The following is a 57,077-nucleotide window of genomic DNA, read 5'->3' as shown; positions in this document are numbered from 1 at the left end:
CTGCTGTACGGCGCGCCCCTGGCGGGCGACCGTGCCACTTTACGGTGTCCGATCACCGCCCATGAGGGCGCTCCCGCTTGCGCACCGGTGGCCGTTCCAGCCCTCGAAGACGCCGAGATCGCCCGCCGGGTTGCGCCGGAGCGCGGTGCGCGATGATGGAGGGACCGCATGCACACGTTTTTTCCGTGGCGTCCGTGTCGGCGCCACCGTCCCGGAAGGTCTCCCATGGCACCGCGCATCCTGCTGGCCCGGCACGGACAGACGGCCTGGTCGCTGTCCGGCAAGCACACCGGCAGGACCGACGTGCCGTTGCTGGAGGAGGGCCGGCGCGGGGCCAAGCTGCTCGGCGAGCGGCTGCACCGCGCTCCGCTGGACGGACTGGCGGACGCGGAGGTGCGCACCAGCCCGCTGTCCCGCGCGCGCGAGACGTGCGAACTGGCCGGTTTCGGTGACCGTGCCACGGTGTGGGACCCGCTCATGGAGTGGGACTACGGCGCGTACGAGGGCATGACCCCCGCCGAGATCCAGGCCGTCCGGCCCGGGTGGCTGATCTGGCGGGACGGCGTCCCGGAGGGCGAAACCCCGGCCGAGGTGTCCGCGCGCGCGGACGAGGTGGTGTCCTGGGCGCGCTCGGCCGACCGGGACGTGCTGGTCTTCGCCCACGGGCACATCCTGCGCTCGATCGGAGCGCGGTGGCTGGGCCTGCCCCTGGACTTCGCCGCCCGGATACGACTGAACCCGACGTCACTGTCCGTACTGAGCTGGGCCTACGGCGAACCGGCGATCGAGACCTGGAACGACGTGGGCCATATGGCGGTCTGACGCCCGCCACCGGACCGGCCGGGTGACGTAGCTCTCAGCACCGGGTGCCCCCGCCGGAGCCGGCGGCCGGGGCGGCGCGCGGTGACGTACGCCTCGGGGCACGCCCGCCCGGATGTGCTCCCCGGTCCGGCGGCCGGGTCCTACGCCCGGCCGGTTCGCGGCAGCGACGCGTGACGGTTCAGGAAGTCCGGGACGCCCGGCGCGCGGCGGTGCGGGAGCAGGGCCCGGGCCGTGGCCGCCAGCATCGTCTGGATGCGGGAGGACTGGACCTGGTCCAGCAGGCCCAGTACCCGCAGCCCCGCCTCGGCGGCCTCGTCGGGACGGCCCTCGTGGGCCAGGTCGTCGGCCAGTTCCGCCGTGTAGAGCGCGATGTTGCGGGTGAAGTGCGGATCCTGGAGCCGCGCCGCGCGCCGCGCGTGCCGCGACGCCCGCCGCCAGTCGCCCAGGGTGGACCAGCACTGCGCTTCCAGCCCCTCCAGTTCGGCCTCGCCGTAGAAGCTCATCCACTCGGGGTCGGCGTCCGAGCGGCCCCGCGCGAAGAGGGTCTGTGCGCGGGCCAGCGCCTGCTCGCAGCCGGTGCGGTCGGCGAGCCCCGCCCAGCCGCCCGCCTCGCGCAGCGCGAGCAGGGACATCAGCCGGTCGGAGCCCAGGGCACGGCCGGCGCGCTGCGCGGCCTGCGCGGCCCGGACCGCCTCCCGGGGGCGGCCGGCGTCCCGGGCCAGGAACGCGGTGTTGCAGAAGGCGTGCGCCTCCAGCCCCGGGTCGCCGGTCATGCGTGCCGTCGCCAGCGCCTCGGCATAGTGCGAGCGGGCGTCGTCGAAGCGGCCGGAGTCGTGGGCCAGCCAGCCCACGGAGATGGCGAGTTCCCCGGCTCCCGCGTGCAACCGGTCGGTGGTCGTCTGCCGGGTCGCGCCGGCGTCCAGCAGCGCGTACGCCGCGCGCAGCGGAGCCGCCGCGCGCCGGTAGAGGCCGTCCGCGCCGTGCCGGTCGTCGAGCAGCCGGATGCGGCGGACGGCCTCCTCCAGGGCGGCCGCCTCGGGGATGCCGACGCGGCGGGACGGCCGCCCGGTTGCCGCGGCACCGGTGGTGAGCCCCAGCGGGGCCAGTGTGGCAGCGGCCACCGAGGCGCCGGTGCCGGTCATGAACGCGCGACGCAGCACGTCGCTCTCCTCGTGGTTCCAGGGGTCGTTCTCGTACGGTTCGTGCGGGTCGTCCGGGGGGTCCGGGCGGGCCTGTTCGTGCGGGTTCTGTGTGTCATACGGACCGCAGGCCCCGCGCGTCTCATCCGGCACCGCGCGCGCCTCCACGGCCGTACGCGCCGCGCGTCCGCGGACGGCCGAACGGGGCGCGAAACCGAGGTCGGTCAGCGTGCGGCCGGGGAACATGTGCAGGAACACCCGTTCGTACGCGTAGTTGGGGCAGCGGATCTCGCCCGCCTCGACCCGGCCGACGTAGCGCGCGTCACAGCTCACCCGCTCACCGATCTCGCGCGCCGCCCGCCGGACCAGCGCCGCGAACTCGGCGGGTGAGCGCCGGCCGCGCAGCCGCCGGAAGGCGAGGTTCGGCCGGGGTGGCCGTTCGGGCTGTGACGAGGTCACCGTGGACGACGTCATGACCGGGTCCTCTCGTGCGAACCGTGGAAGCGTCGAACCGTGCCGGCCCCGGGGGCGGTCCGCGGGACGGGATGTCCGTGTGACGTCCTGAGTCCGGCGGGCCTGAACGTACCCGCTGTGCGGGACCGCCTGTACGGCGTTTAGCTATAAAACGGGCATCTCGCACGCGATCTGCCATGAAGTGCCATCCTTTGCGGCGCACTTGTGCCGTAGCCGTTGACGCGCTCACGCGTTGGACTCCATGGACCGCGAGTGGGCTGTGTGGTGGAGGCCGGCATGGAGAGCAGCCAGAGCAAGGACCCCCGGATGTCGGCGCCGCCGTCCGAGGAGGGGTGCGACCTCGTGACGGTACCGGCCCGGCAGGGCTTGGAGGCGGTCGACATCCTGCGCCGCGGCGCCTGCGACGCGGTGGGGCCCGTCCTGCACGACGACGGCTGCGGCACCCTCGGTTTCGTGGTGCCGGCCGGTACGGCGGCCGGCTGGGACGTGCCGGGCAGCACCTGCACCGAGACGGACGGGCGCGGACTGCGCCTGGCCCCCGAGCCGCCCGTCGCGGGCGCGGACTGGCTGCTGCCCCCCGGCGAGGCCGACCTGGCCACCGACCCGGCTCAGTTGCGCCGGGCTCTCGGGGAGGCGGCCCGGCTGATCGAGGCGGCCGACAGCCGCCGGTGACACGGCGGCCCGCGGCAGCTGCGAAAATGGACGGATGGGCAGGTCGAGAATCACACGCCGCGGGTCGGCCCCCGCCGGGGCCGTCGAGGAACCGGTCGACGGCGGGCTCGCGCGGCTCGTACCCGACCCGGACCGCGCCCGCGCGTGGACGCTGCTGATCGACGGGGCACCCCAGTCGCACGTCGACCTGGACGATCCCGCCCACCTGTCCTTCGAGTACCAGCGCCGCATCGGCCACGTCATCGACCTCGCCGCCCCGCCCGGCAGACCCGTGCACGCCGTGCACCTCGGCGGCGGCGCCTTCACCCTCGCCCGGTACGTCGCCGCGACCCGGCCCCGCTCCACCCAGCAGGTCGTCGAACGGGACGCTAGCCTGGTCCAGCTGGTCCGGCGCGAACTGCCCCTCGACCCCCAGGCCCGCATCCGGGTGCGGGCGACGGACGCCCGCGCGGGACTCGCCAAGGTGCCGGACGGCTGGGCCGACCTGGTCGTCGCCGACGTCTTCAGCGGCGCCCGCACCCCCGCCCACCTCACCTCCACCGAGTTCCTGGACGAGGTCCGCCGCGCGCTGAAGCCCTCCGGCGTCTACGCCGCCAACCTCGCCGACGGCCCGCCGCTCGCGCACCTGCGCGGCCAGATCGCCACCGCGGCCGCCCGGTTCGGCGAACTCGCGCTCATCGCCGACCCGGCCGTCCTGCGCGGCAAACGCTTCGGCAACGCCGTCCTGGTCGCCTCCGACCTGCCGCTGCCGCTCGCGGAACTCACCCGGCGCGCCGCCTCCGACCCGCACTCCGCCCGGGTCGAACACGGGCCCCGGCTCACCGACTTCACCGGTGGCGCGGTACCCGTGACGGACGAGGCCGCGGTGGCCTCCCCGGCCCCGCCGCCCTCGGTGTTCCGGTAGAACTCCGCGCCCAGGGCCGGCCGGGAGCCCGGCCGGCCGGTCAGTAGGTTCCGATCTCGACCCGTGGCGGGCCGTCGTGCCAGGTGCAGAACACCGACACCCGGTCCGCGCCCCGGGCGAACTCCACCCGGATCCACGCCGTCGTCTTCCACACCTGCATCGACCAGCCGGTCCCCGGGGTCGCCGACACGAGGGTCGCGCTCGAGGTGCCCAGGTCGAAGACCGCCCGGCCGCCGTCGGTGTCGTAGGCCCTGACCCGGCCGGTGGCGGATGCCGCGACGGTGGGGGAGGCGGAGCCGGTCGCGGGGGCCGGCGTCCGCGAGGGCGTGGCCGCCGGCGGCCCGGACGACGGACTCCCGGACGGCGACGGCGGGGCGGTCGGTGAGGCCGGCGGCTCCGGGGCCGGTGACTCCGGGCGCCGGGTGGCCGCGCCGGCCGCCGCGACCGGCAGGGCCCGCGGCGGCTCGTACGCCGTCCCCGCCATCACCGTGTGCACGCCCCACCACGACAGCGTGACCGCCGCTCCCGTCGCGAGCAGCCACGCCAGTACGTGTACGAGTCCTCTGCGCATCGCGGGCCATACTGCCCCAGGGGGACGGCCGTACGCACCTGTCGCGGGTTGTCCACAGGCACCCGCCGGGCGCGGTCCGCATGGCGTACGGTGCGGCGCATGGCAAGTGTTCTCGTGGTCGAGGACGACCAGTTCGTACGCTCGGCGCTCATCCGGCACCTGACCGACGCCGCACACACCGTGCGCAGTGTCGGCACGGCGCTGGAGGCGCTGCGCGAGGTCGCCCAGCTCCGCTTCGACCTGGTCGTCCTGGACCTAGGACTGCCCGACCTGGACGGCTCCGAGGCCCTGAAGATGCTGCGCGGCATCACCGACGTGCCCGTCATCATCGCCACCGCGCGGGACGACGAGACGGAGATCGTCCGGCTGCTCAACGCCGGGGCGGACGACTACCTCGTCAAGCCGTTCTCCGTCGAGCACCTCTCCGCCCGCATGGCCGCCGTGCTGCGCCGGGCCCGCTCCGCCGGCGCGGAACCCCCGCCCTCCGATGTGCTCCGCGTGGGCGGACTCACCGTCGACCCGCTGCGCCGCCAGGCCGAACTGGACGGCGTCCGGCTCGACCTGACCCGCCGCGAGTTCGACCTGCTCGCCTTCCTGGCCGGCCGGCCCGGTGTCGTCGTCGCCCGCCGGGAACTCCTCGCCGAGGTCTGGCAGCAGTCCTACGGCGACGACCAGACCATCGACGTCCATCTGTCCTGGCTGCGCCGGAAACTGGGGGAGACGGCGGCCCGGCCGCGTTATCTGCACACCCTGCGCGGGGTCGGCGTGAAGCTCGAACCCCCGGTGGCCGGGGAGGCGCCGCGATGAGATGGGCCCTGGTCAAGGTCTGCCTGGCGGTCACCACGATGGTCGTGGTCGCGTTCGCCGTGCCGCTCGGCCTGGTCGTCAAGGAGATGGCCCGCGACCGCGCCTTCGCGGGCGCCGAGCGGGAGGCCGCCGCGGTCGCGCCCGCCCTGTCCATCACCACCGACCGGGACGAGCTGGAGCGGGTGGTGGCCTCGGCCGGCGCCGGCTCCGGGATGGCCGTGCACCTGCCCGCCGACGGCGGCCGGGCCGCGCTCGACGTCGGCCCGCAGCGCGCCCCCGGCCGCGACATCCAGGCCGTGCGCGGACTCGGCCGCGCCTCCATCGGCTCCGTGCCGGGCGGCTCCGTCCTGCTCCAGCCGGTCGCGCTCGGTTCCGGCGCGATCGCCGTGGTCGAGGTGTACGTCCCCGAGGCCGAGGTGACCAACGGCGTCGGCACGGCCTGGGCGGTGCTCGCGGCCGTCGGCCTCGCGCTGATCGTCGGCTCGGTCGCGGTCGCCGACCGGCTCGGGGTGCGCATGGTGCGGCCCGCGCGGCGCCTGGTCGAGGGCGCGCACGAGCTGGGCGAGGGCAAGCTGGGCGCCCGGGTGCCGGAGGACGGCCCGACCGAACTGCGGCTCGCCGCCGTCGCGTTCAACGCCATGGCCGACCAGGTGGTCCAGCTCCTCGCCAACGAGCGCGAGCTGGCGGCCGACCTCTCGCACCGGCTGCGCACCCCGCTCACCGTCCTCCGGCTCAACGCCGCCTCCCTGGGCGCCGGTCCGGCCGCCGAGCAGACCCGGGCGGCCGTCGCCCAGCTGGAGCACGAGGTCGACACCATCATCCGCACGGCCCGCCAGGCCAAGCCCCAGACGGCCGCCGCCGGGCCCGGCGGCGGGTGCGACGTGGCCGCGGTGGTGCGGGAGCGCATGGAGTTCTGGTCCGCGCTGGCCGAGGACGAGGGCCGGAAGTGGCGGGTGGCCGGCGCCGACCGGCCGGTCCGGGTGCCCGTGGCCCGCGCCGACCTGGCCGCCGCCCTCGACGCCCTGCTCGGCAACGTCTTCCGGCACACCCCCGAGGGCGCCGCCTTCGCCGTCGACGTGCACAACGGTGACGACGCGGTGATCGTGCTGGTCTCGGACGCGGGCGGGGGCATACCCGACCCGGAGGCGGCGATGGCCCGCGGCCGGGGCTCCGGGAACGCCGGCTCCACCGGCCTCGGCCTGGACATCGTGCGCCGGCTGGCCGAGTCCACCGGCGGCGACGTCCGCATCGGCGGCTCGGTCCTGGGCGGCACCGAGGTGCGGATCCGGCTCCAGCTGGACGGGCGGGCACCGGCGGGCCGGGGTCACCGGGGAGCGGTGCGCCGGCGCCGGCCGCGTCGGCTGGTCCCGACCATTAATCGTTCCCGATCGCTTCCTTAAGCGCGCCATAAACCCGGCAACCACCGCCCCGAACAAGCCAATTGTCCGAATCGGGCCCGCTAGCGTGCTGCCGCATCACCACAGGTCGGGAAAGCCCTGTGACCCCCCCGTGAGCAGTAGAGGCAGGCACGCGCATGAGCACGCACCGGCGCAGGATCAGCGGCAGGAACAAGGCGATAGGCGGACTGGTGGCCGCCGCGGTGATCGGCGGCGGCGCGGTCCTGCTCACCGGCACCGCCAACGCGGCCGCGGTCAACGCCGCCTACACCCGGACCAGTGACTGGTCCACCGGGTACTCCGCCCAGTACGTCGTCACCAACACCACCGGCCGGACCGAGAAGACCTGGACACTGGAGTTCGACCTCCCGGCGGGCGCCAAGCTCGGCTCCCTGTGGAACGCCCGGTCCAGCGTGACCGGTCAGCACGTCACCGTGAAGCCGGCCGCGTGGGACACCGACGGCCTGGCCCCCGGCAAGTCGGTGACCGTCGGCTTCGTGGTCGACGGCAGCGGTGACCCGACGGGCTGCCGGATCGACGACGCCCAGTGTTCCGCGGACGGCGGCCCCACCCCCGAGCCGAGCGGCCGGCCCACGCAGACCACCCCGGCCCCCACCCCGACCCCGACCGCGTCGACCCCCGCGTCCACGCCCACCCCCACCGGCGGCACCGGAACCGGCACCACTTCCGACGCCGGCTTCGCCCCCTACGTCGACACCTCCCTCTACCCGGCCTTCGACCTCCTCGGCGCCGTCGACGCGACCGGCGTGAAGAACTACAACCTCGCCTTCGTCAACGACGGCGGCGGCTGCACCCCCAAGTGGGGCGGTGTGACCGACGTCAACAGCGACGCCGTGGCCGCGCAGATCGGCTCGCTGCGCGCCAAGGGCGGTGACGTCCGCGTCTCCTTCGGCGGCGCCTCCGGCTCCGAGCTGGCCACCACCTGCTCCTCTGCGGACGCGCTGGCGACGGCGTACGGCAAGGTGGTCGACGCGTTCAAACTGACCAAGGTCGACTTCGACGTCGAGGGCGGCGCGCTGCCCAACACCGCGGCCAACACCCGCCGCGCCCAGGCCATCGCCAAGCTCCAGGCCCAGCACCCCGGCCTGGACGTCTCCTTCACCCTCCCGGTGATGCCCGAGGGCCTCACCCAGGACGGCGTGAACCTGCTGTCCGACGCCAAGGCCAACGGCGTCAGGATCAACACCGTCAACATCATGGCGATGGACTACGGCCCCTCGTACAGCGGCGACATGGGCACCTATGCCGAGCAGGCCGCCACCGCCACGCAGGCGCAGATCAAGAGCGTGCTGGGGCTGTCCGACTCCGCCGCCTGGAAGGCCGTCGCGGTCACCCCGATGATCGGCGTCAACGACGTCTCCTCCGAGGTCTTCAAGGTCGAGGACGCCACCCAACTGGTGGACTTCGCCAGGTCCAAGGGGATCGGCTGGCTCTCCATGTGGTCCGCGACCCGCGACCAGCAGTGCGCCGGCGGTCCCAAGTCCACCGCCGACGCCACGTGCAGCTCCATCAGCCAGGACACGAACGCGTTCGCCAAGGCGTTCGGCGCGTACAAGTAGCACCCGGCCGGCACCCTGCCACCCCCGGCCGGCATCCCCGGGCGCGGCCCGCCCCCACGACGGGCCGCGCCCGGGACGGTCAGGCCAGGGACTCCACCGACGGCAGCGTCCCGGTCCGCGCCGCCTCCCCGTACCACCGCGCGCTGGACTTCGGGGTGCGCTCCAGCGTCGCGTAGTCCACGTACACCGCGCCGAACCGCTTGCCGTAGCCGTAGGACCACTCGAAGTTGTCCATCAGTGACCACAGGAAGTAGCCGCGCACATCGGCGCCGTCGGTGATGGCGTGCCGTACCTCCGCGAGGTGGCCGCGGAGGTAGGCGATGCGCTCGGGGTCGTGGACGCGGCCCTCGGGGTCGGGCTTGTCGTCGTAGGCCGCGCCGTTCTCGGTGATGTAGAGCGGGAGCCCGGGGGCCTCGCGCGAGTAGCGCATCAACAGGTCGTACAGGCCCGTCGGGTCGATCGTCCAGCCCATCTCCGTGCGCTCGCCGGGGGTCTGGTGGAAGAGGATGTCGTCGGCGGCGGGCCAGGGGGAGTGGTCGCTCGTGCCGTGGCCGTCCGCCCGGGGACCCTTGACGTCCCCGGAGACGGCCGAGACCAGCGCCGGCGTGTAGTAGTTGAGGCCGAGGGCGTCCAGCGGCGCGTTGATCGTACGGACGTCGCCGTCGAGGACGTACGACCAGTCGGTGACCGAGGCGGTCGCGGCGAGCAGCGTCTCCGGGTACGCGCCGTGCAGCATCGGGCCGTGGAAGACGCCGTTGGCGAGGTCGTCGATGCGGCGGGCCGCCGTCAGGTCGGCCGGGTCCTGCGTGAGGGGCCGTACGACCGAGGAGTTGAGGCTGATCGCGATCTGGTTGCGGGCCGGCATGGCCGACCGCAGGGCCGAGGCCGCCAGGCCGTGCCCCAGGTTGAGGTGGTGGGCCGCGCGCAGGGAGGCCGCCGGGTCGGTGCGGCCGGGGGCGTGCACCCCGGAGGCGTAGCCCAGGAAGGCGCTGCACCAGGGCTCGTTGAGGGTGATCCACTGTTCCACCCGGTCGCCGAGCGCCTCGCCGACGAGCTGCGCGTACTCGGCGAACCGGAACGCGGTGTCCCGCTCCGGCCAGCCGCCCGCGTCCTCCAGCTCCTGCGGCAGGTCCCAGTGGTAGAGGGTGACCGCCGGCTTGATGCCGGCCGCCAGCAGCTCGTCGACCAGCCGGCGGTAGAAGTCCAGGCCCCGCTGGACCGCCGGCCCGCGGCCCGTGGGCTGCACCCGGGACCACGAGACGGAGAAGCGGTAGGCGTTCAGGCCCAGCTCCGCCATCAGCGCCACGTCGTCGCGGTAGCGGTGGTAGTGGTCGACCGCGACGTCCCCCGTCTCGCCGCCGGCCGTCTTGCCCGGCGTATGGCTGAACGTGTCCCAGATCGAGGGGGTGCGGCCGTCCTCCCGCACCGCCCCCTCGATCTGGTACGCCGAGGTCGCTGCGCCCCAGAGGAAGGCGGGCGGGAAGGTCACGGACGACGGAACGGAGTCAGGCATGGAAGCGCTCCCATTGACGGTCGGAAAGGGCCGACGGATGAGGGGGAAGAAGGGGCCGGGACGGCGGTGACCCGGCCCCCGGGAGGTCGTGCGGGCACAGTCGTGCGGGCGGATCAGCCCTTGATCGCGCCCTGCATGATCCCGCCCACGATCTGCTTGCCGAACAGCAGGAAGGCGATCAGCAGCGGCAGCGTGCCCAGCAGCGCGCCCGCCATGATCACCGCCTGGTCGGGGACGTAACCGGTGCCGAGCGAGTTCAGGGCGACCTGCACGGTCGGGTTCTGCTGGGTCAGGGCGATGATCGGCCACAGGAAGTCGTTCCAGGCGAACACGAACGTCAGCAGACCGAGCACCGCCATCGCCGGCCGCGCGGCCGGGAAGACGACGTGCCAGACGATCCGCAGGCTGCTCGCCCCGTCCACCCGGGCCGCCTCGATCAGCTCGGTGGGCAGCGCCTGCACCAGGTACTGCCGCATGAAGAACGTGCCGAACGCGGTCACCAGGCTCGGCAGGATCACCGTCTGGAGCTGGTTGGACCAGCCCAGATTCGACATCCACAGATACAGCGGTACGACGGCCAGCTGCGGCGGGATCATCATGGTGCCGATGGTCAGCAGCAGCAGCACGCCGGAGAACCGGAACCGCAGTTTGGCGAAGGCGAACCCGGCCAGTGTGGAGAACAGCACCGTGCTCACGGTGATCGTGCCCGCCACGATCACCGAGTTGAGCATCGCGGTGCCGAGCCCGGCCTGGTCCCAGGCCGCCTCCAGATTGCGGAACAGGTTGCCGCCGAACCACAGCGGTGGCGGGGTCTGGGCCAGCCGCCGGTCGGTGCGGGAGGCCGCGATCGCCGTCCACACCAGCGGGGCCAGCGAGACCAGCGCGAACACGGCCAGCACGAGGTACGTCACCGGGCCCGCGTGCAGCTGCTTGCCGGCGCCCATGCGACCGCGCTGCCGCGGCGCCTTTCCTTCCCGGCGCCCGGCCCGGGGGATGGTCAGTTGGCTCATTGGGACTTCCTCAGCCGTCGGGTGAGCAGCAGGTTGACCGCGGCGATGATCAGCAGGAGCAGGAACATCGACCAGGCGATCGCGGACGCCTTCCCGAGGTTGCCGATGATCCAGCCCTGGTCGTACATGTACAGACCGAGCGTCTGGTACTGGTGCTCGGAGCCGCCCTTGGAGCCGCTGACCCCGCCGAACAGCAGCGGCTCGCCGAAGAGCTGGGTCGCGCCGATGGTGGAGACGACGACCGTGAACAGGATCGTCGGCCGCAGCTGCGGGACCGTCACGTGCCGGAACTGCTGCCAGCGGTTCGCGCCGTCGATCGCCGCCGACTCGTACAGGTCGGCCGGGATGGCCTGCATCGCCGCCAGATAGATCAGCGCGTTGTAGCCGGTCCACCGCCAGATCACGATCGAGGACACCGCGAACTGCGAACCCCAGTCCGACTCACGCCAGTTGACCGGGTCCACCCCGAAGAAGTGCAGGACCCAGTTGACCATGCCGCCGTCCCACGAGTACAGCAGCGTGAACACCAGGGTCGCCGCGGCCACCGAGGTGGCGTACGGGGTCAGCATCACCACGCGCCACATGGTGGAACCGCGCAGCTTGTAGTTCAGCAGGTGCGCGAGCCCGAGCGCGGCAAGGAGCTGCGGCACGGTCGAGATCAAGCCGATGCTGAACGTGTTCTTCAGGGCGTTCCAGAAGAAGTCCGAGGACAACAGGTTCCGGTAGTTGTCCAGGCCCGCCCAGGTCTGGTGGTCCAGCGAGGACAGCTGCACGTCGTGCAGCGAGTACCAGGCCGTGTAGAGCAGCGGTATCAGGGAGAAGGCCCCGAAGAGCACGAAGAAGGGGGCGACGAAGGCGTACGGCGCCGCCTTCGTGTCCCAGCGGTAGAACCGGCTGCGCCAGGAGTCGGCGCCCGCCGGCGCGCCGCGACCGCGAGCGCCCCGGGCCGCGCCCGGCGGGGTGCCGGGCGCGGCCTCGGCGCTCGACGCGGGATGCGCGAGTGCCTGCTTGGAGCTGCTCACTGGCCGAGCACGTCCTTGATCTCGTTCCTCGCGGCGTCCCAGCCCTGCTCGGGCGACTTGCCCTTCTGCTCGACCTGGAGGATGCCCACGTCGGTCAGCGCGGTGTTGATGGGCTGGTCCTTGATGCCGAAGTACTGCGTCGGGATCGTCTTCGCCGAGTCGGAGAAGATCTGCGTGATCGGCGCGTTCGAGAAGTACGCCGTCGTGTCCGCGGCCGGCTTCAGGCTCGCGTAGGCCGACGGGGTGGACGGGAAGCTGGCCTGCTTGGCGAAGACCTTCGCCTGCTGCTCCGGCGCGGTCAGCCACTTCGCCAGGGCGATGGCCTCCTTCTGGTGCTTGCCCGCCGTCGGCACGCCGAGGAAGGAGCCGCCCCAGTTGGCCGCGGTGGGCGCCGCCGCCACGTCCCAGTTGCCCTTGCCCGCGTCACCGGACTTCTGCTCGATGTAGCCCATCATCCAGGCCGGGCAGGCCACGCTCGCGAAGGAGCCGTTCGCGAAGCCCTGGTCCCACGGCTTGTCGAACTGCTTCAGCTTCGCCGACATGTCGCTGGTGGCGACCGTCATCGCGGCGTCCCAGGCCTTCTTCACACCCTGGGACCTGTCCCAGACGACGTTGCCGTCCTTGTCGTAGTACCGGGTGGCACCGCCGCCGAGGGCGGCGTTGTAGACGGAGGACGCGGAGTCCACGAACTTCGCGCCATTGGGCGCCTTCTTCATGAACTTCTTGCCCAGGTCGACGTACTTGGCCCAGTCGCCCTTCCACTGGGCGGCCAGCTTGGTGCGGTCCGTCTCCAGCCCGGCCTTCTGGAACAGGTCCTTGCGGTAGCAGATGGCCATCGGCCCGATGTCGGTGCCGAGCCCGATGGTCCTGCCGTCCTTCGTGGTGGCCTGCGCGACCTTCCAGTCCAGCCACTGCGACTTGTCGACCTCCTTGCCGAGGTCGACGAACTTGTTCGCCTGGGTCTGCACGGCCTCGGTGATGTTGCCGACCTCGATGGCCTGGACGTCGTCCGTGCCGGAGCCCGCCTGGAGACGGGTGAGCACCTTCGGCCAGTACACGTCGGTACGGGTGGTGACGTTCTCCTTGATGCTGATGTCCGGATGCAGCTTCGTGTACTCGTCGTAGAGGCCGGCCTGCTTGTAGCCGAAGACGCCGAAGGTCCCGATGGTCAGCGTGATCTTGCCCTTGCCACTGCCGTCGCCACCCGAGTTGTCCGACGAGCCGTCGTTCGAGTCGTTGGCGCAGCCGGCCAGCAGCCCCGTGGTCAGTGCGGCCACGGCCGCGAAGGCCATGAACCGATGTGACCGGCGGATGCTCGTGCGCATGTCGTCCTCCTGTTGCCTGACGTGCCGACCCCCCGGCCAACTGCATGGAATCGGGCCCGTTCGTACTCGCTGCGGCTCGGGCGGGGAACGTGCGGGATATGTAGGTGTCAGGTACTGTGGGAGCGCTCCCACGAGTGATGAGTTGAAGAGTCGTCGCTTCCGAGCGGGGTGTCAAGGGACCGGACGCGGAGGAATGCGTTCAGTTATCGGAGTGTTAACTGGGCCGCGCCGGGCGCCCGCTGCCGCTCGTCGCTCTGGCCAGGACTGTTAGATTCCAGCCAGCCGGAATTGCTGTCGAGAGAGGCGGAGCCATGGCAAGCCACGGAGGGCGGGGCCGGGGCGGGGGACGGCCCACGCTCGAAGAGGTCGCCGCCCGGGCCGGGGTCGGACGCGGCACGGCCTCCCGGGTGATCAACGGCTCGCCCCGGGTCAGCGACGCCACCCGCGCCGCGGTCGAGGCGGCCGTCGCCGAACTCGGCTACGTCCCCAACACCGCCGCCCGCGCCCTCGCGGCCAACCGCACCGACGCCATCGCGCTCGTCGTCCCCGAGCCGGAGACCCGGTTCTTCGCCGAACCCTACTTCTCGGACATGCTGCGCGGGGTCGGCTCCGAACTCTCCGACACCGAGATGCAGCTGGTGCTGATATTCGCCGGCAGCGACCGGGAGCGCCGGCGCCTCGCCCAGTACCTCGCGGCCCACCGCGTCGACGGTGTGCTGCTGGTCTCGGTCCACGCCGACGACCCGCTCCCCGACCTGCTGGCCCAGCTGGAGATCCCGGCCGTGATCAGCGGCCCGCGCTCGGCTGCCGAGACGCTCACCTCGGTGGACTCCGACAACTACGGCGGGGCCCGCTCGGCCGTGGAGCACCTGGTGAGCCGGGGCCGCCGCCGGATCGCGCACATCACCGGACGGCTGGACGTCTACGGCGCCCAGCGGCGCGTCGACGGCTATCGCGCGGCCCTGCGCGACGCGGGCCACGCGGCGGACGAACGGCTCATCGAGACGGGCGACTTCACGGAGGAGGGCGGCCGGCGCGCGATGACGGTCCTGCTCGACCGGCACCCCGACCTCGACGCGGTCTTCGCCGGCTCGGACGTGATGGCCGCGGGCGCCCGGCAGGTGCTGCGGGAGGCGGGCCGCCGCATCCCCGACGACATCGCCCTGGTCGGGTACGACGACTCGGCCATCGCCCGGCACATGGACCCGCCCATGACGAGCGTCCGCCAGCCCATCGAGGAGATGGGCCGCGCCATGATCGACCTGCTCCTCACGGACATCGCCGACCGCCGCCCGGCCGCGTCCCGTGGCCTGGACCGCCGCCAGGCGGTCCTGCCGACGGAACTGGTGACACGGGCCTCGTCGTGACGCGCGTCAGCGGTGCCGGGCGGTCGTGCCGAGGGCAGTGATGCGGCGGGCGTTCTCGTGACGCACGTCAGGGGTGCTGGGGCGGTCGTGCCGACGGCTGGTGACACGGGCACGCCGTGACGCGTCCCGACCGGGACGTCCGCCGTCCGTCGCGGGCCCGGAGCGCCGGGACGTACCGCCTTCGGCACGGGTTCACAGCGCCGGGGACGCAGGGCCTTGCGGCGCGGGGCCCCAGCGGCGGGGCGGGTGCGTCCGCAACGGGCGACGAGCGCCGGTGTCGCTGACCGGCCGCATGAACGACGCGATGTACGCCGCGGCGGCGGACGCGGGGGGCCTGCGCTCTGGCGTACGGCACGCAGCGCCGCGGCGACCGGGGCGCCCGGCGACGTGCGTGACCGGCGACGGGCGTGCCGGGCGACCGGTGAGGGGCCACCGTCAGCGACGCGGCCTCCAGTCGCCTACCCGGCGTGCGGGCCGTGGCGCCGCGACGACATGCGTGCCCGGAAACCACTGCGGGGCCGCCGTCATCGACGGGGCCCCACTTGTGCCGCGTACCGGCTGTACGAACCGCGCCACTGCGGCGACCGGCGCGGCCGGAGCCGTACCGCTGTCAGCGACGCGGTCCCGGTCCGCGCCCGCGTACCCGGCGTCCGGGCCGTCGCCGACGCGGCCTCTGCTACGCCGCGTACCTGGCTTCGGCCGGTACGGCCGGAGCCGAGAGGCAGTGGCCGGTGTCGCTGGGGATGTCACGCAGACGGAGCCGGTCCGTGTACGTGGCGCTGTCACGGACGACGGTGAGCTGGGCCTGGGTGACCAGGCCGGTGCACAGGTCGTCCTCGTCGCAGACGGGCAGGTACCCGATACGGGCGCCGGCCATGACGGACAGGGCCACCTCGACGGTCATGTCACCCCACGCCTTCGGGCCGGACGGGCCCGTGGCGTCGGCCACCGCCGCATCGAGGGGTGTCGCGCTCGCCGGGTGGAGCTGCGTCATGACGGATGCCAAGGGGTGCCTCCTCGATGGGGTGGTGGTGTCCTGCCGGTGAGGCTGTCTAGGCAGCCGTCTCCGAGGTGGAACGCCGCCGCGCGGGCCGGCGGGCCGACTGCGAGGGACGCCCACGCCGGGAGCGGGAGTTGGTGCCGCGCTGCGGGCGTTCGGACACCGGCGCCGTGATGACGACCGGCACGCCGGAGGGGGCCTGCGCGCCGGTGATGCGGTTCAGCTCCGCCTCTCCGGGCCGGACCTGGGTGATCTTCGGGAGGATCCCGGCGCTCGACATCAGGTGCGTCATGCCGCGGCGCTGGTTGGGCGTGACCAGGGTGACGACGCTGCCGGACTCGCCCGCCCGGGCCGTACGGCCGCCGCGGTGGAGGTAGTCCTTGTGGTCCGTCGGCGGGTCGACGTTGACGACGAGGTCGAGGTTGTCGACGTGGATGCCGCGGGCGGCGACGTTCGTGGCGACGAGGACGGTGACGTGCCCGGTCTTGAACTGGGTCAGCGTCCGGGTGCGCTGCGGCTGCGACTTGCCGCCGTGCAGCGCGGCGGCCCGCACTCCGCTGTTGAGCAGGTCCTGGGTCAGCCGGTCGACCGCGTGCTTGGTGTCCAGGAACATGATCACGCGGCCGTCGCGGGCGGCGATCTCTGTCGTGGTGGCGTGCTTGTCGGCGCTGTGGACGTGCAGCACGTGGTGCTCCATCGTCGTCACCGCGCCGGCCGACGGGTCGACCGAGTGCACGACCGGGTCGGTCAGGTAGCGGCGGACCAGCAGGTCGACGTTGCGGTCCAGGGTGGCGGAAAAGAGCATCCGCTGCCCTTCGGGGCGTACCTGGTCGAGCAGGGCGGTGACCTGGGGCATGAAGCCCATGTCGGTCATCTGGTCGGCCTCGTCCAGGACGGTGATGGCGACCTGGTTCAGCCGGCAGTCGCCGCGCTCGATGAGGTCCTTCAGCCGCCCGGGGGTGGCGACGACGACCTCGGCTCCGCCGCGCAGCGCGGCGGCCTGGCGGCCGATCGACATACCGCCGACGACCGTGGCCAGTCGCAGCCGGACCGAGCGGGCGTACGGGGTGAGCGCGTCGGTGACCTGCTGGGCCAGCTCGCGGGTGGGGACGAGGACCAGGGCCAGCGGCTGCCGGGGTTCGGCGCGCTGTCCGGCGGTCCGGGCCAGCAGGGCGAGACCGAACGCCAGGGTCTTGCCGGACCCGGTGCGCCCGCGGCCCAGCACGTCACGGCCGGCGAGGGTGTTCGGGAGGGTGGCGGCCTGGATCGGGAACGGCACGCTCATCCCCTCGGCGCGGAGGGAGGCCAGCAGCTGCTCGGGCATGTCGAGATCGGCGAACGCCTCGACGGCGGGCAGCGCCGGGGTCTGGGTGACGGGCAGGGCGAACTCCCCCTGCACGGAGGTCCGGCGGGCCGGGCCACCCGAGCGGCTCGGCTTGCCGGAGCGGCCGGAACCACCCCAGCGGCCGGCGCGGTCGGAGCCGCCGGTCGAACGGGTGCGGGAACGCTCGGACGTACGTGTGCGGTTCATGCGGAACCTTCCTCGATGTGGCTCGTGTCAAGGAATTACCGCGGAAGAGAGCCGCACGGAGAATCGCGAGAACGGGCCAGAATGAAAACAGCAGCGAAAGGGAATACGGCCGGGAGAAAAAGCCGCGATCGCTGGAGAAAAAAAGTGACGGCAGGGGTCGTCGGCCGGGATCGAAGCTCATACGGAACATGTGTCCGGAGCAGGATCGGCACACCCACTGCGCGTGAGCCCGCGGGTTCGGGGCCTGTCACATCGGGCAGGCGCCGGGAGCGGGGGAGGGCTGTGCCCGGATACTCCATGAGCTGGGGCCCGCACCCCTAGGTGCGGGCCCCAGCTCACGAATGCGCGTGTCAGGCGGGAACGATGTTCTCGGCCGTCGGGCCCTTCTGGCCCTGCGCGATGTCGAAGTTCACCTTCTGGCCTTCGAGCAGCTCACGGAAGCCCTGGGCGGCGATGTTCGAGTAGTGGGCGAAGACGTCGGGGCCGCCGCCGTCCTGCTCGATGAAGCCGAAGCCCTTTTCCGCGTTGAACCACTTCACGGTGCCAGATGCCATGTCAAATCTCCTTCGGGGCAGTGCCCGGAGCCCACACTGTGCGGACTCCGCGTCGCCGATGATCGCCCCTCCGGAAAGCTTGGAGTTTTTGGGAACCACAACTGCAACTGGAAACGACAGTAGCACGGCGCGAGTGGCCCTGCCGGGTGACTAATCCCTCCCGGCCCGCCTGTTTGAGAAATCCTGACCTCGAATCACTCCGAATTCTCGCTTCCCGGCTACAGATATTCGCTCGCCCCGGGGGCATGTCCCGCGAGGGGGAGGAGGGGCGGGAGGGAGGGGCGCGAGGGGTGGGCCGGCCGGGCGTTCCGTCATCCCGGACACGCGAGAACGACCAAGGGCTGACCCGGTTCTCCGGATCAGCCCTTGGTCTTCGAGGGTGAGTGACGGGACTTGAACCCGCGACATCCTGGACCACAACCAGGTGCTCTGCCAGCTGAGCTACACCCACCATGACCGGCGGTGGAACTGTCGTTTCCCCGACCGGCCGAGAAGAAGTCTACAGGGTCCGAAGGGATGCTCGCGCACAGGTTTTCGCGCGGGCGCCCACGCGGACCCGGGGCGGTTACTGCGCGGGCAGGACGTGCCGGGCGGCGATCGTCCTCGCGGTGTCGGAGTCCGGGCCGGGCTGCGGGACGAAGACGGCCTCGCGGTAGTAGCGCAGCTCGGCGATCGACTCGCGGATGTCGGCGAGGGCCCGGTGGTTGCCGTTCTTCTCGGGGCTGTTGTAGTACGCCCGCGGGTACCAGCGGCGGGCCAGCTCCTTGATCGAGGACACGTCCACGATCCGGTAGTGGAGGTAGCCCTCCAGCGTCGGCATGTCCCGCAGCAGGAAGCCGCGGTCGGTGCTGACGGAGTTGCCGCACAGCGGGGCCTTGCCGGGCTCCTTGACGTGCTCCCGCACATAGGCGAGGACCTGTTCCTCGGCGTCGGCCGGCGTCGTGCCGTGCTCCAGTTCGGCGAGCAGCCCGGACGCGGTGTGCATCCGACGCACCACCTCCGGCATCGTCTCCAGCGCCCGGTCCGGCGGCCGGATGACGATGTCCACCCCCTCGCCGAGTACGTTCAGCTCGGAGTCGGTGACGAGGGCGGCCACCTCGATGAGCGCGTCGTCCGACAGCGAGAGGCCGGTCATCTCGCAGTCGATCCACACCATGCGATCGTTCATGCGACCACCCTAAAGCTGACGTCGGCGTTTGGATGCCCCGCGTCGGTGCGGGGCCTCGCGCGTACGCGCACGGACAAGGGGGACGGAGTCGTACTCCGTCCCCCTTGTCCCGGCTTTCTTCCGCCGCCCGCTCAGCTGCCGCTGCGCGGGCCCGGGAGCAGGCCCACCGCGCCGGCCGTGGCCCGGCGGCTCTGCATCGGCACCCCGCCGTCCCGCTCCGAGTGGAGCAGGGCGGCCGTCCCGTTCATCGGTCCGGGACCGGGCAGGCCCATGGGCGATCCGTGCTGGCCGGGCGGCACCAGTGCCGGCTCGGCCTCACCCGGCCGGTCGCCCTGCGGGCGGCGAGCCCGGTAGGCGGCGCGGTAGGCGGCGGGGGACGAGCCGAGCTGGCGGCGGAAGTGCCCGCGCAGCGCGACCGGTGAGCGGAAACCGCACCGGCCCGCCACCTCGTCCACCGAGTAGTCCGACGTCTCCAGCAGCCGCTGGGCCTGGAGCACCCGCTGTGTGATCAGCCACTGGAGCGGGGCGCTCCCGGTGAGCGAGCGGAACCGGCGGTCGAACGTACGGCGGCTCATATAGGCGCGTGCCGCCAGTGTCTCCACGTCGAACTGCTCGTGGAGGTGTTCCAGCGCCCAGGCGACGACCTCCGCGAGCGGGTCGGCGCCGATCTCCTCGGGTAAAGACCTGTCGAGGTAGCGCTCCTGTCCGCCGCTGCGGCGCGGGGGGACCACCAGGCGCCGGGCGAGCGCGCCGGCCGCCTCGTTGCCGTGGTCCGACCGCACGATGTGCAGACACAGGTCGATGCCCGCCGCCGTGCCGGCCGACGTCAGGACGTCGCCGTCGTCGACGAACAGCTCCCGCGGGTCGACGTGCACGGACGGATAACGCTTGGCCAGCGTGGGCGCGTACATCCAGTGGGTGGTCGCCGGGCGGCCGTCCAGCAGGCCGGCCGCCGCGAGCACGAACGCGCCCGTGCACAGGCCGACGATGCGGGCCCCCTCCTCGTGCGCCCGGCGCAACGCGTCGAGCGCGTCCTCCGGTGGCGGTGAGGTGATCGAGCGCCAGGCCGGTACGACGACCGTTCCGGCGCGTGAGATGGCCTCCAGCCCATGGGGCGCGGTGAGTTCCAGGCCCCCTGTGGTCCGCAGCGGGCCCTCCTCACCGGCACACACCAGCAGGCGGTAGCGCGGTACTCCGGCGTCCTGGCGGTCGATCCCGAACACCGAAAGCGGTATGGAACTCTCGAAGATGGGACCGCCGCTGAACAGCAGCACCGCGACGATCTCCTTGCGTCGTCGCCCGGAAAGTTTCCGGGCCGCGGCGTCCGGCGCGGCAGTGGAGTCGTGGCTCATCCTGCTAAGCCCCCCTCGGTGGTCGCGGCTCCTCGGTCGTGTCGCTCCTGCACGTTTCCCCTCGGTCCTGCACGAGTCCCCCGCCGTAAGACAGTCAAGATCGAATTTACTGGCTCCCGCGTGACCGCGGTGACCAGTTACCCACGCGGCAGATTGTCGACATGACAACTTGGCGTGAAGCATTCGATCACGAAGCGTTGCACTCGCGAGACGCACAGGGAAGTGCGCCTTGTCGCGGTGGCCAAACCGCGTAGGGTGCGCAGCGGCCCGTAGACCCTTTCCGTGCAGGTGGAACGGGGGTTGGGGGTGGTGCGGGACCCCCCTGGGGCGGTATCCAGAAGTTGGCTGAAAACCAGCGCTCGAAGGTACGGAAACAGGTCAGTCGACCGGTGTCTGTCCCCGGGTGTGCCGCCCGCCGCTTTGCGCGGCGCAACGCTCGGCGCATCGCTCGGAGCGGCGCAGCAGCCACCGGCAGACGGCCGTGACGGCCGCGAGGCCGAGTGCGGTGCCCGTGGCGCCGGCCAGCGAGGTGCCGAACCAGAGGAGGACCACGGGCACGAGCACACAGCTGAAGGCTGCCCAGCGGATCACATCACTCACGGTGTCCGGTGCGGACCGCGGGTCCCGAGGGGACGGGGGTGCGGGCATCTCGTACTCCCTGTGGCGGTGGTTCACCCCGGTTCAACGCCCGTCCGGCCGGTCGGTCACCGGCGGCGCGCGAGTGAACCCCGTGCAAACCGCCTGTACGGGGCAGCAACCATTGCGTTACGGGCGCGGCTCGTGCATGCTCCGGTGAACCCCTACGGACGTCGGGGGCCGCTTACGGAGCGTGCGCGGGATCTGGGCCCAGGAGGCTTGCCGCCGTACCCTTGTGGGTAAGGGCTTGGGAAGATGTTTCCCGGACACAGCTCCGCCGCACTTCCGCCGCACACTGTCCCCCCATAAAGGATCACAACGCCGAGACAGTCATGGCCGGTCACGAATTCTTCGAACCCGCGGACCGCAAGCGGCCGGTCGCCGATCCCACGGCGGCCGATCCCCTGGCGGCGGCAGACTCACGCCCGTCCTGCGATCCCGCCTTCCGGCACGGAGTGGTCGTCGGCTTCGACGGCTCCGACTCCAGCGAGCGCGCCCTCGCCTACGCGATCGGCATGGCCCACCGCTCCCGTTCCGGCCTGATCATCGTGCACGTCGCCAACCGTCTGCCCACCACCGTGTGGGCCGGCTGCGAGCCGCCCGTCTTCGTCGACGTCCCCGACCACCGCACCGAGGTCCTCGGGCTCGAACTGGCCTGCGCGGACTATCTGGCCGAGGTGCCCTGGATCCTGGTCGAGCGCGGCGGCGACATCTGCCACGAACTCGAAGAGGTGGGGCGGGAGTACGAGGCGGACGCGATCGTCGTGGGCTCCACGCACGGCATCGTCGGCCGGATCTTCGGCTCCGTCGCGGGACGGCTCGCCAAGCGGGCGCGGCGGCCCGTGATCGTCATCCCCTGACCGTCGCGTCCCCCGTCGGCCTCACGCGCCGTCAATTCCCTTGCGCAGGCACGAAACTACTCGTGCGTAGAGGTGGTTCACGTCCCTGCGCAGGGCATATAGCGGTCACCGCACCACCACACACGCAGGGAGAGGCGCCGGCCCGCGCCCCCTCAGCGGCGTGCCGCCGGCCGGGGGGTGACGGCCACCGGCCGATGGACCGCGGCACGGGAAGGACCCCCACGTGCTGGGTGGCACACGTGGGGGTCCGTTCCGCCGCCTACTCGACCGTGACCGACTTGGCGAGGTTCCTCGGCTTGTCGATGTCCCGGCCCAGGGCCTTGGCCGTGTGGTAGGCGAGGAGCTGGAGCGGGATGCCCATCAGGATCGGGTCCAGCTCGTCCTCGTTCTTCGGGACGATCACCGTCTGGTCGGCCTTCTCCTGCTCCCGGTGGGCCACCGCCAGGATCCTGCCCTCGCGGGCCTTGATCTCCTCCAGGGCCGCGCGGTTCTTCTCCAGCAGGTCGTCGTCGGGGACGATGGCGACCGTGGGCAGGGCCGGCTCGATGAGGGCCAGCGGGCCGTGCTTCAGCTCGGAGGCGGGGTAGGCCTCGGCGTGGATGTAGGAGACCTCCTTGAGCTTCAGGGAGGCCTCGCGGGCCACCGGGTAGCCCCGGACGCGGCCGATGAAGAGCATCGAGCGGGCGTCGGCGTAGCTCTCCGCCAGCTTCCTGATCTCCTCCTCCTGCGCCAGGATCTCGGTGATCTGCCCCGGCAGCCGGCGCAGGCCCTCGATGATCCGCTTGCCGTCGCGGACGGAGAGGTCGCGGGTGCGGCCGAGGTGCAGGGCGAGCAGCGCGAACGCGACGGTGGTGTTGGTGAAGCACTTGGTGGAGACGACGCAGACCTCGGGGCCCGCGTGCACGTAGATGCCGCCGTCGGCCTCACGGGCGATCGCCGAGCCGACCACGTTGACCACGCCGAGGACGCGCGCGCCCTTGCGCTTCAGCTCCTGCACGGCGGCGAGGACGTCGTACGTCTCACCGGACTGCGACACCGCGACGTACAGGGTGTCGGGGTCCACGACCGCGTTGCGGTAGCGGAACTCGGAGGCGGGCTCGGCGTCGGCGGGGATGCGGGCCAGCTCCTCGATCATCTGGGCGCCGATCATGCCCGCGTGGTACGAGGTGCCGCAGCCGAGGATCTTGACGCGACGGATCCGCCGGGCCTCGCGGGCGTCCAGGTTGAGCCCGCCGAGGTGCACGGTGGAGAACCGGTCGTCGATGCGGCCGCGCAGCACGCGGTCCACGGCGTCGGCCTGCTCGTGGATCTCCTTGTGCATGTACGTGTCGTGGCCGCCCATGTCGTACGACTCGGCCTCCCACTCCACGGTGGTGGGCTCGGCCGTCGTACGGGTGCCCTCGGTGGTGTAGGTGCGGAAGTCGTCGGCCTTGAGGGTGGCCATCTCGCCGTCGTCGAGAGTCACTATCTGCCGGGTGTGGGTGACCAGAGCGGCGATGTCCGAGGCGACGAACATCTCCTTCTCGCCGATGCCGAGGACGACCGGGGAGCCGTTGCGGGCCACCACGATCCGGTCCGGGAAGTCGGCGTGCAGCACGGCGATGCCGTACGTGCCCTCGATCAGGCGCACGGCCTGGCGGACCTTGTCCTCCAGCTTCTCGGCCTGGGAGCGGGCGATCAGGTGCGTGAGGACCTCGGTGTCGGTCTCGGAGAGGAACTCGACGCCGTCCGCCTCCAGCTTGCGGCGCAGTTCGGAGGCGTTGTCGATGATGCCGTTGTGCACGACGGCGACCTTGTGGTCGGCCGACATGTGCGGGTGGGCGTTCACGTCGGAGGGGGCGCCGTGGGTGGCCCAGCGGGTGTGGGCGATTCCGGTGGTGCCCTTGAAGCGCGCCGGGACCTTGGCCTCCAGGTCGCGCACGCGGCCCTTGGCCTTGACCATTTTCAGGCCGGGCGTCTTCGGGGAGGTGACGACGATGCCCGCGGAGTCGTAGCCGCGGTACTCCAGGCGCTGCAAGCCCTCCAGCAGGAGGGGCGCCACGTCACGCTTCCCGATGTATCCGACAATTCCGCACATGTAAGAGGTACCCCTTGGGTGTCGCTGGTCCGGTACGGCTGGTTCTCAGCCGTAGACCATGCGGCGCAGCTGCCTGAGCGTCAGCTCCGGCGGCGCGACCGCGCGGTATTTCAGATCCGCCTCGATCCGTCCGAAGATCTCCGTGTTCACCAGGCCCTGGGCCTGGAGTTCGCGGTGGCGGCGACGGACGTACTCGGCGGTCGTCTCGTCGAAGTAGGCGAGCACGTCCTGGACCACGCGCAGCGCCTCGCCCCGGCTCAGGGGCGTGGACCGCGTCAGATGATCAACGAGTTCGTCGTGCACCCGGTAGATCCTGGAGTACCGGCGCCTCTTTCGCAAGAATCGTGCCCGATTCCGGGCAGACGCCTGTTGGATCTCTTATGGTGCTCTGTTCGCAAGCTGTCCATCCTGCGTCTTGCGCATCGTCGCCCGGACAGACGAGTTTCAGACGCCATGGACATACCTCGCATGGGCGTACCCGAGAAGCTGGCCGAGCGCATGAGCATGGCCGAGCAGCACGAGTACCTGCGCGCCCGTTTCTCGCGGCGCTCGATGATCAGGGGCGGCGCCGTCACGCTGGGCGCCGTCGCGGGCGGCGCGTTCGTGCCCGGCGCCACCGCCCAGGCGGCCGTGCCGACGCGGCACACCGCCCCGGCCGCCACCCCGGTCGACGGCGCGCTCGTCGCACCCTTCGGCCGCCACCTCGCCTACGGCAACGACCCGCGCACCGAGATCACCGTCTCCTGGCAGGTCCCGGTCGCCGTCAAGAAGCCGTTCATCCGCATCGGCGCCCACCCCTGGGACCTCTCCCGCAGGATCGAGGCCGAGGTCCGCACCCTGTACACCCCGGCCGGCGTCGGCGCGAGCGGCGACCACACGCAGTACTACCTGCATGCCGGACTCACCCACCTGCGCCCCGGCCGGACGTACTACTACGGCGTCGGCCACCAGGGCTTCGACCCGGCCCAGCCCCATCTGGCGGGCACCCTGGGCACCTTCACCACCGCCCCCGCCCACAAGGCGCCGTTCACCTTCACCGCCTTCGGCGACGAGGGCGTCGGCTACCACGGCCTGGCCAACAACTCCCTCCTCCTCGGCCAGAACCCCGCCTTCCACCTGCACGCCGGTGACATCGCCTACGCCGACCCGTCCGGCGCGGGCAAGACCACCGACACCGGGTTCGACGCGCGCACCTGGGACCAGTTCCTCGCCCAGACCGAGTCGGTCGCCAAGCAGGTCCCGTGGATGCCCGCCTACGGCAACCACGACATGGAGGCCTGGTACTCGCCCAACGGTTACGGCGGCGAGGAGGCCCGCTGGAACCTCCCCGACAACGGGCCCGACAAGAAGAACCTGCCGGGTGTCTACTCCTTCGTGTACGGCAACACGGCCGTCATCTCGCTGGACGCCAACGACATCTCCTTCGAAATCCCGGCCAACCTGGGCATATCCGGCGGAACCCAGACCAAGTGGCTCGAAGGACAGCTGAAGAAGTTCCGCGCGGCGAAGGACGTCGACTTCGTCGTCGTCTTCTTCCACCACTGCGCCTACTGCACCTCCACCGCGCACGCCTCCGAGGGCGGGGTACGCCAGGAGTGGGTGCCGCTGTTCGAGAAGTACACCGTGGACCTCGTCATCAACGGCCACAACCACCAGTACGAGCGCACCGACGTCATCAAGGGCGGCAAGGTCGCCAAGAAGCTCCCGATCGGCGGCACCGCCTACCCCGAGACCGAGGGTGTGGTCTACGTCACCGCCGGCGCGGCGGGCCGCAGCCTGTACGCCTTCAGCGCCCCGGACTCCTACGAGGGCCACGAGCACGAGACCGACTCCGTGGCCTCGTTCGTCAACACCAAGGACGGCAAGGTCAACGAGACCGTCGCCTGGTCCCGGGTGCGCTACCTCGACTACTCCTTCCTGCGCGTGGACGTCACCCCCGCCCCGAAGGGCCGGCAGACCACGCTGACGGTGTCGGGCATCGCCGAGACCGGCGACCGCGTCGACCACTTCACGGTGTCCCGCAGGGCGAAGTAGCGGGGCCGCGCCGAAGGGGCGGCCCCGGTTCCGGCGGGCGGGCGCGGTGCCGGCCACGGTTCCGGCGGGTGGGCGCGGTTCCGGCGGGCGGCAGGCGGTCCGTACGGCCTGCGCGGCCGTCCGGGGCCCACCTGCCCGGCCGGGGCCGGCTGCAAGTCCGGCGGTAGCGCCGCCGTCGTGCCGCCGTCCACGGGCGCGGCGCGCCGCCGCGCCGTCGCGGCAGCGGTGGCGTCGCAGCGGTAGCCGCAGCGCGGCGGTAGCGCCTCCGCCATACCGCCGCTTATGCGCGCGCCCGGACAGGCGGCCACGGTCCCGGTGGACAGCGAGTGGTCCGCGCGGCCCTCGCGGCCGTTCGGGCACCGCCTGACCGGCTGTGGCCGGCTACTCGTCCCGGGAGCATCGGGCGGCCACCGCAGTGGCTGCGGCGGTGGCGCGGCTGTAGCGCCGCCGCCGTACCGCCGCCTACGGGCGCGCCCGATCGGGTGGCTGCGCCCCGACGGGCGGGCGCGGTCCCGGCGGTCGGCGGGTGGTCCGCGCGGCCCTTACCGCCGGCCGGGGCCCACCTGCCCGGCCGGGGCCGACTGCGCGTCCGGACGGCCGGGGACCAGCGCCGCCGCGCCGTCGCGGCAGCAGTGGCGTCGCAGCGGTAGCCGCCGTGCGGCGGTGGCGCCGTCGCAATGGCGGTGACGGTGGCGCCGCAGTGGCGGTGACGGTGGCGCCGTAGTGGTGGCGGCAGCGCGGCGGTGCCCCCGCCGTGCCGTCGTCGTCGCCACCACAGTCGGTCCCGCTCGGCCCCAACTTCCGTCGCGTCGGGGGCGATTCGGTCGTTCTGCGGGACAGTGGGGGGCCCGGCCGTGTCCGATGGCCGGGTTCCTCCGAAGGGAGCGCATGTGAGTCGGAACCGTGGCACGACCTCCCGGACATCCCGCGTTCTCGGATCCCTGCTGCTTCTCGCGGCCGGTGTCCTCACCCTCGGCGCGACCCCCGCCGTGCCGGCCGTGGCCCCCGTTCCCCTGGACCGGGTCGTCCCGGCGCCCGTCTCGGTCGCGCCGGGCGGCGCCCCGTACCGCATCACCCGCGCGACCGGCATCCGCGTCGACGACTCCGCCGAAGTGCGCCGTGTCGGCGCCTACCTGGCCGGCATCCTGCGGCCCTCCACCGGCTACCCGCTGCCGGTCACCGATCACGGCAGCGGCGGTGTCCGACTCCACCTGGCCGCCGCCGGGGACTTCGGCGCCGAGGGGTACCGGCTGCACAGCGGCGCCGACGGCGTCACCGTCACCGCGAGCACCCCGGCCGGGCTCTTCCACGGGGTCCAGACGCTGCGTCAGCTGCTCCCGCCCGGCGTGGAGAAGAGGACCGTGCGGAGCGGCCCCTGGCGCGTCGCCGGCGGCACCGTGCTGGACCGTCCCCGGTACGCCTACCGGGGTGCCATGCTGGACGTCGCCCGGCACTTCTTCACGGTCGCCCAGGTCGAGCGGTACATCGACCAGCTGGCCCTGTACAAGATCAACGAACTGCATCTGCACCTCAGTGACGACCAGGGCTGGCGCATCGCCGTCGACTCCTGGCCGCGCCTGGCCTCCCACGGCGGCTCCACGCAGGTCGGCGGCGGCCGGGGCGGCTCCTACACCAAGGCGGACTACCGGGAGATCGTCCGGTACGCGGCCTCCCGGTACCTGGAGGTCGTGCCCGAGATCGACATGCCCGGCCACACCAACGCGGCCCTCGCCTCCTACGCGAAGCTCAACTGCGACGGCGTGGCACCGCCGCTGTACACCGGCACCGCCGTCGGCTTCAGCTCCCTGTGCGTCGCGCGGAAGGCGACGTACGACTTCGTGGACGACGTCGTCCGGGAGCTGGCCGCCCTCACCCCGGGCCGCTATCTGCACATCGGCGGCGACGAGGCGCACTCGACCCCGCACGCCGACTACGTGACGTTCATGGACCGCGTCCAGCCGGTGGTGGCGGCCCACGGCAAGAAGGTCATCGGCTGGCACCAGCTCACCGGCGCCCGTCCCGCCCCCGGCGCCCTCGCCCAGTACTGGGGCCTGGACGGCACCGGCGCGGCGGAGAAGGCGCGGGTCGCCGAGGCCGCCCGGAACGGCACGGGCCTGATCCTTTCCCCGGCCGACCGCACCTACCTCGACATGAGGTACACGAGGAGCACCCGGCTGGGCACGGACTGGGCGGGCCTGGTGGAGGTGAGGCGGGCCTACGACTGGAACCCGGGCGCCTACCTGCCGGGCGTGCCCGCGGCGGCCGTCCGCGGCGTGGAGGCACCGCTGTGGTCGGAGACGCTGAGGAAGTCCGCCGACCTCGAGTACATGGCCTTCCCCCGGCTCGCCGGCACCGCCGAACTGGGCTGGTCACCGGCGGCCACCCACGACTGGAACCGCTACCGCACACGGCTGGCCGCGCAGGGCCCGCGCTGGGACGCCCTCGGCATCACCTACTACAGGTCGCCCCAGGTGCCCTGGCCGAGGCGATGACCGGCGGCACAAAAACGCGTCCCGGGACGGAGTGCAACCCTTCACCCGGTGCCGGTGTTCTCCTAGATGATGGATGAGAAGGCCGAGCGGCAGCTGACCGAACTCCTGGCGGCGGACCTCGACGACGGCTTCACCGAGCTGGTCAGGGTCCACGGCAGGGCGGTGTACACGTTCCTGCTCCGGGTCTGCGGCTCGGCCACCGAGGCCGACGACCTGGGGCAGGACGCCTTCCTGCGCGCCTACACGGCCTTACAGGACTACGGCCCCGAGCGCCGGCGGGAGCTCAGGCCGCGTGCCTGGCTGCTCACCATCGCCGCCAACGTGTGGCGCAACCACCTGCGCACCTGTTCACGCCGGCCCGCCCTGGCGGGGCTCCCCGTCGAGGACACCGCCGACACCTGGACCGACCGAAGTCCGGGACCGGAGGAGCGGGCCGCGCTCGCCGACGACCGGCGCCGGCTGGTCACGGCGCTGCTGGAACTGCCGGAGCACCACCGCACGCCCGTGGTGCTGCGCCATGTGGTGGGTCTGAGCTACACGGAGGTGGCCGAGGTGCAGCGGTGCGCGGTCGGAACGGCCAAAGCACAGGTGTCCCGGGGTCTGAAGAGTCTGCGCCGGCTGCTGGAGCCGGAGACAGCCGTGCTGGAGGAGGTGACGACATGAGGAGTGACCGCGAGGTACCGGGCACCGGCGCGGACCGGTCCGGCCTGGCCGGGCTCGCCACGGAGCCACCGGCGGACTTCGCCGTGCGCGTGCTGCGGCGCACCGGCGTCCCGCGCGAGAGCTACGACACCTATGTCCGCCTCGACACCGCCGTCGGCGGTCTCTTCGTGGCGGCGAGCCCGGACGCGGTGACCGGGGCCGCGCTGGACACGGGCGGACTGTCCGCCACGGTCTTCGAGGAACTGCACCGCGCCCGGACCCGGCGTTCGGCCCTGCGGTCGGCCAGGCCGTTCCCGGGGGTGACCACCGCGCTGCGGACCGGCCGCGCCCGGCGGCTGCCCATCGACCTCTCCCCGCTCGGCCCGGTGGACCGGGCCGTGCTGGAGGCGGTCCGCGCCGTCCCCGCCGGGCAGTTGCGCCCGGTCGGCTGGCTCGCCAGGGAGGCCGGGGTGGCACCGGAACGCGTGCTCGGCGCCCTGGCCCGCAACCCGGCCGCGGTGCTGATCCCCTGCCACCGCGTGACGTACGACAACGGCACGCCGTGCGACGCCGGCCACCTCCCCGCGGTGGGGGACGCGCTGCGCGCCGCGGAGGGCATCGACCTGCTGCGGGTGGCGGAGCTGCACCGGCGCGGCGTGGTGTTCCTCGGCAGCGACACGACCCGTATCTACTGCCATCCCACGTGCGCCCACGCCCGCCGCATCACCCCGCCCCACCAGGTGCCGTTCCGTACCGCGCGGGAAGCCGGCCGGGCGGGGTACCGCGCCTGTAAGAGCTGCCGGCCGGTCGCGGTATGACGGCCATCCGAACCCGACGGTCACGATCCACACGGAGTTGTTGTGCGAACCAGTAACATCCCCGGCGACACCACGGCGGCGGTCGCGGTCCATCCCACGCCGCTGGGGCCGCTCGTGCTGGCGGCCACGGCCGACGCCCTCGTGCTGTGCTGCTACGGCACCCCCGAGACCGGCGTCGCCCGCCTCACCAGGGCGGGCCTGCGCACCGTCGAGGAGGAACACGCGGACGCGGGTCCCCGCGCGGTGCTGGCGGAGACCCGGACCCAGCTCGACGCCTACCTCACCGGCGCCCGCCGTGACTTCACCGTGCCGGTGGACCTGCGGCTCGCCACGCCCTTCAGCCGGCTGACCGTGGCGGCGCTGGACGCGTTCGTGCCGTACGGGCGCACCGCGACCTACGCGCAGCTGGCGGCGGCGCTCGACCGGCCGCGGGCCGCCCGCGCGGTCGGCACGGCTCTCGGCGCCAACCCGGTCTGCGTCGTGCTGCCGTGCCACCGGATCGTCGGTTCCAAAGGCAGCCTGACCGGGTACGCGGGCGGTCTGGCGGCCAAGCAGTTCCTGCTCGGCCTGGAGTCCTGGCACGACGGCCTGACCGGAGAGCGGGAGCCGGCGGCGCTGCCCACCGACCTGACGGTCCCCGAAGGCCTGACGGCCCCCTGACCGGTGGGCGTCGGGAGATCCCCCGTCACCGGCGCCCACCTCCTCTTCCTCGTACGACCTCCCGTCCCCGGAGAGCTGAGCGCGTGAACGCCTACGACACCCCGTCCCTGCCCGGGCTCGCCGAGCCGGCGGCCCTCGACTGGCCGGCCCCCGACGACGACGGGCTGCCCGCACTTCGCCGGCTCGACTGGCCCGCCCTGGCCGCCGAACTGGACGCGGAGGGCGTCGCGCTCACCCCGCCCCTGCTCTCCGCCGACGAGTGCGCCCGGCTGCGGGACATGTTCGACGAGCCGGGGCTGTTCCGCAGCACGGTGACGATGGCGCGGCACCGGTTCGGCGAGGGCTCGTACCGCTACTTCGCCCGCCCGCTGCCCGATCCGGTGGCGGCCCTGCGCCGGGAGCTGTACCCGCCCCTGGCGCGGATCGCCAACACCTGGGCCGCGCGGCTCGGCGAGCCGGAGTTCCCCGGCCGGCACGAGGACCTCGTCGCGGCCTGCGCCGCCGAGGGCCAGCACCGGCCGACGCCCCTGCTGCTGCGCTACGGGCAGGGCGGCTACAACTGCCTGCACCAGGACGTCTACGGCGACCTCACGTTCCCGCTCCAGGTGGCGGTGCTGCTGGACCGGCCGGACGAGGACTTCACCGGCGGCGAGAGCGTGTTCGTGGAGCAGCGGCCGCGCGCCCAGTCCCGGCCCCTGGTGCGACGGCCGGCGCAGGGGCAGGGGCTGATCTTCGCCGTGCACCACCGCCCGGTGCGCTCCGCGCGCGGCTGGAGCCGGGTGATGCTGCGGCACGGGGTCAGCGCCGTCACCAGCGGACAGCGGCATGTGCTCGGCGTGATCTTCCACGACGCCCGCTGAGACGCCGCCGCGGCGAACCTGTGTACGACCGCTGCACCGGCCCGGTTCTGCCGCCTCGCTCCAGTGAACCGGCAGTCTCCGCAACGCCGCTGGTCAGCGCCGCCTCCCCCGCTCGTGGAACTGCCGCTCCGGCTGGAGTGCCGCTGGAGAACCGCAACAACACGGTTACGTACGGTCGCTGTTGCGACGGCAGGAGGGTTTCGGGACCTGCCTCGTACCACTGTCAACCCGGCGAGTCACCGTAAGGAGCAGTGGCACACATGCAGCACGTACAAGGGGCACGGGACACCCCAGCGGAGCGGGAAGCCCGGCCGGAAGCGGGGGCCAAGCCGTCGAGCGGCTCCTCCTACCGGCTGGGCGCGGCTCTGCTGCAATCGCTCGCGCAGGAGATGAACGCACTCGCCGAGCAGGCGTCCGCGCTGTTGAGCACGCCCCCGGAGAGCCTGTCCCTGGACGCGGACGTGTTCGCCCAGATCGCCCGCAGGAACGTTCCACGCTGGCACTTCGCCATGCTGAACGACACCGACCGCAACGACGGGCTCGTCGCCGCCCTGGACCGGGGCATCCCGGCGGGAGCGACCGTGCTGGACATCGGCTCCGGCAGCGGACTGCTCGCCATGGCCGCGGCCCGTGCCGGTGCGAGCAAGGTGTACACCTGCGAGATGAACCCGCTGCTGGCCGAGATCGCCCGCAACGTCATCGACGCGCACGGCCTGTCCGACGTGATCACGGTGTTCGGCAAGCCGTCCACGGAGCTGGACGCCGAGCGCGACCTCGGCGGCCGGGTGGACGTCCTCGTGTCGGAGATCGTCGACTGCGGCCTCATCGGCGAGGGCCTGCTGCCCTCGGTGCGCCACGCCCGCGAACACCTGCTGGCACCGGACGGCATCATGCTGCCGTCGGCGGCCCGGCTGCGCGGCAGGCTGGTCAGCAGCGAGGCGGTGCTGAAGCTCAACCAGGTCACCACGGCCGGCGGTTTCGACGTCTCGCTCATGAACACGGTCGCCACCCGCGGCCACTTCCCGGTACGGCTGGACACCTGGCCCCACCGCTTCCTGTCCGAGACGGCACCGGTGCTGGAGTTCGACCTGGCGCGCGACGCCCTGGAGCCCGGCGAACGCACCCTCACGCTGCCCGCCACCGCCGACGGTGAGGCACAGGCCCTGGTGGTCTGGTTCGAGCTGGACATGGGCAACGGCGTCGTCCTGTCCAACCCGCCGGACAACCCCGGCTCGCACTGGATGCAGGGCTGGGTCCCGCTGGAGAAGCCCGTACCGACGAAGGCGGGCGAGACGGTCTCCCTCCGGCTCCGCTGGAGCGACTTCACGCTCCGCGTGAGCCTCTGACACGGCCTCGGCCGGCGCCCGCGCGGCACCGGCGGCCGGACCTTATTCGATTAGGACCAGGGAGCAAGCGATGAGTCACGTCCCCGCGCACGTCCCGTTCGAGCTGAGCGGCGCCGAGCTGCGCGACGCGGTGGTGCAGTACGCCACCGCCCCGATCTACCACGACAACCTGGACTGGCTGAACCACGACAACCCCTACCGCCGCCAGCTCAGGCCGCAGGTCCTGCCCCATCTGGACTACGACAAGATACCGGGCCGCGAGAACATACTCGACTACTCGAGCCTGGCCGTGCAGCGCCTGCTGACCTCGATCTACGAGGCCGACCTCGTGTTCTTCCCGAAGTCCGGCCTGAAGGGCAAGGAGGAGGACTTCCGGGCGTTCTACAGCCCCGCGAACCGCGCGCTCGGCGAGCGGATCCGGCCGGCGCTGGAGCGCTACGCCTTCGGCTTCCTCGACGACGAGGTGGAGACGTCCGGGAACTGGACCGCCGAGAGCCTGGACGCCTACCTGGACTCGCTGGACACCAGCGGCGGCCAGGAGCAGTCGCCGGCCGAGAAGGCCATCGCCGCCTCCTCCGACCCGCAGCGGGCGGCCCGGATGTGGCTGGTGCAGTTCGCGCCGGACTTCCTCTCCGAGGCCTCGCCGATGATGCGCAACGTCCTCGGCTACTACGGCCCGGCCCAGTCCGAGTGGTTCAAGGTCGTCATCGACGAGTACGGCTACGGCGTCCACGACACCAAGCACAGCACCCTGTTCGAGCGGACCCTGGAGTCGGTCGGCCTCGAGTCCGACCTGCACCGGTACTGGCAGTACTACCTCAACAGCAGCCTGCTGATGAACAACTACTTCCACTACCTGGGCAAGAACCACGAGCTGTTCTTCCGCTACGTCGGGGCGCTCTACTACACGGAGTCCTCCCTGGTCGACTTCTGCCGCCGCGCCGACCGGCTGCTGCGCGACGTCTTCGGCGACTCGGTGGACACCACCTACTTCACCGAGCACGTCCACATCGACCAGCACCACGGCCGGATGGCCCGCGAGAAGATCATCAAGCCGCTGGTGGAGGCCCACGGCGAGGGCATCATCCCGGAGATCGTGCGGGGCATCGAGGAGTACCGGGTGCTCCTGGAGGTCTCCGACTTCGACTTCTCCGAGCAGATCTCGTGGATGGACGACCAGCCCGAGCTGAAGAAGCTGCACGACCCGGTGTTCGAGGGTCTGGGCAAGATCGACGCGCCCGTGGCGCACATCGTCGAGCCCCGCGGCGAGCTGTCCAACACGCACTGCCACGACGGCGACGAGCTGTGCCACATCGTCTCCGGCACCATGCGCTTCGAGAGCGGCCTGGGTTCGTCGCTCACGCTGGAGGCGGGCGAGGGCGTCGTCATCCGGCGCAACCGGCTGCACGGCGCCAACATCGAGTCGGACGAGTGCGTCTACGAGATCCACTCGGTGGGGGACTACCGCAAGTGCCTGTCGTGACCTTCTCCGCCGCGGGGCGGGACAACTGCGTCGTCGTCGCCGGGACACCGTACGTCTACGCGACGGTCGGCGGCCGGGGCTTCGTGATGCGGGCCCAGTGCCCGCACCGCGGCGGCCCCCTGCACCTGGCCGACGTCGCCGAGGACGGTGTCCGGCTCGTGTGTCCGTGGCACGAGCGCAAGACCTCCGTGGCCCGGATGCGCGGGGAGATCCCGGCCGTACGGGTGGGCGAGCGGATCACCGCGGTCTTCCCGGACCGCCCGCCCGCCCGGGGCTGGCCCGCGGCACCGGCGGCCTGCGGCGACGTGGCCCTGGAGCACCGGCCGCTGACCCCCGCGCTCACGCGTTCGCGCGTGCCGGCCGGCTGACCCGCCGGCGACTGCAACGACCCGGGGCCGGCCGGTGTTCTACAGACGGCCGGTTCGTGCGCGCCGGGGCCCGGCAGGGCCCCGGCGCGCGTACCGGACCACGAGTGACCACATGCAAGGAGAGCGGAACATGGGCACGGACGGTGGCAAGCCGTTGCTGCTGCTGATAGGCAGCAGCTCCCGGCGCAGCCGGGAATTCATCCTTCGGTCGGTGAGCCGGCGCTACGCGCTCTGGCTGCTCCAGCCGGCCCAGGTGACCTGGGAGGAGCCGTACGTCGTCGGCAGCACCTCCGTCGACAACACCCGTCCCGAACTCCTCGTGGCGGCCGCCCGGCAGGTGGCCGCCGAGCACGAGGTGGCCGGCGTGTTCTGCTACGACGAGGGTCTGGTCACCCCGGCCGCCCACGTGGCGCAGGCGCTCGGACTGCCGGGCAACTCCCCGGAGACCGTCATCGCCTGCCGCGACAAGAACGCCACCCGGGTGGCGCTGGAGCGGGCCGGGGTCGCCCAGCCGGCCTCCATCGGCGTGCGCTCCCTTGAGGAGGCACGGCAGGCGGCCGAGAAGATCGGCTTCCCGGTCGTCCTCAAGCCCCGGGGCCTGGCCGGCGGCATGGGCGTGCGCCGGGCCGACGGCCCCGGTGACGTGGAGAGCGCCTACCGGGCGGCGTCCGGCGCCTCCTACCCGGGCGTTCCCGTCTTCGACGTGTCGGTGCTCGTCGAGGAGTACGTCGACGGCCCCGAGATCAGCGTCGACGCCGTCTTCTTCGAGGGCGAGGGCATCCCCCTGGCGGTGGCCCGCAAGAAGGTGGGGCTCGCGCCCTTCTTCGAGGAGACCGGCCACGAGGTCGACGCCGCCGACCCGCTGCTGACCGACCCTCAGCTCCTGGACGCGCTGCGGGCCAGCCACGCCGCGCTCGGCTTCCACACCGGCGTCAGCCACACCGAGTTCCGCCTCACCGCGGACGGCCCGCGCCTGATGGAGGTCAACGCCCGCCTCGGCGGCGACATGATCCCCTTCCTCGGCGAGCTGGCCACCGGCGTCGACGTGGCGCTGGCCGCGGCCGACGTCGCGGCCGGCCGGCGTCCGGAGACGACGGCGACGCGGCGGCGGGCCGCGGCGATCGCCTTCCTGTACCCCGAGCGCGACACCGAGATCGAGTCGGTGACCGTGCACGAGGACCGGTTCTCGCCCGACGTCCACAGCGCCGACGTGATGGCCGACCCGGGAGCCGTGCTGCGGCTGCCGCCGCGCGGCTACATCTCCCGCTACGCCCGGGTCATCACCCTCGCGGACTCCGTCGAACAGGCGCGGGCGGCACTGCTGCGGGCGCCGGAGATCGTCGAACTCACGGGCCGCCCGGTGGAGGAGTCCCCCTGATGAGCCCCGGAAAGACCTCGTCCGAGCCCGGGAGGACCGGCCGGCCGTCGATCGTGCAGACCCTGCGGGGCATCCCGGGCCCCATCTGGCTCGTGCTCGTCGGCATGCTGGTCAACCGGCTCGGCAACTTCCTCCAGATCTACCTGGTCCTCTACCTCACCGCGAAGGGCTTCTCCGCGACCGAGGCGGGCCTGGCGCTCGGCGCCTACGGCGTGGGCTCGGTGGTCGGCGTGCTGGTGGGCGGCACGGCGTCCGACCGGATCGGCTACGCCTGGACGATCGTCGGCTCCATGGCGCTCGCCGGACTCGGCACGCTGAGCCTGCCCCACCTGCACACCCTGCCCCTGATCATCGCGGTGGCCTCGGTCATCGGACTCCTGGCGCAGATGTACCGGCCGGCCTCCTCGGCGCTGCTGGTGGAGCGCACCCCCGAGGACCACCACGTGATGGTGTTCGCCGTCTACCGGATGGCGTTCAACCTGGGCACCACGGTCGGCCCGCTGCTCGGCGCCCTGCTGATCAGCCACTCGTACGACCTGATCTTCTACCTGGAGGCGACGGCCCAGCTGGTCTTCGCCGCCTTCGCCCTGATCCTGGCGCGCTCCGGGGGCGCGGCCCGCCCGGCCGGACACGACACGGACGGCCCCACCCGGTCGTACGCCGCCGTGCTGCACGACACCCGGTACGTGGTGTTCCTGCTGGCGCTGTTCCTCAACGCCGTCGTCTACATCCAGCACACCTCCGCGCTGCCGCTCCAGATCAAGGCCGACGGACACGGCGTCACGTTCTACTCCAGCCTGCTGTCGCTGAACGCCGTCATGGTCATCTCGCTGGAGCTGCTGTTCACCAAGTACGTGCAGCACCTGCCCGGCAAGGTCGCGGTGGCCCTCGGCGTCGGCCTGGTCGGCGTCGGGATGAACCTGTACGTGGCCGGACCCAGCATGGCCATGTACGTCGTGGCGACCGTGGTGTGGACGTCGGGCGAGATGATCGGCACACCGACCGCCTCGGCCTGGCCGGGCAAGGTCGCCCCCGGACACCTGCGGGGCCGCTACATCGCCGCCGCCGCGTTCCCCATGCAGATCGGTTACGCCATCGGCCCCGTGCTCGGCGTCGCCGCCTGGCAGGCGTCGTCGTCCTTCGTGTGGTGGCTGTCCGGGCTGCTGACCGTGGGTGCCGTGGCCGCCGTCCTCTTCGGCATGGGCGAACGGCCCGCGGACGCGGACCCCGGCACCCCCGCCGACGGGACCGCCCCGGCCGACGAGCCGGCCGGACCGGTCGCCGCCGACACCCCCTGACCCGCCCCACCCCTCCAGTCCGTGCCGTGGGTTCCGGCACCCAGTCCCCGGAAGTGAGCGAGCTGCGCATGGCGTACGCCGATGGCATCGAGAAGTTCGTGGAAACCGTGAACGGCGCGCTGCCGCCGGACTTCTACACCTACCCCGTCGACCGGCAGCGCGCCCTGTACGACTCGCTGACCGAGGTCCTCCCCATCCCCGTCCCCGACGGGGTCCGGCACCGGGACGCGACCGTCGTGCACGAGGGCCGCACCGCGCGGATCCGCATCTACGAGCCGGCCGAACGCGCCGGCAACGCCGTGCTCTTCTACATTCGCGGCGGCGGCTTCGTCATCGGCTCGCTGCACAGCCACCACAGCCTGGTCGCCGAACTGGCCGACCGCACCGGCCTGGTGACCATAGCCCTGGACTTCGGCATGGCGCCGGAGAACCCCTTCCCCGGACCGCTGGAGGACTGCTACGCCGGTCTCTGCGGCACCCTCGCCGACCTGCCCGGGCTCGGACTGGGCGACCTCGACCCGGACGGCGCGGTGATCTGCGGCGAGAGCTCCGGGGCCAACATGGCCGTGGTGCTGTCGATGATCGCCCGCGACCGCGGCGGCCCCCGGCTGCGCGGCCAGGCGGTGATCAGCCCGGTCCTGGACTTCACCCGCTGGCGGCACGGCGGCGAGGACGCCCCCCTGCTCTCCGGCGGCGAGATGGAGTTCTACACGGCCTGCTACTGCCCGGAGCCGGAACAGGCCACCGACCCCTACGTCTCGCCGCTGCTGGGCGCCGCATTCCACGACCTGCCGCCGGCCTACGTCGTCGGCTGCGAGATGGACTCGCTGTGCGTGGACGCGGAGAAGTACACCGCCCTGCTCAGGGAGAACGGCACGCCCGTGACGTACGTGCGGGAGGAGGGCATGGTGCACGCCCCGGTGCGCGCCCGGCGGGTCAGCGAGCCCGCGGCCGACTTCTTCGCCCGCTACTGCGCCGCCGTCTCCGCCCTGGCGGCGAAGGAGAGCGCCGATGGCCGGCACTGACCCGCTCACCGGGCCGGGGTCCGGCCCCTGCGTCATCGTCGACCCCTACTCCTCGGGGGCCCTCTTCACGGAGGCCCTGCGCGGCCAGGGCGTCCCGGTCGCGGCCGTGGTGAGCAGCCCGCGCCCGCCCGAGGCGTTCGCCTCCTCCTACCGTCCGCAGGACTTCCCCGACGTCATCGTGTACGACGGCGATCTGGACGACGTCGTACGGCGGGTACGGGCGCTGGAGCCGCGCTGTGTCATCGCCGGCTGCGAGTCCGGCGTGGAACTGGCCGAGCGGCTCGCCCCCCGGGTGCTTCCCGGGCTGAGCAACGTACCGGAGCTGGCCGAGGCCCGCCGGGACAAGAGCCGCATGGCCGATGCCGTACGCGCGGCCGGGCTGCCCGTCATCCCGCAGCTGTGCACCTCCGACGTCGAGGAGGCGGCGGCCTGGCTGGAACGCGAGGGCCTGTCCGGCGCCGACCTCGTCATCAAGCCGCCGAAGAGCGCCAGCACGGACGGTGTCGTCAAGGTGCAGGGCGGCACGGACTGGCGGGCCGTGTTCGAGCGGCAGATCGGCCGGGTCAACCAGTTCGGCGAGGTCGACGACCGGCTGCTCGTGCAGAAGTTCGTCACCGGCACCGAGTACGTGGTGGACACCTTCAGCCACGACGGCAAGCACTCCCTCGTCGACGTCTGCGCCTACGGCAAGGTCGACAACGGACCGCACATGGCCGTCTACGACACCATGCGCTGGCTGCCGCCGGACGAGCCCGCCGTCGCGGTCCTGGCCGAGTACGTCTTCGGCGTACTGGACGCGGTGGGTGTCCGCTTCGGCTCCGCCCACGTCGAGGTGATGGGCACCGCCGACGGCCCCGTCCTCATCGAGCTGGGCGCCCGCCCGCACGGCGGCGGCCAGCCGCGGTTCAACCGCAACGCCACCGGAGACAGCCAGATCGACCGGACGGTGCGCTGGCTGACCGGGGGCGAACTGCCGCAGAGCTACGAGCTGCTGACCCACCAGATGTGCGTCTTCCACATGGCCCGCCGCTCCGGGGAGGTACGCGACACCGCCGTCCTGGACGAGATCCGGACGCTGCCGAGCCACTACTTCTCGGTGCAGAACCTGTCCGACGGGGACCACGTGCCCGTCACCCGGGACCTGGTCGACAGCCTCAACTTCGGGTTCGTGATCCTCGCCCACCCGGACGAGGAACAGATCCAGCGGGACTACCGGGCCGTCCGCGCCCTGGAACAGCGGCTGGTCATCGGAGAGCCGTGATCAACGCGCTCGCGTTCCTGACGAGTTCGCTGGTGGTGATCATGGCGCCGGGTCCCGACCTGGCCCTGATCACCCGTCTGGTGCTGGCCGGCTCGCCGCGCACGGCGGCGCCCGCCGCGTTCGGGATGATCGCGGCGGGCGCCGCGCAGGCGGCCCTGGGCGCCCTGGGCCTGGCCGCGCTGCTCGCCGCGCGCCCGGACCTGTTCACCGCCTTCCGCTGGGCGGGTGCGGCCGTCCTGCTCGTCTGGGCCTGCCGGGCCCTGCGCGCGGCCCTGCGCCCGCCCCGGCCCGCGGACCCCGGCCCCGGGGAACCGGCGCAGCCGGACGGGCCCCCGCACGGCAGGCGCCGGGCCTTCGCGCTGGGACTGCTGTGCACCGGCTCCAATCCCAAGGTCGGCATCTTCCTGATGGCGTTCCTGCCGCAGTTCGTGCCGGCCGGGATGAACCCGACCGCCGGAGTGGTGGTCCTGGCCGCCTGCTACCTCTTCCTGGTGCTCGTATGGCTGCTGACCTGGATGAGGCTGGTGCACCGGCTGGCCCGGCACCTGAACTCCGTGTCGGCCCAGCGGCTGACCGACGGGCTCACCGCCGCCGTCTTCGGCGTGTTCGCGGTGCGTCTGGCCCTCGGCGGATGACCGCCCCCCACCGGACCGGAGCCGGCCCCCGCCCGTGTCCGGCGGCCCCGGGCCGCTCAGACCGTCTGGAAGCGCTCCTCCTCCTGCTCGGACAGCGCCTGCGCGTACCGCAGCAGCGGGGCGGACATGCTGAACCGGTCGGGCGCGTGCTCCCGGAGCAGACTCGCGTCGACCAGGCGGTACAGGATCCACCTCGTCTCCGCAGGTGTCGTGCCCGCCGCGTCGGCCAGGGAGTACGCGGTGATGCTGTTGCCGTCGGCCCGGCCGAGCAGCCGGAACACCCGGCGCGCCGGCTCCGGGAGCGCCGTGTAGGACAGCTCGAAGGCCGTCTGGACGGAGGACAGCAGCAGGTCCCCCGGGGCGGAGGGCCGGCGGAAGAGCCCGGCGTCCTGCAACTCCACGTAGTACTGGGCGATGCTGAGGCAGGGATGCTGCGCGAGACGCGTGGCGAGGATCCGCACCATCAGCGGCAGCCCGCCGCAGTACCGGCCCAGGGCCATGGCGGCCAGCGCCTCCGCCCCGACCCGTTCGGGTCCCAGCAGCCGCCCGAGCAGGGCGAGTACGTCCTCGTCGTCGAGCGCGTCCACGAAGACCCGCCGGACCCCGTCCCTGGCCACCAGACCGGGCAGTGTGTTGCGGCTGGTGACGAGCACGGCGCAGCCCGCGTCACCGGGGATCAGGGGCCGTATCTGGTCCTCGTCGCGGGCGTTGTCCAGGACCACCAGCACCCTCCGGCCGGACAGCCGGGTGCGGAACAGGTTCGCCGCCTCGTCCAGGGTGTCCGGGATGCTGCCGTCCGGGACGCCGAGGGCCCGCAGGAACGAGGCCAGCGCCGTCAGGGCGTCGAGGGGGCCACGGCGCGCGTGGCCGTGCAGGTCGATGTAGAGCTGCCCGTCGGGGAAGCGGTCGAGCACCCGGTGCGCCCACCGCAGCGCCAGCGCGGTCTTGCCCACGCCGGGCGGCCCGGTGATCAGTGCGGCCGGCACCTGCCCGTCCCGTTCGCCGGCGGCGAGGAACAACTGGTCCAGGTCCCGGATCTGGGTGGCGCGCCCGACGAAGTGCCGTGTTCTGGCGGGCAGCTGCGACGGCCTGGTCTCCGGCGGCGGATGGGGGACCGCCGGTCCGGGCGGCCGCGGGGCGTCCGCCGGCTGCCGGGTGAGCAGCCCGTTCCCGGGCCAGGTCAGCTCCTGCTGGAGAACCCGCAGATGGGCCTGGCGCAGCTCCGGCCCGGGCTGGAGGCCCAGTTCGCCGTCCAGGCGCTGGGTGACGTCGGCGTACACCCGCAGTGCCTCGTACTGCTCGCCGCAGCTGGCCAGGGTGAGCATGAGCCGCGCCTGGAGTCCCTCGTGCAGCGGTTCGTCCTCGGCGGCGGCCCGCAGCGCCGGCACCACCTGCTCCGGCTGCTGGAACCGCAGGGCGAGATCCGCGTACAGCAGCAGGTTCTCGATCCGCCGGCGGAGGGCGGCCGTGGCCGCCGGATGCAGGGCGAGCACCGGCTCGTCCGCCAGGATCGGGCCGCGCCAGCAGTGGTGGGCGAGCGAGGCGAACTCGTAGGCGGCCCTGGCCTCCCCGGCGGCGTGGGCCTGCCGCGCCTTCTCCGCCAGGCTCCGGAACCGGCTCAGGTCGACCTGGTCACGGCCCAGGGACAGCGCGTAGCCGGTCGGTGTGCGGATCAGGTACGAGGTGGCCTGGCCGGCGGGGCCGGACTCCGGGGAGCGCAGCAGCCCGCGCGCCTGGCTCACGTAGGTGTGGATGAGGTTCTGGTAGGAGCGCGGCTGCTCCTTCGGCCAGAGGGTGCTGCCTATTTCGTCGAGTCCGGCCGGCTGCGGGTGGCAGAGCGCCAGCAGGGACAATAAGCGCCGCAGTTTGAAAGCGCGCACTTCGCTGGCGACGCCGTCGCGTTCGATGGTCAGCGCGCCGAGAATGCCGATACGCAGGCCCGCTCCGTCCTGATCGACGGGTTTACGCATACGGGTCATGGAACGCCGGAGGTCGTCGACGTCGAGCCCGAGGACGACCGCCAGGCTGCGCAGGGTCCGCTCCTGCGGCTGTTCCACCCGGCCGCTCTCGATGTCCCGCAGGGTCCGCACGCCGACCCCGGCCAGCTCGGCGAACTGACGTTGCGTCAGGCCCGTGCGCTGCCGGAACGTGCGGATCTGGGTGCGGACGGAAAGCGGTTCTGCCCGATGGGGTCGATGGCTCGTGGCCGTTCCGGCACTTCGAAGGTGCGACATGGTCCCCCCGCCGCCGAGTGATGGCTCAGCTCGTGATCAGAATGTCCCCGGGTGATCTCGACTTTTTGATCTCTGATCCCCGGCACCGCTCGATCGGGAATGATCGTAGATCGAGTGGCTGGATACCGCAATTGACACTCTGGTGAACGACTCGGCGCCCGGTAAAAGTCCCCGGCGGCACGGCAGAATTCAGGTCACATATTGTTGTCCGAAAAGGAAGTTGACGGGCATCCCGGAGGACCGTACTCCGGGATGCCCGTCCACCGGCCGGCCCTCAGCGGCCCGCGAGGGGGTTCTTCAGGCTGCCGGCCAGCTGGAGCGCGCCCGACGGATCGGCGAGGTCCACCATCTGCCGGTTGTCGCGCAGCTGGAGCCGGTTGAGACAGGACAGCGGGAACTCGGGCGCGAACATGTCGTACTGGCCGAACTTGTCCGCCAGCTGGGGGTTCGCCTCCTGGTACTCGCGGGTGACCTCGGCGACCGTCCGCCAGAAGCCGTCCTCCGTCAGGACGCCCTCGTCGGCCAGGAGGGCGGCGAGGAAGCGGAAGAAGCAGTCGAAGACATCGGTGAGGACCGACAGCAGCTTCATGTCGTCCGGCACCTCGACGCGGATCCGGCGCACCTGCGGCGGCAGGGCCGCGTCCGGGTCCATGACCGCGATCTCCTCGGCGATGTCCTTGTAGACCGCGCGCTGTACGGCGCCTTCCTTCAGCACCAGGATCGTGTTCTCGCCGTGCGGCATGAACACCAGGTCATAGGCGTAGAAGCTGTGCAGCAGCGGGGTGTAGTAGGCCCGCAGGTACTGCCGCAGCCACGCGGTGGGCCCGAGGCCGGAGCGCTCGATCAGCGCGCCCGCGAAGGAGGCGCCCCGGTGGTCCACGTGCAGCAGGGAGGCCATGGTCGCGAGGGACTCGCCGTCCCGCAGCGAGGACACCGGGCTCTCCCGCCACAGCGCGGCCAGCATCTTGCGGTACGGCGAGTGGCGGTCGGTGGCCTGCTCGTACTCCAGGTGCCGGTAGCCGACGGCCGCCCGCTCCCGGATGATCGTCAGGCCCGTCGACCTCAGCACCGGGTCGTTCTCGATCAACTGGGCCAGCCAGTCGTTGATGGCCGGGGTCGCCTCCATGTAGGCGGCCGACAGGCCCCGCATGAAGCCCATGTTGAGCACCGACAGGGCGGTCTTCACATAGTGCTTGCGCGGGTCGCCGGTGTTGAAGAATGTCCGGATCGACTGCTGTGCCAGATACTCGTCGTCGCCCTCGCCGAGGCACACCAGGTGATCCCGGGCCACCTCGGCGGCGAACGTGACGCTGAGCTTGTTCCACCACTGCCAGGGGTGGACGGGGATGAACAGGTAGTCGGCGGGGTCGAGGCCCCGGCCGGTGAGGACGGCGTGGAAGCGGCGCACCGCCGGCTCGCCCAGCTCCTCGCGCAGGAAGGACTCGTACGCGATCCCGGCGCCCGCCGTGAACGCGGCCCGCGAGCGGTGCGCGGCGAGCCACACCAGGCGGACGGGGTTCGCCGTCTCGGGGGCGTACGCCAGGTACTCGTGGACGCCGAACCCGAGCCGTCCGTTGTTCGCGACGAAGCAGGGGTGGCCCTCGGTCATCCCGGCCTCGATGGTCTGGAATCCGCCGCGGGCCAGCTCGGCGGAGGTCACCCGCGGCTTGGCGAGTTTGTAGCAGGTGCTGGAGAGCGTGGAGGAGATCTCCTCCAGATAGACCGGCAGGATCTCGTCACTCAGCCCCAGGGCCCGCCGGAACTCCAGGAAGAAGTCGAGCGCGGCCACGGGGAGCCGGTCCCCGTCGCGGTGGCGGGTGACGGAGGCGGCGTCGACCTGCCAGTGGTCCAGGGCCCGCCGTACGGCGGTGAACCGGTAGGTGGTGTGCCCGTCGTCGCTGCGGACGGTGTACGCGTCGCCGTCCGGCTCCGGGGTGAGCAGCCGTTCGTGCGCGAACTCGGCGAGCGCCTTGCGGACCAGCAGCCGGTTGGCCCTCTCCCAGCGCTCGGGGGACAGGTGGGCCACGGCGTCGGCGGGGGTCACGCGGCCACCGCCCGCTCGAACCGCTCGCGGGTGCAGAAGCTCAGCAGGGCCTTCTTCTCCGGCTTCCGTATCTCCCGCTCGGGCACGAATCCGACGGCCGCGTTCAGGGCGTGCACGGCCGTGTTGCGGACATCCGGCTCGACGACGACGCGGGCCACCGCCGGGTCCTCGAAGAGGCGGGCCAGCACGGCGGTGATGACGGACCGGGTGAAGCCGTGCACGGGCGTGCCGGTCGCCGGCACGAGGAAGTGCATGCCGACGTCCCCGGGCCGCGGCTCGTACAGCCCGGCCAGTTCCCGGTGCGCGGGGTCGTACCACTCCATGAGGAAGGCGGGGACGCCGTCGCGCAGCCCGAGCAGCGCGTGGTGGTGCGCGTCCGCCGCGATCTCCGCGTAGGCGCGTTCGACGTCCGCCTCGCTCGCGTCCTGCATCATCCAGAACACCGCCTTGGGATGGGTGACCCAGGAGTGCAGCAGCTCCGCGTCCTTCGGGGGGTCGACGGGACGGAAGGTGAAGGTCATACGGCGAACTCCTGGAAGGCGATGGTCTTCTCGACCGGGTAGTACTCCGTGCCGAGCAGCTCACGGATGATGTACGCGTTCCGGTACGCGCCCATGCCCAGGTCGGGGCTGGTGATGCTGTGCGCGTGGACGCCGGCGTTCTGGAGGAAGACGCCCCGGCCGGTGCGGTCGACGGTGTAGTTGCGGGCGATGTCGAAGTTGCCCCGGCCGTCGTAGCGCAGCCGGTGGCGGACGGGCCGCAGGAACTCCGGTTCGGCGTACCGGTAGCCGGTGGCCAGGATCAGGCCCTCGCTGGTCAGCTCGTAGTCCTTCTCCTGCTCCTCCTGGCGCAGCCCCAGGACGTACGTGCCCCGCTCGTGACGGGCGCTGGTGAGCGCGGAGTTGGTGAGCAGCCGGGTGGGGACCGGGCCGCCCAGGCTCTTGCGGTAGAGCAGGTCGAAGATCGCGTCGACCAGGTCGCCGTCGATGCCCTTGAACAGGCCCTTGTGCGCGTCGGTGAGGCGGTAGCGGGTCGCCTCGGGGAGGGCGTGGAAGTAGTCGACGTACTCCGGGCTGGTCATCTCCAGCGTGAGTTTGGTGTATTCGAGCGGGAAGAAGCGGGGGGAGCGGGTGACCCAGTTCAGCTGGTAGCCGTGGACGTCGATCTCGCCGAGCAGGTCGTGGTAGATCTCGGCCGCCGACTGGCCGCTGCCGACCAGGGTGATCGACTTCTTGCGCTGGAGGTCCGCCTTGTGGTGCAGGTAGCGGGAGTTGTGGATGAAGTCGCCGCCGAGGTCCCGGCAGGCGTCCGGGAGGTGGGGCGGGGTGCCGGTGCCGAGGACCAGGTGCCGGGCGCGGTAGGTGTCACCCTCCTCGGTGCGCACGACGTACGTCTCGTCCTCGTCCTCGTACGTCACCTCGGTGACCGTCGTGCCGAAGCGGACGCTGCTCAGCCGGTGCGCGGCCCAGCGGCAGTAGTCGTCGTACTCGACGCGCAGCGGGTAGAAGTTCTCGCGGATGTAGAACGAGTACAGCCTGCCCTTCTCCTTCAGGTAACTGAGGAAGGAGTACGGCGACGTCGGGTCGGCCAGGGTGACCAGGTCCGACAGGAACGGGGTCTGGAGGTGGGCACCGTCCAGGAACATCCCGGCGTGCCACTCGAAGTCGGGCTTGGACTCCAGGAAGACGCCGTCCAGCTCGGCGATCGGCTCGGTGAGGCAGGCGAGGCCGAGATTGAAGGGACCGAGCCCGATCCCCACGAAGTCGTGGGTGCGGTGGGCTTCAGGACGCGCGGTCAAGGGACTCTCCCAGGTACTGCTCGGCGTGGCCGGCGATCAGGTCGAGGACGGCGGTGATGTCGGCCGTCGTGGTCTCGGGGTTGAGCAGGGTGAACTTCAGGTAGTGGCGGCCGGCCACCTTGGTGCCCGCGACCACGGCGTCACCGGAGGCGAACAGGGCCTTGCGGGCGTACAGGTTGGCCCGGTCGGTCGCGGCCGGGTCGGTGACGGCCGCCGGGACGTAGCGGAAGACGAGGGTGGACAGGGCCGGCTCGACGACGACGTCGAAGCGCGGGTCGGCGGCGAGCAGCCGGTAGCCCTCCCGCGCCAGGTCGCAGACCTCGTCGAAGAGCTGTCCGATGCCGTCGGCGCCCATCGTGCGCAGGGTGAGCCACAGTTTCAGGGCGTCGAAGCGGCGGGTGGTCTGGAGGGATTTGTCGACCTGGTTGGGGATACGTTCCTGCACCATGCGGCGCGGGTTGAGGTACTCCGCGTGGTAGGTGGCGTGCCGCAGGGTGGCCGCGTCCCGGACCAGCAGGGCCGACGAACTCACCGGCTGGAAGAAGGACTTGTGGTAGTCGACGGTGACCGAGTCGGCGCGTTCGATGCCGGCGAGCCGGTCCCGGTTCCTCAGCGAGGCGAGCAGCCCGCAGCCGTAGGCGGCGTCGACGTGCATCCAGACGCCGTACTGGGCGCAGAGCCCGGCGATCTCCGGCAGCGGGTCGATGGAGCCGAAGTCGGTGGTGCCGGCGGTGGCGACGACGGCCATGGGGACCGAGCCGTCCTTCGCGCAGCGCTCCAGCTCGTGCGCGAGGGCGACCGTCCGCATGCGCTTGTCGTGGCCGACGGGGATCGTGACGACGGCGTCCTGCCCCAGGCCCAGGAGTTTCGCGGACTTCCTGACGCTGAAGTGGCTGGCCTCGGAGGCGAAGACGCGCAGTCTCGCCGGGCTGTCGGTCTTGGCCTCCTCCCGGGCCAGCAGCAGCGCCTGGAGGTTGGACTGGGTGCCGCCGGAGGTGAACACGCCGTCGGCGGACGGTCCGAGGCCGGCGCGGGCGGCCGTCCAGTCGACGAGCCTGCGCTCGATGAGGGTGCCGCCGGCCGACTGGTCCCAGGTGTCCAGGGAGGAGTTGACCGCGGAGAGCACGGCCTCGGCGAGCACCGCCGGGATGACGACGGGGCAGTTGAGGTGGGCGAGGTAACGGGGGTGGTGGAAGTAGACCGCGTCCTGGAGGTAGACGTCCTCCAGCTCGTCGAGGACGGCGGAGGTGTCACCCAGGGGGCGGTCGAGGTCGACCGCGTCGATGCGGGGCGCGAGCGCGTCCGCGGTGACGCCGGTGAACGGACGCCCGGTGGTGGCGAGTTTGGCCGCCACCCGCTCGACTCCTTCGGTCACGGAGCGGCGGTAGTGCTCCGCGGTGAGGCCATTGAGCAGGTGCGAGCGCATGCGGGGGTCCTCCGAGGGGACGGTCCGTCGGGATCAACTTAGGTTAGCCTAACCTAAAAATCTTGGGTCGGGGTGTGCCTCACCGGCGGTCGGCGTCGTGGCCGCGACAGGTCATTCGGCGGCGCGGAGCTGCTCCTCCGTCATCCCCCGCCGCCAGTACCCGACGAAGGTGACGCGCCGCCGGTCCACCCCGCACTCGGTGACGAAGTACCGCCGCAGCGCCTTCACCTGACCGGACTCGCCCGCGAGCCACACGTACGGCCGATCGGCGCCCGTGAGCCCGGCGGCCCGTACGGCGTCGACGGCCGTGGGGGCCGGCGCATCCGTGCCGGCGCGCCGCACCAGCCAGGTGATCTCCGCGTCGGCCTCCGTGCGCACGTCCTGGACGTCCCCGGCGTGCGGCACCTCCAGCCAGGCCCGCGCCGGGGTGCCGGCGGGCAGGGATTCCAGGATCGCGGTCGCCGCGGGCACGGCGGTCCCGTCGCCGCACAGCACCACGAGGCCGGTGTCACCTGGCGGACGGAAGCGGATCGCGCGGTTGTCCGCGAGGGCCGGGCCGAGCAGCAGCACACGGTCCCCGGCGGCGGCCCGCGCGGCCCAGCGGGAGGCCGGCCCGGCGGGGGAGACGGCATCCGGTCCGACGCCGTGCAGCGCGAAGTCGATGTCGATCTCGGCCGTCTGCCCCAGGGCGTCCCGCCGCAGGGCCCGCAGTGTGTACGAGCGCATCACCGCCCGCACGTCGTCCGGCAGTTCGCGCCAGCCCTGCCACCAGCACTCGCCCAGCTCCAGCGGGACGACCGGCTCGGCCTGCCCCGGGTGCGGCAGGAACAGGGACAGGGACTGGTCGCGGCCGTGGGAGTGGAAGGCGTGCAGATCGGGGCCGGCGAAGGTCACCCGGACCAGGGACGGACCGAGCCGCCTCGTCGTCACGACCTGGAGGGAGAAGAAACGGAACGGGGCGGCCACGGCCGTTGTCATGGGGGCTCCTGAGGGGTGCGGGGAGGCGGCGTACCGCGGGGGCGCCGGGAACCACGGCGAGCCCGCGGTCCCCGGGAGCGGCCCTAGCTGACCTTCCGGGCCTTCTCCAGCGCCTCGGCGAGGCCGGTGAGCAGGGGCACGCACTTGTCGTAGGAGAGGATCGGCTCCGGGGAGCGGGAGATGACCTGGCCGGCCTTCACCGCGGGCAGCTTCTTCCAGGTGGCCTTGGTGATGTCGGCCGGCTGGATGGCCGAGGTGCGGTCGTCCATCATGATGATGTCGGCCCGGTACTTGTCGACGTTCTCCCAGCTCAGCGACTCGTACCAGCCGCCGCCCTCGGCCTTGGCGCTCGCCGGCGGCTCCACGAGGTCGACCCCGAGGGACTTGAAGTACTCCAGGTCGACGGAGAGGTCGGAGCCGGAGACGTAGAACAGCTGGTCGCTCGCGCTGGCGGCCATCACCCTGATGCCGGGCTTCGCCCTGGCGGCGGCGCGCAGCCGGGCGGCGGCGTCCTCGAACCGCTTCTTCGCCGCGGTCACCTCCGCGGCCTTCAGGTCCGCGCCCAGTGACCCGGCCAGCTCCCACATCCGCCGGAGCGGCTCGGTGAGCCGGCGGTCGTAGACCGAGATGCCGACGCCGGGCGCCAGCTGGGAGATCTTCTTCTTCGACTCGTCGGGGACGTACCAGAGGGTGCCGGCGTCGTCGAACATCGTGCTGATGAGCACGTCCGGTGCGAGGGCGGCGTACTTCTCGATGCTGAACTGGCCCCAGGCGTTGCCGAGGACGGTCACCTTGCTGATGTCCATGTCGCCGGCCTGGACGTCGGGCCTGCCGCCGCTGGTCCTCGTCGGGCCGAAGACGCCCTTCACCCGGACGCCGTAGTCGTACAGCGCGGCGGCGACACCGGTGAAGGCGACGATGTTCGCCGGGACCTTGTCCAGCTTCACGGTCGTGCCCCGGTCGTCCTTGAACGACCAGGGGCCGGACTTGCCGGCCGTCGTCCCCCTGCCGGAGCCGGTGTCCTTCCCCCGGTCGCCCCCGCAGGCGGCGAGCGCGGCACCGAGTCCGAGGGCGCCGCCCGCGGCGAGCAGGCCGCGGCGAGTGAGGTGGGTGGCACGGGCATGGGGCATGGGTACGACTGCTTTCGCGCGGGGCGAGACGCCCACCGGACAAGTCGAAGGTAGGTTAGCCTAACCTCACTTGATGTCCAGTGGGCGGTCGCCCCGCGCCCCGGCCGGCGTACCGCCCGCGTGCCGGCCCGACGTGCCTCCGGGGTGCGCCTGTCTCAGCTCACCAGGCCCAGTTCGCGGGCGATCAGCATCCGCTGGACCTCGCTCGTGCCCTCGCCGATCTCCAGGATCTTGGAGTCGCGCCACATGCGGGCCACCGGGTACTCGTTCATGAAGCCGTAGCCGCCGTGGATCTGGGTGGCGTCGCGGGCGTTGTCGACGGCGACCGTGGAGGAGTGCAGCTTGGCCAGCGCCGCCTCCTTCTTGAAGGGTTCGCCCGCCACGAGCCGTGAGGCCGCGTCCCGCCAGGCCAGCCGGGCGGTGTACGCCTTCATCTCCATGTCGGCGATCTTGAACTGGATCGCCTGGTTGGCGCCGATCGGCCGGCCGAAGGCGTGCCGCTCCCTGGCGTACTTCACCGACTCGTCCACACAGCCCTGCGCGAGCCCGGTCGCGAGCGCCGCGATCGCGATGCGGCCCTCGTCCAGGATGCGCAGGAACTGGGCGTAGCCGCGGCCCTCCTCGCCGAGCAGGTTGGCGGCCGGGACCCGGACGTCCTGGAAGGACAGCTCGCGGGTGTCGGAGGCGTTCCAGCCGACCTTCGAGTACGGCGCGGCCACCGTGAATCCGGGCGTGCCGGCGGGGACGATGATCGCCGAGATCCGCGGCCGGCCGTCCGGCTTGCGGCCGGTGACCGCGGTGACCGTCACCAGGCCGGTGATGTCCGTGCCCGAGTTGGTGATGAAGCACTTGGTGCCGTTGATCACCCACTCGTCCGTGTCCGGGTCCAGGCGGGCCGTCGTACGCGTCGCCCCGGCGTCGCTGCCGCCGTCCGGCTCGGTCAGGCCGAACGCGCCCAGCATCTCGCCCGAGCAGAGACGGGGCAGCCACTCGCGCTTCTGCTCCTCGGTGCCGAAGAGGTGCAGCGGCATGGCGCCCAGGGAGACGCCCGCCTCCAGGGTGATGGCCACCGACGAGTCGACGCGGGCCAGTTCCTCCAGGGCGATGCCGAGGGCGAGGTAGTCGCCGCCCATGCCGCCGTACTCCTCGGGGAAGGGCAGCCCGAACAGGCCCATGCGGCCCATCTCGCGGACGATCTCGTAGGGGAACTCGTGCCGCTCGTAGAAGTCGCCGATCTTCGGCGCCACCACGTCGTGCGCGAACTCCTCGACCGTGCGGCGGAGTTCCTCCAGCTCGGAGCTGAGACGGTGGTCCATGCTGATCACTGGTCCTTGTGGGAGAGAGCGCGGACGGTACGGGACGGGCTGGGCCGGCCCAGCTGTTCGGCCATCCACACGCTGGTGGCGGTCAGACGGCCGAGGTCGACGCCGGTCTCGATGCCGAGCCCGCGCAGCATCCAGACGAGGTCCTCGGTGGCGAGGTTGCCGGTGGCGGACCTGGCGTACGGGCAGCCGCCGAGGCCGCCCGCGGAGGCGTCGACGGTGGTGACGCCGTGGCGCAGGGCGGCCAGGGTGTTGGCGAGCGCCTGGCCGTACGTGTCGTGGAAGTGCACACCGAGCGCGGGGGTCGGCACGCCCCGCTCGTTCAGCAGGCTGAGGAGGGCCTGGACCTGGCCCGGGGTGGCGACCCCGATGGTGTCGCCGAGGCTCAGCTCGTCACAGCCCATGTCCCGCAGGGCCGTGCAGACCCGGGCCACCTGCTGGGAGGGCACCGCGCCCTCCCAGGGGTCGCCGAAGCACATGGACACGTAACCGCGCACATGCGCGCCGGCGTCCTTCGCCTCCCGCACCACCGGCTCGAACACGGCCAGCGACTCGTCCACGGTGCGGTTGAGGTTGGCCTTCGCGAAGGACTCGGTGGCGCTGGCGAACACCGCGACCCGGCGGGCGCCGAGCGCCAGCGCGCGGTCCAGGCCGCGCCGGTTGGGGACCAGGACGGGCAGGGCCACCCCTTCCAGGTCGCTCACCTGCGGATACAGCTCCTCGGCGTCCGCGAGCTGGGGGACCCACTTGGGGTGCACGAAGCTCGTCGCCTCGATCGTCGTCAGGCCCGCGCCGGCCAGCCGGCGGATGAACTCGGCCTTCACCGCGGTGGGTACGGCCGTCTTCTCGTTCTGGAGCCCGTCCCGCGCGCCGACCTCGTGGATCCGGACCCGGGCGGGCAGGTCCGGGGCCGGTACGACCATGGGCAGTGCGCCGGCGGTCACCGCGCCACCTCCGCTTCCTCGTCGTGGGGGGCGATGACGGCCAGCACCTGGTCCATGGCGACCGTCGAGCCCGGGGAGACGTCCAGCTCGGCGACCGTGCCGGCGTGCGGGGCGGAGATGACGTGCTCCATCTTCATCGCCTCGACCACCAGCAGGCTCTGACCGGCGGCCACCTCGTCGCCGACGGCCACCTTGACCACGGTCACCGTGCCGGGCATGGGCGCGGTCAGCGAGTCGGCGCCCGCGTGCCCGGCCCGGGTCAGGGAGGCGGCCACCGGGTCGTGGTCGCGCACGTGCCAGGCGTCGCCGTCCCGGCCGATCCAGTCACCGGCCCGGCGGAAGGTGTGCCGGACGCCGTCCAGGGTGACGGCCACCCGGTCGCCGGACACGGTGTGGGTGCCGCGCGGGCTGTACGTCACCGGTTCGGCCACGCGCAGCGGGAACGCGGGCGGTTTCGGGGTGCCGCCGAGCCGCCAGCCGCTCGGCACGGAGAACGGGTCCACCCAGCCCTGTGCGCGCGGCCGGAGCGCCTCCAGGCGGACGGCCGCCGCCGCCTCGTAGACCTCCTCCGGGACGTCCGTGGTGACCAGCTCGTCCACGACCCGCTCCACCAGCCCGGTGTCCAGCTCGCCGGCCACGACCGCCGGATGGCCCAGCAGCCGGCGCAGGAACCCCGCGTTGGTCTGCACCCCCAGCGTGACCGTCTCCGCGAGGGCCGCGCGGAGCCTGCGCAGCGCCGTCTCGCGGTCGGGGCCGTAGGCGATCACCTTGGACAGCATCGGGTCGTACAGGCTGCCGACCTCGGTGCCCTCGCTGAGCCCGGAGTCGGTGCGCACGCCGTCGCCGCCGGGCTCGTCCAGCAGCAGCACCGTGCCGCCGGAGGGGAGGAAGCCGCGCGCGGGGTCCTCCGCGCAGATCCGGGCCTCCACCGCGTGCCCGGTCAGCCGCACGTCCTCCTGCGCGAAGCCCAGCCGCTCCCCGGCCGCGACCCGCAGCTGCCACTCCACCAGGTCCAGCCCGGTGACGAGTTCGGTGACCGGGTGCTCCACCTGGAGGCGGGTGTTCATCTCCATGAAGTAGTACGAGTCCGGGTCCGAGCCGGGGACGATGAACTCCACCGTGCCCGCGCCCCGGTACCCGCACGAGCGGGCCGCCTGCACGGCCGCCTCGCCCATCGCGGACCGGGTCCGCTCGTCGAGGAGCACGCTGGGCGCCTCCTCGATGATCTTCTGGTGCCGCCGCTGGAGGGAGCACTCGCGTTCGCCGAGGTGGACCACGTTCCCGTGGCCGTCGGCCAGCACCTGGATCTCGATGTGCCGGGGCCTGTCGACCCACCGCTCCACCAGCAGCGTGTCGTCGCCGAAGGAGGCGCGGGCCTCGCGGCGGGCGGCGGCGATCTCCTCGGCCAGCGCGCTCACGTCCCGGACCAGGCGCATGCCCTTGCCGCCGCCGCCGGCCGACGGCTTGAGCAGCACGGGCGTACCGATCTCGCGGGCGGCCGCGGCCAGCTCGGCATCGGACAGCCCGCTGCCGCTCGACCCCGGCACCACCGGCACCCCGGCGGCCCGCACCGTCTCCTTGGCCCGGATCTTGTCACCCATGAGCGCGATCGCGTCGGCCGGCGGGCCGATGAAGACCAGGCCCGCCTCCTCGCAGGCACGCGCGAAGCCCGCGTTCTCCGCCAGGAAGCCGTATCCCGGGTGGACGGCCCGGGCGCCGGTGCGGGCGGCGGCCTCCAGGAGCCGCTCCACCGACAGATAGCTCTCGGCGGCCGGGGCCGGACCGATCCGGACCGCCGTGTCGGCCTCCCGCACGTGCCGCGCGTCGGCGTCCGCGTCGGAGAAGACCGCCACCGAGCGCACGCCCAGCGAGCGCAGCGTACGGATCACGCGTACGGCGATCTCGCCCCGGTTGGCGACCAGCACTGTGTCGAACACGGTTCCCCTCCTCACATCCGGAAGACGCCGAACTGGGGATCTCCCAGAGGCGCGTTGGCGCAGGCCGTCAGGGCCAGTCCGAGGACCTGACGGGTGTCCAGCGGGTCGATCACACCGTCGTCCCAGAGCCGGGCGGTGGCGTAGTAGGCGTTGCCCTGGCGCTCGTACTGCGCGCGGATCGGCGCCTTGAAGGACTCCTCGTCCTCGGCGGCCCAGTCCTCACCGCGCGCCTCCGACTGGTCGCGCTTGACCGTGGCGAGGACGCTGGCGGCCTGCTCACCGCCCATGACGGAGATCTTGGCGTTGGGCCACATCCACAGGAAGCGGGGGGAGTAGGCCCGGCCGCACATCGAGTAGTTGCCCGCGCCGTACGAGCCGCCGACGACCACGGTCAGCTTCGGCACGCGCGTGCAGGCCACGGCCGTCACCATCTTGGCGCCGTGCTTGGCGATGCCGCCCGCCTCGTAGTCCTTGCCGACCATGAAGCCGGAGATGTTCTGGAGGAACACCAGCGGGATGCCGCGCTGGTCGCACAGCTCGATGAAGTGGGCGCCCTTCTGGGCGGACTCGGAGAACAGGATGCCGTTGTTGGCGACGATCCCCACCGGGTGGCCGTGGATCCGGGCGAAGCCGGTGACCAGGGTCTGCCCGAACTCGCTCTTGAACTCGGCGAACCGGGAGCCGTCGACCACGCGGGCGATGATCTCGCGGACGTCGTAGGGGGTGCGGGAGTCGACCGGGACGGCGCCGTACAGGCCGTACTGGTCCACCTTCGGCTCGGCCGGTGCCGTCACCTCCCAGGGCGGGGACTGCCCGGCGGGCAGGGTGGCGACGATGTTCCGGACGATCCTCAGGGCGTGCGCGTCGTCCTCGGCGAGGTGGTCGGTGACCCCGGAGATCCGGGAGTGCACCTCGCCGCCGCCCAGCTCCTCGGCCGTGACGACCTCGCCGGTGGCCGCCTTCACCAGCGGCGGGCCGCCCAGGAAGATCGTGCCCTGACCGCGGACGATGACCGCCTCGTCGCTCATCGCCGGGACGTACGCGCCGCCGGCGGTGCAGGAGCCGAGGACGGCCGCGATCTGCGGGATCCCGGCGCCCGACATCCGCGCCTGGTTGTAGAAGATCCGCCCGAAGTGGTCCCGGTCCGGGAAGACCTCGTCCTGCATCGGCAGGAAGGCGCCGCCGGAGTCGACCAGGTAGACGCACGGCAGCCGGTTGTCGAGGGCCACCTCCTGGGCGCGCAGGTGCTTCTTCACCGTCATCGGGTAGTACGTGCCGCCCTTGACGGTGGCGTCGTTGGCGACGATCACGCACGCGCGTCCGCCGACCCGGCCGATCCCGGCGATCACGCCGGCCGCCGGGGCCTGTCCGTCGTACATCCCGTCGGCCGCCAGCGGGGCCAGTTCCAGGAATGGCGAGCCCGCGTCGAGCAGGGTGTCCACCCGGTCCCTGGGCAGCAGCTTGCCGCGCGCGGTGTGCCGCGCCCGCGCCTTCTCGCCGCCGCCGAGCGCCGCCGCGGCCAGCTTGGCGCGCAGCTCCTCCACCAGCGCCCGATGGCCCTCCTCGTTGGCCCGCCAGGCCTCCGACGCGGGATCGGCCGCGCTCCGAAGCTCCGGTGCCTCCTGCATCCTGCGGTTCCCCTCACCCGGTGGTCGAACCTGTTAATGAGCGTTAACCATTTCCTTCAGGTTAACGACCGCTAACCTCGCTGTCTAGAATTGACGGCATGGTCACCAGAACCGACGCCTCGACCCGCCGCGAGCAGATCCTCAAGGAGGCCGCCCGGCTCTTCGCCGAGCGCGGCTTCCACGGCGTCGGTGTCGACGAGATAGGCGCCGCGGTCGGCATCAGCGGCCCCGGTCTCTACCGGCACTTCCCGGGCAAGGACGCGATGCTCGCCGAGCTGCTCGTCGGCATCAGCGGCCAGCTGCTGACCGGCGCCAGACGGCGGCTGGCGGAGGCCGACGGGGTGCCCGCGAGCCGGGTCCTGGACTCGCTCGTCGAGGGCCACATCGACTTCGCCCTGGACGACCGGCCCCTGATCACCCTGCACGACCGCGAGCTGGACCGGCTGCGCGACAGCGACCGCAAGCTGGTGCGCCAGCTCCAGCGGCAGTACGTGGAGCTGTGGGTGGGGGTCGTGCGCGAGGCCCATCCGGGGCTGACCGAGCCGTCCGCCCGCTCGGCCGTCCACTCGGTCTTCGGCCTGCTCAACTCCACCCCGCACCTGGGCCGCGCCGGCACACTGCCCGGCCGGGGCGCGACGGCGGCCCTGCTGCACCGGATGGCGCGGGGCGCGTTCGCGGCGGCGGGCGAGGAGTGACGGCGCGGGCGGCCGCCCGGGGCCGCCCGCGCCGGACCGCGTGACGAGCATTACGGCCGAACCCCTGGACGAGCTTTCCTACCGGCCGGTACGGTTGAGTGAGCAAGCGCTTAGCCATCGGGTCGTCGCCCAGCCGGGGGAAACCAGCCGGGGGAAGCCCGAGGGCGAGCAGCCAGGTACGCGAGAGCGGCGCCGGTCCAGGCGCGAAGAAGGGCGGTGGCGGCGTGCGCCGTACGGTGTTCAACGAGGATCACGAGGCGTTCCGGGAGACCCTTCGCGCCTTCATCGAGGCCGAGGTCGTCCCGGTCTACGACGAGTGGTTCGCCGCGGGCCAGGCGCCGCGCGACTTCTACTACAAGCTGGGCGAGCTGGGCATCTTCGGCATCAGCGTGCCCGAGGAGTTCGGCGGCGCGGGCCTGGACACCCACAAGTTCGAGGCCGTCATGTACGAGGAGACGGCCCGCGCGGGCGTCCAGTTCGGCGGCTCCGGCGTGCACGTCCTGCTCGCCCTGCCGTACATCAAGATGCTCGCCACCGACGAGCAGAAGAAGCGGTACCTGCCGAAGTTCGTCTCCGGCGAGGAGATGTGGGCCATCGCGATGACGGAGCCGGGCACCGGTTCCGACCTCGCGGGCATGAAGTCCACCGCCAGGCTCTCCGAGGACGGCACGCACTACGTCCTCAACGGCGCCAAGACCTTCATCACCGGCGGCGTGCACGCCGACCGGGTGATCGTCTGCGCCCGTACGGCCGCGCCCACCGCCGAGGACCGCCGCCACGGCATCTCCCTGTTCGCCGTGGACACCAAGTCCGAGGGCTACTCCGTCGGCCGCAAGCTCGACAAGCTCGGCCTGAAGACC

General features: G+C 72.3%; 49 protein-coding genes and 1 tRNA gene (1 of these 50 running past the window's edge). 24 read left to right on the top strand and 26 right to left on the bottom strand.

Annotated features, from left to right (window positions below; genetic code table 11):
• The first annotated feature begins 225 nt into the window (after positions 1-225).
• Positions 226-822 (top strand): histidine phosphatase family protein, encoded by a 597-nt coding sequence (locus AB0F03_RS14050; protein WP_361990418.1) that lies wholly within the window; start codon positions 226-228, stop codon positions 820-822.
• Between the two features lie 140 nt (positions 823-962).
• Here the strand turns inward: AB0F03_RS14050 and AB0F03_RS14045 are convergent, their stop codons facing one another.
• Positions 963-2,435, bottom strand: coding sequence for a hypothetical protein (locus tag AB0F03_RS14045; RefSeq protein WP_361990415.1), 1,473 nt, complete (start codon positions 2,433-2,435; stop codon positions 963-965).
• A gap of 276 nt (positions 2,436-2,711) precedes the next feature.
• On the opposite strand from AB0F03_RS14045, the gene AB0F03_RS14040 reads away from it, so the two are divergent.
• Together AB0F03_RS14040 and AB0F03_RS14035 are read left to right on the top strand one after the other, a co-directional pair.
• Positions 2,712-3,107: a hypothetical protein gene (locus tag AB0F03_RS14040; RefSeq protein ID WP_361990412.1), complete on the top strand. Its 396-nt coding sequence runs from the start codon at positions 2,712-2,714 to the stop codon at positions 3,105-3,107.
• 34 nt (positions 3,108-3,141) lie between these two features.
• Positions 3,142-4,011 carry a fused MFS/spermidine synthase gene (locus tag AB0F03_RS14035; RefSeq protein ID WP_361990409.1) on the top strand — a complete coding sequence of 290 codons (870 nt, stop codon included), beginning with the start codon at positions 3,142-3,144 and terminating at the stop codon, positions 4,009-4,011.
• A 40-nt stretch (positions 4,012-4,051) separates the two neighbouring features.
• On the opposite strand, the gene AB0F03_RS14030 is transcribed toward AB0F03_RS14035, so the two are convergent.
• On the bottom strand, positions 4,052-4,582 hold the full coding sequence (locus AB0F03_RS14030) for a hypothetical protein (protein WP_361990406.1): 531 nt from the start codon (positions 4,580-4,582) through the stop codon (positions 4,052-4,054).
• A 99-nt stretch (positions 4,583-4,681) separates the two neighbouring features.
• Here AB0F03_RS14030 and AB0F03_RS14025 point away from each other — a divergent pair, with 99 nt between their 5' ends.
• The 3 genes from AB0F03_RS14025 to AB0F03_RS14015 all read left to right on the top strand — a co-directional run bounded on the left by AB0F03_RS14025 (position 4,682) and on the right by AB0F03_RS14015 (position 8,366).
• Positions 4,682-5,389 carry a response regulator transcription factor gene (locus AB0F03_RS14025; RefSeq protein ID WP_361990403.1) on the top strand — a complete coding sequence of 236 codons (708 nt, stop codon included), beginning with the start codon at positions 4,682-4,684 and terminating at the stop codon, positions 5,387-5,389.
• Positions 5,386-6,789 (top strand): HAMP domain-containing sensor histidine kinase, encoded by a 1,404-nt coding sequence (locus AB0F03_RS14020; RefSeq protein WP_361990400.1) that lies wholly within the window; start codon positions 5,386-5,388, stop codon positions 6,787-6,789. Before AB0F03_RS14025 ends, AB0F03_RS14020 begins: the two co-directional genes overlap by 4 nt.
• A gap of 134 nt (positions 6,790-6,923) precedes the next feature.
• Complete coding sequence (locus AB0F03_RS14015) at positions 6,924-8,366, top strand: cellulose binding domain-containing protein (RefSeq protein WP_361990397.1); 1,443 nt, start codon at positions 6,924-6,926, stop codon at positions 8,364-8,366.
• Between the two features lie 79 nt (positions 8,367-8,445).
• Here AB0F03_RS14015 and AB0F03_RS14010 read toward each other — a convergent pair whose 3' ends face one another.
• From AB0F03_RS14010 to AB0F03_RS13995, 4 genes are all read right to left on the bottom strand, one after another.
• On the bottom strand, positions 8,446-9,879 hold the full coding sequence (locus AB0F03_RS14010) for a GH1 family beta-glucosidase (RefSeq protein WP_361990394.1): 1,434 nt from the start codon (positions 9,877-9,879) through the stop codon (positions 8,446-8,448).
• A gap of 113 nt (positions 9,880-9,992) precedes the next feature.
• Positions 9,993-10,889 (bottom strand): carbohydrate ABC transporter permease, encoded by an 897-nt coding sequence (locus AB0F03_RS14005; protein ID WP_361990391.1) that lies wholly within the window; start codon positions 10,887-10,889, stop codon positions 9,993-9,995.
• Positions 10,886-11,911 carry a sugar ABC transporter permease gene (locus AB0F03_RS14000; RefSeq protein WP_356823804.1) on the bottom strand — a complete coding sequence of 342 codons (1,026 nt, stop codon included), beginning with the start codon at positions 11,909-11,911 and terminating at the stop codon, positions 10,886-10,888. The genes AB0F03_RS14005 and AB0F03_RS14000 overlap by 4 nt, the downstream gene beginning before the upstream one ends.
• A complete protein-coding gene (locus tag AB0F03_RS13995) occupies positions 11,908-13,236 on the bottom strand; it encodes an ABC transporter substrate-binding protein (RefSeq protein ID WP_361990387.1) in 1,329 nt (442 codons plus the stop codon). The genes AB0F03_RS14000 and AB0F03_RS13995 overlap by 4 nt, the downstream gene beginning before the upstream one ends.
• Positions 13,237-13,547: 311 nt before the next feature.
• On the opposite strand from AB0F03_RS13995, the gene AB0F03_RS13990 reads away from it, so the two are divergent.
• Positions 13,548-14,603, top strand: a complete 1,056-nt coding sequence (locus AB0F03_RS13990; RefSeq protein WP_361990385.1) for a LacI family DNA-binding transcriptional regulator — start codon at positions 13,548-13,550, stop codon at positions 14,601-14,603.
• Between the two features lie 676 nt (positions 14,604-15,279).
• On the opposite strand, the gene AB0F03_RS13985 is transcribed toward AB0F03_RS13990, so the two are convergent.
• The 7 genes from AB0F03_RS13985 to AB0F03_RS13955 form a co-directional block, all read right to left on the bottom strand.
• Positions 15,280-15,597, bottom strand: coding sequence for a CBS domain-containing protein (locus AB0F03_RS13985; RefSeq protein WP_361990839.1), 318 nt, complete (start codon positions 15,595-15,597; stop codon positions 15,280-15,282).
• A gap of 58 nt (positions 15,598-15,655) precedes the next feature.
• Positions 15,656-17,134, bottom strand: a complete 1,479-nt coding sequence (locus tag AB0F03_RS13980; RefSeq protein WP_361990382.1) for a DEAD/DEAH box helicase — start codon at positions 17,132-17,134, stop codon at positions 15,656-15,658.
• A gap of 350 nt (positions 17,135-17,484) precedes the next feature.
• Positions 17,485-17,688, bottom strand: coding sequence for a cold-shock protein (locus tag AB0F03_RS13975; RefSeq protein ID WP_077060004.1), 204 nt, complete (start codon positions 17,686-17,688; stop codon positions 17,485-17,487).
• 378 nt (positions 17,689-18,066) lie between these two features.
• Positions 18,067-18,139: transfer RNA gene (locus AB0F03_RS13970), tRNA-His, on the bottom strand.
• Positions 18,140-18,253: 114 nt separating this feature from the next.
• The gene (gene orn, locus AB0F03_RS13965; RefSeq protein ID WP_361990379.1) at positions 18,254-18,856 is read right to left on the bottom strand and encodes an oligoribonuclease; all 603 of its coding nucleotides are present in this window, start codon (positions 18,854-18,856) and stop codon (positions 18,254-18,256) included.
• A gap of 131 nt (positions 18,857-18,987) precedes the next feature.
• Positions 18,988-20,208, bottom strand: coding sequence for a helix-turn-helix domain-containing protein (locus tag AB0F03_RS13960; protein ID WP_361990376.1), 1,221 nt, complete (start codon positions 20,206-20,208; stop codon positions 18,988-18,990).
• A 378-nt stretch (positions 20,209-20,586) separates the two neighbouring features.
• Positions 20,587-20,856, bottom strand: a complete 270-nt coding sequence (locus tag AB0F03_RS13955) for a hypothetical protein (RefSeq protein ID WP_361990373.1) — start codon at positions 20,854-20,856, stop codon at positions 20,587-20,589.
• A 320-nt stretch (positions 20,857-21,176) separates the two neighbouring features.
• Between AB0F03_RS13955 and AB0F03_RS13950 the strand changes: the two genes are divergently transcribed.
• Positions 21,177-21,704, top strand: a complete 528-nt coding sequence (locus AB0F03_RS13950) for a universal stress protein (protein ID WP_121788617.1) — start codon at positions 21,177-21,179, stop codon at positions 21,702-21,704.
• A 259-nt stretch (positions 21,705-21,963) separates the two neighbouring features.
• Here the strand turns inward: AB0F03_RS13950 and glmS are convergent, their stop codons facing one another.
• Both glmS and AB0F03_RS13940 read right to left on the bottom strand, forming a co-directional pair.
• Positions 21,964-23,781, bottom strand: a complete 1,818-nt coding sequence (gene glmS / locus AB0F03_RS13945) for a glutamine--fructose-6-phosphate transaminase (isomerizing) (RefSeq protein ID WP_361990370.1) — start codon at positions 23,779-23,781, stop codon at positions 21,964-21,966.
• A gap of 45 nt (positions 23,782-23,826) precedes the next feature.
• Complete coding sequence (locus AB0F03_RS13940) at positions 23,827-24,084, bottom strand: hypothetical protein (RefSeq protein WP_121788619.1); 258 nt, start codon at positions 24,082-24,084, stop codon at positions 23,827-23,829.
• Between the two features lie 165 nt (positions 24,085-24,249).
• Here AB0F03_RS13940 and AB0F03_RS13935 point away from each other — a divergent pair, with 165 nt between their 5' ends.
• From AB0F03_RS13935 to AB0F03_RS13870, 14 genes are all read left to right on the top strand, one after another.
• Positions 24,250-25,815: a metallophosphoesterase family protein gene (locus AB0F03_RS13935; protein WP_361990836.1), complete on the top strand. Its 1,566-nt coding sequence runs from the start codon at positions 24,250-24,252 to the stop codon at positions 25,813-25,815.
• Between the two features lie 890 nt (positions 25,816-26,705).
• Entirely contained in the window at positions 26,706-28,307 is a 1,602-nt protein-coding gene (locus AB0F03_RS13930; RefSeq protein WP_361990367.1) for a beta-N-acetylhexosaminidase, read from the top strand.
• 66 nt (positions 28,308-28,373) lie between these two features.
• Positions 28,374-28,970, top strand: coding sequence for an RNA polymerase sigma factor (locus AB0F03_RS13925; protein ID WP_361990364.1), 597 nt, complete (start codon positions 28,374-28,376; stop codon positions 28,968-28,970).
• On the top strand, positions 28,967-29,767 hold the full coding sequence (locus AB0F03_RS13920) for an MGMT family protein (RefSeq protein WP_361990362.1): 801 nt from the start codon (positions 28,967-28,969) through the stop codon (positions 29,765-29,767). The genes AB0F03_RS13925 and AB0F03_RS13920 overlap by 4 nt, the downstream gene beginning before the upstream one ends.
• Before the next feature lie 42 nt (positions 29,768-29,809).
• Positions 29,810-30,427: a methylated-DNA--[protein]-cysteine S-methyltransferase gene (locus AB0F03_RS13915; RefSeq protein WP_361990359.1), complete on the top strand. Its 618-nt coding sequence runs from the start codon at positions 29,810-29,812 to the stop codon at positions 30,425-30,427.
• An 83-nt stretch (positions 30,428-30,510) separates the two neighbouring features.
• Entirely contained in the window at positions 30,511-31,287 is a 777-nt protein-coding gene (locus tag AB0F03_RS13910) for a 2OG-Fe(II) oxygenase (RefSeq protein WP_361990358.1), read from the top strand.
• Positions 31,288-31,547: 260 nt separating this feature from the next.
• Positions 31,548-32,633: a 50S ribosomal protein L11 methyltransferase gene (locus tag AB0F03_RS13905; protein ID WP_361990355.1), complete on the top strand. Its 1,086-nt coding sequence runs from the start codon at positions 31,548-31,550 to the stop codon at positions 32,631-32,633.
• Between the two features lie 70 nt (positions 32,634-32,703).
• Positions 32,704-34,116 (top strand): iron-containing redox enzyme family protein, encoded by a 1,413-nt coding sequence (locus AB0F03_RS13900; protein ID WP_361990353.1) that lies wholly within the window; start codon positions 32,704-32,706, stop codon positions 34,114-34,116.
• Positions 34,113-34,484, top strand: coding sequence for a Rieske 2Fe-2S domain-containing protein (locus AB0F03_RS13895; protein ID WP_361990350.1), 372 nt, complete (start codon positions 34,113-34,115; stop codon positions 34,482-34,484). Before AB0F03_RS13900 ends, AB0F03_RS13895 begins: the two co-directional genes overlap by 4 nt.
• A gap of 130 nt (positions 34,485-34,614) precedes the next feature.
• Positions 34,615-35,862: an ATP-grasp domain-containing protein gene (locus tag AB0F03_RS13890; protein WP_361990347.1), complete on the top strand. Its 1,248-nt coding sequence runs from the start codon at positions 34,615-34,617 to the stop codon at positions 35,860-35,862.
• Entirely contained in the window at positions 35,862-37,160 is a 1,299-nt protein-coding gene (locus AB0F03_RS13885; protein WP_361990345.1) for an MFS transporter, read from the top strand. Before AB0F03_RS13890 ends, AB0F03_RS13885 begins: the two co-directional genes overlap by 1 nt.
• A gap of 26 nt (positions 37,161-37,186) precedes the next feature.
• Positions 37,187-38,185, top strand: coding sequence for an alpha/beta hydrolase (locus AB0F03_RS13880; RefSeq protein WP_361990343.1), 999 nt, complete (start codon positions 37,187-37,189; stop codon positions 38,183-38,185).
• Positions 38,172-39,446 carry an ATP-grasp domain-containing protein gene (locus tag AB0F03_RS13875; protein ID WP_361990340.1) on the top strand — a complete coding sequence of 425 codons (1,275 nt, stop codon included), beginning with the start codon at positions 38,172-38,174 and terminating at the stop codon, positions 39,444-39,446. Before AB0F03_RS13880 ends, AB0F03_RS13875 begins: the two co-directional genes overlap by 14 nt.
• Entirely contained in the window at positions 39,443-40,081 is a 639-nt protein-coding gene (locus AB0F03_RS13870; RefSeq protein WP_361990338.1) for a LysE family translocator, read from the top strand. The genes AB0F03_RS13875 and AB0F03_RS13870 overlap by 4 nt, the downstream gene beginning before the upstream one ends.
• A gap of 56 nt (positions 40,082-40,137) precedes the next feature.
• Here AB0F03_RS13870 and AB0F03_RS13865 read toward each other — a convergent pair whose 3' ends face one another.
• The 11 genes from AB0F03_RS13865 to AB0F03_RS13815 form a co-directional block, all read right to left on the bottom strand.
• Positions 40,138-42,315, bottom strand: a complete 2,178-nt coding sequence (locus AB0F03_RS13865) for a BTAD domain-containing putative transcriptional regulator (RefSeq protein WP_361990335.1) — start codon at positions 42,313-42,315, stop codon at positions 40,138-40,140.
• A gap of 274 nt (positions 42,316-42,589) precedes the next feature.
• Positions 42,590-44,359 carry an IucA/IucC family siderophore biosynthesis protein gene (locus AB0F03_RS13860; protein ID WP_361990332.1) on the bottom strand — a complete coding sequence of 590 codons (1,770 nt, stop codon included), beginning with the start codon at positions 44,357-44,359 and terminating at the stop codon, positions 42,590-42,592.
• Complete coding sequence (locus AB0F03_RS13855; RefSeq protein ID WP_361990329.1) at positions 44,356-44,880, bottom strand: GNAT family N-acetyltransferase; 525 nt, start codon at positions 44,878-44,880, stop codon at positions 44,356-44,358. The genes AB0F03_RS13860 and AB0F03_RS13855 overlap by 4 nt, the downstream gene beginning before the upstream one ends.
• Entirely contained in the window at positions 44,877-46,157 is a 1,281-nt protein-coding gene (locus AB0F03_RS13850) for a SidA/IucD/PvdA family monooxygenase (RefSeq protein WP_361990326.1), read from the bottom strand. The genes AB0F03_RS13855 and AB0F03_RS13850 overlap by 4 nt, the downstream gene beginning before the upstream one ends.
• Positions 46,141-47,583, bottom strand: a complete 1,443-nt coding sequence (gene desA / locus AB0F03_RS13845) for a lysine decarboxylase DesA (protein ID WP_361990323.1) — start codon at positions 47,581-47,583, stop codon at positions 46,141-46,143. The genes AB0F03_RS13850 and desA overlap by 17 nt, the downstream gene beginning before the upstream one ends.
• A gap of 111 nt (positions 47,584-47,694) precedes the next feature.
• Positions 47,695-48,561: a siderophore-interacting protein gene (locus tag AB0F03_RS13840; protein WP_361990320.1), complete on the bottom strand. Its 867-nt coding sequence runs from the start codon at positions 48,559-48,561 to the stop codon at positions 47,695-47,697.
• Positions 48,562-48,644: 83 nt separating this feature from the next.
• Positions 48,645-49,691 (bottom strand): ABC transporter substrate-binding protein, encoded by a 1,047-nt coding sequence (locus AB0F03_RS13835; protein WP_361990317.1) that lies wholly within the window; start codon positions 49,689-49,691, stop codon positions 48,645-48,647.
• Between the two features lie 155 nt (positions 49,692-49,846).
• The gene (locus AB0F03_RS13830) at positions 49,847-51,007 is read right to left on the bottom strand and encodes an acyl-CoA dehydrogenase family protein (protein ID WP_361990314.1); all 1,161 of its coding nucleotides are present in this window, start codon (positions 51,005-51,007) and stop codon (positions 49,847-49,849) included.
• Between the two features lie 5 nt (positions 51,008-51,012).
• Positions 51,013-51,957, bottom strand: a complete 945-nt coding sequence (locus tag AB0F03_RS13825; RefSeq protein WP_361990311.1) for a hydroxymethylglutaryl-CoA lyase — start codon at positions 51,955-51,957, stop codon at positions 51,013-51,015.
• The gene (locus tag AB0F03_RS13820) at positions 51,954-53,894 is read right to left on the bottom strand and encodes an acetyl-CoA carboxylase biotin carboxylase subunit (protein ID WP_361990308.1); all 1,941 of its coding nucleotides are present in this window, start codon (positions 53,892-53,894) and stop codon (positions 51,954-51,956) included. Before AB0F03_RS13820 ends, AB0F03_RS13825 begins: the two co-directional genes overlap by 4 nt.
• Before the next feature lie 11 nt (positions 53,895-53,905).
• The gene (locus AB0F03_RS13815; RefSeq protein WP_361990305.1) at positions 53,906-55,522 is read right to left on the bottom strand and encodes a carboxyl transferase domain-containing protein; all 1,617 of its coding nucleotides are present in this window, start codon (positions 55,520-55,522) and stop codon (positions 53,906-53,908) included.
• 98 nt (positions 55,523-55,620) lie between these two features.
• Between AB0F03_RS13815 and AB0F03_RS13810 the strand changes: the two genes are divergently transcribed.
• Both AB0F03_RS13810 and AB0F03_RS13805 read left to right on the top strand, forming a co-directional pair.
• The gene (locus tag AB0F03_RS13810) at positions 55,621-56,217 is read left to right on the top strand and encodes a TetR/AcrR family transcriptional regulator (RefSeq protein WP_361990303.1); all 597 of its coding nucleotides are present in this window, start codon (positions 55,621-55,623) and stop codon (positions 56,215-56,217) included.
• 224 nt (positions 56,218-56,441) lie between these two features.
• On the top strand, positions 56,442-57,077 hold the 5' portion of the coding sequence (locus AB0F03_RS13805; RefSeq protein ID WP_361990301.1) for an acyl-CoA dehydrogenase family protein. It continues 522 nt past the right edge of the window; the window shows 636 of its 1,158 coding nt (coding positions 1-636); the start codon lies at positions 56,442-56,444; the stop codon falls past the right edge of the window.

The organism is Streptomyces sp. NPDC028722 (assembly GCF_040637655.1).
Lineage (GTDB): Bacteria > Actinomycetota > Actinomycetes > Streptomycetales > Streptomycetaceae > Streptomyces.
Note: the sequence above shows the minus strand (reverse complement) of the source record. Positions and strands in the feature narration are given on the sequence as shown.

Coding starts and splice junctions, on each gene's coding strand:
- AB0F03_RS14010 (WP_361990394.1), bottom strand. CDS start 9,879: ATGCCTGACTCCGTTCCGTCGTCCGTGACCTTCCCGCCCGCCTTCCTC.
- AB0F03_RS14005 (WP_361990391.1), bottom strand. CDS start 10,889: ATGAGCCAACTGACCATCCCCCGGGCCGGGCGCCGGGAAGGAAAGGCG.
- AB0F03_RS13810 (WP_361990303.1), top strand. CDS start 55,621: ATGGTCACCAGAACCGACGCCTCGACCCGCCGCGAGCAGATCCTCAAG.
- AB0F03_RS14015 (WP_361990397.1), top strand. CDS start 6,924: ATGAGCACGCACCGGCGCAGGATCAGCGGCAGGAACAAGGCGATAGGC.
- AB0F03_RS13935 (WP_361990836.1), top strand. CDS start 24,250: ATGGGCGTACCCGAGAAGCTGGCCGAGCGCATGAGCATGGCCGAGCAG.
- AB0F03_RS14050 (WP_361990418.1), top strand. CDS start 226: ATGGCACCGCGCATCCTGCTGGCCCGGCACGGACAGACGGCCTGGTCG.
- AB0F03_RS13840 (WP_361990320.1), bottom strand. CDS start 48,561: ATGACAACGGCCGTGGCCGCCCCGTTCCGTTTCTTCTCCCTCCAGGTC.
- AB0F03_RS13920 (WP_361990362.1), top strand. CDS start 28,967: ATGAGGAGTGACCGCGAGGTACCGGGCACCGGCGCGGACCGGTCCGGC.
- AB0F03_RS13980 (WP_361990382.1), bottom strand. CDS start 17,134: ATGAACCGCACACGTACGTCCGAGCGTTCCCGCACCCGTTCGACCGGC.
- AB0F03_RS14035 (WP_361990409.1), top strand. CDS start 3,142: ATGGGCAGGTCGAGAATCACACGCCGCGGGTCGGCCCCCGCCGGGGCC.
- AB0F03_RS14030 (WP_361990406.1), bottom strand. CDS start 4,582: ATGCGCAGAGGACTCGTACACGTACTGGCGTGGCTGCTCGCGACGGGA.
- AB0F03_RS13925 (WP_361990364.1), top strand. CDS start 28,374: ATGATGGATGAGAAGGCCGAGCGGCAGCTGACCGAACTCCTGGCGGCG.
- AB0F03_RS14045 (WP_361990415.1), bottom strand. CDS start 2,435: ATGACGTCGTCCACGGTGACCTCGTCACAGCCCGAACGGCCACCCCGG.
- AB0F03_RS13960 (WP_361990376.1), bottom strand. CDS start 20,208: ATGAGCCACGACTCCACTGCCGCGCCGGACGCCGCGGCCCGGAAACTT.
- AB0F03_RS13990 (WP_361990385.1), top strand. CDS start 13,548: ATGGCAAGCCACGGAGGGCGGGGCCGGGGCGGGGGACGGCCCACGCTC.
- AB0F03_RS13885 (WP_361990345.1), top strand. CDS start 35,862: ATGAGCCCCGGAAAGACCTCGTCCGAGCCCGGGAGGACCGGCCGGCCG.
- AB0F03_RS13985 (WP_361990839.1), bottom strand. CDS start 15,597: ATGACGCAGCTCCACCCGGCGAGCGCGACACCCCTCGATGCGGCGGTG.
- AB0F03_RS13950 (WP_121788617.1), top strand. CDS start 21,177: ATGGCCGGTCACGAATTCTTCGAACCCGCGGACCGCAAGCGGCCGGTC.
- AB0F03_RS14025 (WP_361990403.1), top strand. CDS start 4,682: ATGGCAAGTGTTCTCGTGGTCGAGGACGACCAGTTCGTACGCTCGGCG.
- AB0F03_RS13900 (WP_361990353.1), top strand. CDS start 32,704: ATGAGTCACGTCCCCGCGCACGTCCCGTTCGAGCTGAGCGGCGCCGAG.
- orn (WP_361990379.1), bottom strand. CDS start 18,856: ATGAACGATCGCATGGTGTGGATCGACTGCGAGATGACCGGCCTCTCG.
- AB0F03_RS13905 (WP_361990355.1), top strand. CDS start 31,548: ATGCAGCACGTACAAGGGGCACGGGACACCCCAGCGGAGCGGGAAGCC.
- AB0F03_RS14040 (WP_361990412.1), top strand. CDS start 2,712: ATGGAGAGCAGCCAGAGCAAGGACCCCCGGATGTCGGCGCCGCCGTCC.
- AB0F03_RS13835 (WP_361990317.1), bottom strand. CDS start 49,691: ATGCCCCATGCCCGTGCCACCCACCTCACTCGCCGCGGCCTGCTCGCC.
- AB0F03_RS13830 (WP_361990314.1), bottom strand. CDS start 51,007: ATGGACCACCGTCTCAGCTCCGAGCTGGAGGAACTCCGCCGCACGGTC.
- glmS (WP_361990370.1), bottom strand. CDS start 23,781: ATGTGCGGAATTGTCGGATACATCGGGAAGCGTGACGTGGCGCCCCTC.
- AB0F03_RS13975 (WP_077060004.1), bottom strand. CDS start 17,688: ATGGCATCTGGCACCGTGAAGTGGTTCAACGCGGAAAAGGGCTTCGGC.
- AB0F03_RS13955 (WP_361990373.1), bottom strand. CDS start 20,856: ATGCCCGCACCCCCGTCCCCTCGGGACCCGCGGTCCGCACCGGACACC.
- AB0F03_RS13865 (WP_361990335.1), bottom strand. CDS start 42,315: ATGTCGCACCTTCGAAGTGCCGGAACGGCCACGAGCCATCGACCCCAT.
- AB0F03_RS14020 (WP_361990400.1), top strand. CDS start 5,386: ATGAGATGGGCCCTGGTCAAGGTCTGCCTGGCGGTCACCACGATGGTC.
- AB0F03_RS13875 (WP_361990340.1), top strand. CDS start 38,172: ATGGCCGGCACTGACCCGCTCACCGGGCCGGGGTCCGGCCCCTGCGTC.
- AB0F03_RS13815 (WP_361990305.1), bottom strand. CDS start 55,522: ATGCAGGAGGCACCGGAGCTTCGGAGCGCGGCCGATCCCGCGTCGGAG.
- AB0F03_RS13890 (WP_361990347.1), top strand. CDS start 34,615: ATGGGCACGGACGGTGGCAAGCCGTTGCTGCTGCTGATAGGCAGCAGC.
- AB0F03_RS13995 (WP_361990387.1), bottom strand. CDS start 13,236: ATGCGCACGAGCATCCGCCGGTCACATCGGTTCATGGCCTTCGCGGCC.
- AB0F03_RS13855 (WP_361990329.1), bottom strand. CDS start 44,880: ATGACCTTCACCTTCCGTCCCGTCGACCCCCCGAAGGACGCGGAGCTG.
- desA (WP_361990323.1), bottom strand. CDS start 47,583: ATGCGCTCGCACCTGCTCAATGGCCTCACCGCGGAGCACTACCGCCGC.